The sequence below is a fragment of the Rhizobium sp. BR 315 genome, from assembly GCF_050577975.1.
In the GTDB taxonomy this organism is placed as follows: domain Bacteria; phylum Pseudomonadota; class Alphaproteobacteria; order Rhizobiales; family Rhizobiaceae; genus Rhizobium; species Rhizobium miluonense.
Genome location: NZ_JARWKZ010000041.1, coordinates 1 through 56,711, shown reverse-complemented (window position 1 = coordinate 56,711; position 56,711 = coordinate 1). Strand labels below are relative to the sequence as shown.

At 56.3% G+C, this 56,711-nt stretch carries 43 protein-coding genes, 10 pseudogenes and 1 other annotated feature; of the genes and pseudogenes, 33 read left to right on the top strand and 20 right to left on the bottom strand.

Annotation, left to right across the window (positions count from 1 at the left end; genetic code table 11):
- A pseudogene (locus tag QD409_RS27225) lies at nucleotides 1–398 on the bottom strand (hypothetical protein); the annotation flags it as partial.
- Here QD409_RS27225 and QD409_RS27220 point away from each other — a divergent pair.
- Nucleotides 285–1,094 (top strand): annotated as a pseudogene (locus QD409_RS27220) (IS66 family transposase); the annotation flags it as partial. The pseudogenes QD409_RS27225 and QD409_RS27220 overlap by 114 nt on opposite strands.
- 152 nt (nucleotides 1,095–1,246) lie before the next feature.
- Here the strand turns inward: QD409_RS27220 and QD409_RS27215 are convergent.
- A complete protein-coding gene (locus tag QD409_RS27215; protein ID WP_427142560.1) occupies nucleotides 1,247–2,149 on the bottom strand; it encodes a VOC family protein in 903 nt (300 codons plus the stop codon).
- Nucleotides 2,150–2,366: 217 nt separating this feature from the next.
- On the opposite strand from QD409_RS27215, the gene QD409_RS27210 reads away from it, so the two are divergent.
- Nucleotides 2,367–3,260, top strand: coding sequence for a LysR family transcriptional regulator (locus QD409_RS27210; protein ID WP_430764136.1), 894 nt, complete (start codon nucleotides 2,367–2,369; stop codon nucleotides 3,258–3,260).
- Nucleotides 3,261–3,328: 68 nt separating this feature from the next.
- On the opposite strand, the gene QD409_RS27205 is transcribed toward QD409_RS27210, so the two are convergent.
- The 4 genes and pseudogenes from QD409_RS27205 to QD409_RS27190 all read right to left on the bottom strand — a co-directional run bounded on the left by QD409_RS27205 (nucleotide 3,329) and on the right by QD409_RS27190 (nucleotide 7,665).
- Nucleotides 3,329–3,634 (bottom strand): helix-turn-helix transcriptional regulator, encoded by a 306-nt coding sequence (locus QD409_RS27205; protein ID WP_427142558.1) that lies wholly within the window; start codon nucleotides 3,632–3,634, stop codon nucleotides 3,329–3,331.
- A gap of 75 nt (nucleotides 3,635–3,709) precedes the next feature.
- Nucleotides 3,710–4,706: pseudogene (locus QD409_RS27200) on the bottom strand (IS630 family transposase); the annotation flags it as partial.
- 459 nt (nucleotides 4,707–5,165) lie between these two features.
- Nucleotides 5,166–6,038, bottom strand: coding sequence for an XdhC family protein (locus QD409_RS27195; protein ID WP_243016886.1), 873 nt, complete (start codon nucleotides 6,036–6,038; stop codon nucleotides 5,166–5,168).
- Between the two features lie 712 nt (nucleotides 6,039–6,750).
- Nucleotides 6,751–7,665 carry a LysR family transcriptional regulator gene (locus tag QD409_RS27190; protein WP_035209847.1) on the bottom strand — a complete coding sequence of 305 codons (915 nt, stop codon included), beginning with the start codon at nucleotides 7,663–7,665 and terminating at the stop codon, nucleotides 6,751–6,753.
- Between the two features lie 158 nt (nucleotides 7,666–7,823).
- On the opposite strand from QD409_RS27190, the pseudogene QD409_RS27185 reads away from it, so the two are divergent.
- The 4 genes and pseudogenes from QD409_RS27185 to QD409_RS27170 all read left to right on the top strand — a co-directional run bounded on the left by QD409_RS27185 (nucleotide 7,824) and on the right by QD409_RS27170 (nucleotide 10,467).
- Nucleotides 7,824–8,671, top strand: a pseudogene (locus QD409_RS27185) (DODA-type extradiol aromatic ring-opening family dioxygenase).
- A complete protein-coding gene (locus tag QD409_RS27180; RefSeq protein WP_024900007.1) occupies nucleotides 8,668–9,048 on the top strand; it encodes a glutathione S-transferase N-terminal domain-containing protein in 381 nt (126 codons plus the stop codon). The pseudogene QD409_RS27185 and the gene QD409_RS27180 overlap by 4 nt, the downstream one beginning before the upstream one ends.
- A gap of 31 nt (nucleotides 9,049–9,079) precedes the next feature.
- A complete protein-coding gene (locus QD409_RS27175; RefSeq protein ID WP_024900006.1) occupies nucleotides 9,080–9,478 on the top strand; it encodes a DoxX family protein in 399 nt (132 codons plus the stop codon).
- A gap of 86 nt (nucleotides 9,479–9,564) precedes the next feature.
- On the top strand, nucleotides 9,565–10,467 hold the full coding sequence (locus QD409_RS27170) for an NADP-dependent oxidoreductase (protein ID WP_430764135.1): 903 nt from the start codon (nucleotides 9,565–9,567) through the stop codon (nucleotides 10,465–10,467).
- Between the two features lie 162 nt (nucleotides 10,468–10,629).
- On the opposite strand, the gene QD409_RS27165 is transcribed toward QD409_RS27170, so the two are convergent.
- The gene (locus QD409_RS27165) at nucleotides 10,630–11,298 is read right to left on the bottom strand and encodes a TetR/AcrR family transcriptional regulator (protein ID WP_145926109.1); all 669 of its coding nucleotides are present in this window, start codon (nucleotides 11,296–11,298) and stop codon (nucleotides 10,630–10,632) included.
- Between the two features lie 283 nt (nucleotides 11,299–11,581).
- On the opposite strand from QD409_RS27165, the gene QD409_RS27160 reads away from it, so the two are divergent.
- From QD409_RS27160 to QD409_RS27150, 3 genes are all read left to right on the top strand, one after another.
- Nucleotides 11,582–12,049, top strand: coding sequence for a (2Fe-2S)-binding protein (locus QD409_RS27160; RefSeq protein WP_024900002.1), 468 nt, complete (start codon nucleotides 11,582–11,584; stop codon nucleotides 12,047–12,049).
- Nucleotides 12,046–14,295 (top strand): nicotine dehydrogenase subunit alpha NdhA, encoded by a 2,250-nt coding sequence (ndhA, locus tag QD409_RS27155; RefSeq protein ID WP_430764134.1) that lies wholly within the window; start codon nucleotides 12,046–12,048, stop codon nucleotides 14,293–14,295. The genes QD409_RS27160 and ndhA overlap by 4 nt, the downstream gene beginning before the upstream one ends.
- 80 nt (nucleotides 14,296–14,375) lie before the next feature.
- Entirely contained in the window at nucleotides 14,376–14,807 is a 432-nt protein-coding gene (locus QD409_RS27150) for a pseudoazurin (protein ID WP_051514968.1), read from the top strand.
- A gap of 106 nt (nucleotides 14,808–14,913) precedes the next feature.
- Here the strand turns inward: QD409_RS27150 and QD409_RS27145 are convergent, their stop codons facing one another.
- The 3 genes from QD409_RS27145 to QD409_RS27135 all read right to left on the bottom strand — a co-directional run bounded on the left by QD409_RS27145 (nucleotide 14,914) and on the right by QD409_RS27135 (nucleotide 18,345).
- A complete protein-coding gene (locus tag QD409_RS27145) occupies nucleotides 14,914–16,227 on the bottom strand; it encodes a flavin monoamine oxidase family protein (protein ID WP_064334256.1) in 1,314 nt (437 codons plus the stop codon).
- A gap of 29 nt (nucleotides 16,228–16,256) precedes the next feature.
- Entirely contained in the window at nucleotides 16,257–17,654 is a 1,398-nt protein-coding gene (locus tag QD409_RS27140) for an aldehyde dehydrogenase family protein (RefSeq protein ID WP_024899997.1), read from the bottom strand.
- Between the two features lie 283 nt (nucleotides 17,655–17,937).
- On the bottom strand, nucleotides 17,938–18,345 hold the full coding sequence (locus tag QD409_RS27135; RefSeq protein ID WP_024899996.1) for a Rid family hydrolase: 408 nt from the start codon (nucleotides 18,343–18,345) through the stop codon (nucleotides 17,938–17,940).
- A 586-nt stretch (nucleotides 18,346–18,931) separates the two neighbouring features.
- Here QD409_RS27135 and QD409_RS27130 point away from each other — a divergent pair.
- From QD409_RS27130 to QD409_RS27090, 9 genes are all read left to right on the top strand, one after another.
- Nucleotides 18,932–19,633: a maleate cis-trans isomerase family protein gene (locus QD409_RS27130; RefSeq protein ID WP_145926120.1), complete on the top strand. Its 702-nt coding sequence runs from the start codon at nucleotides 18,932–18,934 to the stop codon at nucleotides 19,631–19,633.
- 12 nt (nucleotides 19,634–19,645) lie between these two features.
- Complete coding sequence (locus QD409_RS27125; protein ID WP_430764133.1) at nucleotides 19,646–20,428, top strand: alpha/beta fold hydrolase; 783 nt, start codon at nucleotides 19,646–19,648, stop codon at nucleotides 20,426–20,428.
- 26 nt (nucleotides 20,429–20,454) lie between these two features.
- Nucleotides 20,455–21,483, top strand: a complete 1,029-nt coding sequence (locus QD409_RS27120) for a leucyl aminopeptidase (protein WP_024899993.1) — start codon at nucleotides 20,455–20,457, stop codon at nucleotides 21,481–21,483.
- A gap of 61 nt (nucleotides 21,484–21,544) precedes the next feature.
- Nucleotides 21,545–22,177, top strand: coding sequence for an isochorismatase family protein (locus QD409_RS27115; protein WP_024899992.1), 633 nt, complete (start codon nucleotides 21,545–21,547; stop codon nucleotides 22,175–22,177).
- A gap of 134 nt (nucleotides 22,178–22,311) precedes the next feature.
- Complete coding sequence (locus tag QD409_RS27110; RefSeq protein WP_243016884.1) at nucleotides 22,312–23,427, top strand: ABC transporter ATP-binding protein; 1,116 nt, start codon at nucleotides 22,312–22,314, stop codon at nucleotides 23,425–23,427.
- Nucleotides 23,428–23,429: 2 nt separating this feature from the next.
- Nucleotides 23,430–24,335, top strand: a complete 906-nt coding sequence (locus QD409_RS27105) for an ABC transporter permease (protein ID WP_024899990.1) — start codon at nucleotides 23,430–23,432, stop codon at nucleotides 24,333–24,335.
- On the top strand, nucleotides 24,328–25,128 hold the full coding sequence (locus QD409_RS27100) for an ABC transporter permease (RefSeq protein ID WP_024899989.1): 801 nt from the start codon (nucleotides 24,328–24,330) through the stop codon (nucleotides 25,126–25,128). Before QD409_RS27105 ends, QD409_RS27100 begins: the two co-directional genes overlap by 8 nt.
- Nucleotides 25,129–25,159: 31 nt before the next feature.
- The gene (locus tag QD409_RS27095; protein WP_430764132.1) at nucleotides 25,160–26,194 is read left to right on the top strand and encodes an extracellular solute-binding protein; all 1,035 of its coding nucleotides are present in this window, start codon (nucleotides 25,160–25,162) and stop codon (nucleotides 26,192–26,194) included.
- Nucleotides 26,195–26,354: 160 nt separating this feature from the next.
- Nucleotides 26,355–27,050 (top strand): TetR/AcrR family transcriptional regulator, encoded by a 696-nt coding sequence (locus tag QD409_RS27090; protein ID WP_245337525.1) that lies wholly within the window; start codon nucleotides 26,355–26,357, stop codon nucleotides 27,048–27,050.
- A gap of 393 nt (nucleotides 27,051–27,443) precedes the next feature.
- On the opposite strand, the gene QD409_RS27085 is transcribed toward QD409_RS27090, so the two are convergent.
- Nucleotides 27,444–28,520, bottom strand: coding sequence for an IS630 family transposase (locus tag QD409_RS27085; protein WP_430764131.1), 1,077 nt, complete (start codon nucleotides 28,518–28,520; stop codon nucleotides 27,444–27,446).
- A gap of 292 nt (nucleotides 28,521–28,812) precedes the next feature.
- Nucleotides 28,813–30,011, bottom strand: a pseudogene (locus QD409_RS27080) (IS3 family transposase).
- Nucleotides 29,625–29,727 (bottom strand) — a sequence feature (AL1L pseudoknot). (Overlaps the previous pseudogene by 103 nt.)
- Before the next feature lie 523 nt (nucleotides 30,012–30,534).
- Between QD409_RS27080 and QD409_RS27075 the strand changes: the two are divergent.
- Both QD409_RS27075 and QD409_RS27070 read left to right on the top strand, forming a co-directional pair.
- Nucleotides 30,535–31,569 (top strand): extracellular solute-binding protein, encoded by a 1,035-nt coding sequence (locus QD409_RS27075; protein ID WP_024899825.1) that lies wholly within the window; start codon nucleotides 30,535–30,537, stop codon nucleotides 31,567–31,569.
- Between the two features lie 894 nt (nucleotides 31,570–32,463).
- Nucleotides 32,464–34,674, top strand: a complete 2,211-nt coding sequence (locus QD409_RS27070; protein ID WP_427142550.1) for a methyl-accepting chemotaxis protein — start codon at nucleotides 32,464–32,466, stop codon at nucleotides 34,672–34,674.
- A gap of 275 nt (nucleotides 34,675–34,949) precedes the next feature.
- Here the strand turns inward: QD409_RS27070 and QD409_RS27065 are convergent, their stop codons facing one another.
- On the bottom strand, nucleotides 34,950–36,503 hold the full coding sequence (locus QD409_RS27065; RefSeq protein WP_430764130.1) for an ISL3 family transposase: 1,554 nt from the start codon (nucleotides 36,501–36,503) through the stop codon (nucleotides 34,950–34,952).
- Nucleotides 36,504–36,645: 142 nt separating this feature from the next.
- Between QD409_RS27065 and QD409_RS27060 the strand changes: the two genes are divergently transcribed.
- From QD409_RS27060 to QD409_RS27050, 3 genes and pseudogenes are all read left to right on the top strand, one after another.
- A complete protein-coding gene (locus QD409_RS27060; protein ID WP_430764129.1) occupies nucleotides 36,646–37,677 on the top strand; it encodes an IS110 family transposase in 1,032 nt (343 codons plus the stop codon).
- Between the two features lie 273 nt (nucleotides 37,678–37,950).
- Nucleotides 37,951–38,892, top strand: a pseudogene (locus QD409_RS27055) (transposase); the annotation flags it as partial.
- 311 nt (nucleotides 38,893–39,203) lie between these two features.
- Nucleotides 39,204–40,673 (top strand): purine-cytosine permease family protein, encoded by a 1,470-nt coding sequence (locus tag QD409_RS27050; RefSeq protein WP_430764128.1) that lies wholly within the window; start codon nucleotides 39,204–39,206, stop codon nucleotides 40,671–40,673.
- A gap of 175 nt (nucleotides 40,674–40,848) precedes the next feature.
- On the opposite strand, the gene QD409_RS27045 is transcribed toward QD409_RS27050, so the two are convergent.
- Nucleotides 40,849–41,472: a helix-turn-helix domain-containing protein gene (locus tag QD409_RS27045; RefSeq protein WP_430764127.1), complete on the bottom strand. Its 624-nt coding sequence runs from the start codon at nucleotides 41,470–41,472 to the stop codon at nucleotides 40,849–40,851.
- A gap of 784 nt (nucleotides 41,473–42,256) precedes the next feature.
- On the opposite strand from QD409_RS27045, the gene QD409_RS27040 reads away from it, so the two are divergent.
- Nucleotides 42,257–43,417, top strand: a complete 1,161-nt coding sequence (locus tag QD409_RS27040; RefSeq protein ID WP_430764126.1) for an alpha-hydroxy acid oxidase — start codon at nucleotides 42,257–42,259, stop codon at nucleotides 43,415–43,417.
- Between the two features lie 69 nt (nucleotides 43,418–43,486).
- Here QD409_RS27040 and QD409_RS27035 read toward each other — a convergent pair whose 3' ends face one another.
- On the bottom strand, nucleotides 43,487–43,831 hold the full coding sequence (locus QD409_RS27035; protein WP_430764125.1) for a hypothetical protein: 345 nt from the start codon (nucleotides 43,829–43,831) through the stop codon (nucleotides 43,487–43,489).
- A pseudogene (locus tag QD409_RS27030) lies at nucleotides 43,828–44,932 on the bottom strand (IS5 family transposase). Before QD409_RS27030 ends, QD409_RS27035 begins: the two are co-directional and overlap by 4 nt.
- 164 nt (nucleotides 44,933–45,096) lie before the next feature.
- On the opposite strand from QD409_RS27030, the pseudogene QD409_RS27025 reads away from it, so the two are divergent.
- Nucleotides 45,097–45,261, top strand: a pseudogene (locus QD409_RS27025) (helix-turn-helix domain-containing protein); the annotation flags it as partial.
- A 7-nt stretch (nucleotides 45,262–45,268) separates the two neighbouring features.
- A pseudogene (locus QD409_RS27020) lies at nucleotides 45,269–45,546 on the top strand (transposase); the annotation flags it as partial.
- Here the strand turns inward: QD409_RS27020 and tnpC are convergent.
- The 4 genes and pseudogenes from tnpC to QD409_RS27000 form a co-directional block, all read right to left on the bottom strand.
- Nucleotides 45,497–47,004: pseudogene (gene tnpC, locus QD409_RS27015) on the bottom strand (IS66 family transposase). The pseudogenes QD409_RS27020 and tnpC sit on opposite strands and share 50 nt — an antisense overlap.
- Nucleotides 47,005–47,075: 71 nt before the next feature.
- Nucleotides 47,076–47,432, bottom strand: a complete 357-nt coding sequence (tnpB, locus tag QD409_RS27010; protein ID WP_430764124.1) for an IS66 family insertion sequence element accessory protein TnpB — start codon at nucleotides 47,430–47,432, stop codon at nucleotides 47,076–47,078.
- On the bottom strand, nucleotides 47,429–47,878 hold the full coding sequence (tnpA, locus tag QD409_RS27005; protein WP_430764123.1) for an IS66-like element accessory protein TnpA: 450 nt from the start codon (nucleotides 47,876–47,878) through the stop codon (nucleotides 47,429–47,431). Before tnpA ends, tnpB begins: the two co-directional genes overlap by 4 nt.
- Before the next feature lie 374 nt (nucleotides 47,879–48,252).
- Nucleotides 48,253–49,770, bottom strand: a complete 1,518-nt coding sequence (locus QD409_RS27000; protein ID WP_427142540.1) for an aldehyde dehydrogenase family protein — start codon at nucleotides 49,768–49,770, stop codon at nucleotides 48,253–48,255.
- Between the two features lie 580 nt (nucleotides 49,771–50,350).
- On the opposite strand from QD409_RS27000, the gene QD409_RS26995 reads away from it, so the two are divergent.
- The 7 genes from QD409_RS26995 to QD409_RS26965 form a co-directional block, all read left to right on the top strand.
- A complete protein-coding gene (locus QD409_RS26995; RefSeq protein WP_427142539.1) occupies nucleotides 50,351–51,262 on the top strand; it encodes a dihydrodipicolinate synthase family protein in 912 nt (303 codons plus the stop codon).
- Between the two features lie 80 nt (nucleotides 51,263–51,342).
- Nucleotides 51,343–52,224, top strand: coding sequence for a transporter substrate-binding domain-containing protein (locus QD409_RS26990; RefSeq protein ID WP_430764122.1), 882 nt, complete (start codon nucleotides 51,343–51,345; stop codon nucleotides 52,222–52,224).
- 63 nt (nucleotides 52,225–52,287) lie between these two features.
- On the top strand, nucleotides 52,288–53,013 hold the full coding sequence (locus QD409_RS26985) for an amino acid ABC transporter permease (RefSeq protein ID WP_427142537.1): 726 nt from the start codon (nucleotides 52,288–52,290) through the stop codon (nucleotides 53,011–53,013).
- Nucleotides 53,010–53,768 carry an amino acid ABC transporter ATP-binding protein gene (locus tag QD409_RS26980; RefSeq protein ID WP_430764121.1) on the top strand — a complete coding sequence of 253 codons (759 nt, stop codon included), beginning with the start codon at nucleotides 53,010–53,012 and terminating at the stop codon, nucleotides 53,766–53,768. The genes QD409_RS26985 and QD409_RS26980 overlap by 4 nt, the downstream gene beginning before the upstream one ends.
- A gap of 83 nt (nucleotides 53,769–53,851) precedes the next feature.
- Entirely contained in the window at nucleotides 53,852–55,222 is a 1,371-nt protein-coding gene (locus QD409_RS26975) for an FAD-binding oxidoreductase (RefSeq protein WP_430764120.1), read from the top strand.
- A gap of 113 nt (nucleotides 55,223–55,335) precedes the next feature.
- Nucleotides 55,336–56,037, top strand: coding sequence for a GntR family transcriptional regulator (locus tag QD409_RS26970; protein WP_427142534.1), 702 nt, complete (start codon nucleotides 55,336–55,338; stop codon nucleotides 56,035–56,037).
- Nucleotides 56,038–56,402: 365 nt separating this feature from the next.
- The coding region (locus QD409_RS26965) for an electron transfer flavoprotein subunit beta/FixA family protein (protein WP_430764119.1) at nucleotides 56,403–56,711 on the top strand (309 nt) is incomplete at its 3' end.

Here is a 56,711-nt window from a genome sequence, read left to right as displayed (position 1 = left end):
TGAAGCTCCTGTTCTTCGATCGGTCCGGTTTTGTGATGGTCCTGAAGCGATTGACCGAAGATCGGTTCAGATGGCCATGCCGGGAGACGGCGGTGGTGACGCTTTCGACTGAGCAGCTTCACTGAATTCTCGACGGCATCGATATCGACGCCATGGTGCGCAACCCTGTGCGGCAATATCAGATCGCCGGCTGACGACTCTGAACTTCTGCGGTTGACGCGGTGGTGCGGTTCAGATTCAAGAATCCGATGAATCGAACCGGCGAACCAAGCGTTGCAGAACTGATGGCGCAGTTGGCGGCAAATGCTGCCGAAATCGCCGCGCTGAAAGCTGAGGAAGAAGCGCTCAGCGCCCGCGTGGTCAAGCTCGAGGAAGAGTTGGAGCTGGCGCGGCTGCATCGTTTTGCGCCGAAGAGCGAAAAGCATGTTCTTCGATGAAGCCGAGCAGGTTGCCGATGAAGACGACGCCAGCGGAGAAGATGGCGAGGTCTCGACCTGCCGGAAACCGGTTTTGCGACGATCGAGAAACCGGAGGGCAAGAAGCGTGGCCGCAAGCCCCTGCCGGAACACCTGCCGCGCGAGCGTGTCGAGTATGACCTTGCCGACGACCAGAAGGCCTGCCCTTGCTGCCGTCATCAGATGCATCGCATGGGTGAGGCCGTCACCGAGCAGCTCCATATCGAGGTGAAGGCCAAGGTCCTGCAAAATGTGCGGTTCAAGTACGCCTGCCGCCATTGCGACCGGACCGGCATCAACACGCCTGTCGTTCTCGCGCCAATGCCCGCGCAGCCCTTGCCGGGCAGCATCGCCACGGCCTCGACGCTGGCATTTGCACTGGTCCACAAATATGTCGATGGCACACCGCCCTACCGTCTGGCGCAGGCCTTCGAGCGCGCCGGCGTTCCTGTCAGCCGTGGTGCTCTGGGTCACTGGGTGATCGGCTCGAGCGAGAGGCATCTCTCTCGCATCTATGACGCGCTGAAACGGCGGCTCAGATCGCAACCGCTGATCCATGGTGACGAGACGACGGTCCAGGTGCTGAAGGAAAAGGACAGGGGGGCCACCAGCACATCCTTCATGTGTTGGGGTGGACGGCCCCGAACGGCATCGAAATGTGCCAGAGTGAGGTTGTTAAGATCTCAAACGAAGGGAGCCGCCCATGGACAAGACTAAACGCAACTATTTTAGAAGTTGTAGCGGTTCGGCTCGGCGGCCAATCCCCTCTATCCGTCGGCACCTTCGCGTTTTCAGCCTTCGACCACTTGGCATTGAGGCGCATCTGCTCCTTCCTTACTCTTCAGAACGATCGTAGTGTCCCAGGGATCGCGCAGCGAAAGAGTGCTCTCGTTCCATTCGACGTAGATTCCTGAGGCTTCTGCCCGCTCGGCGATCCGTGGGAGTTCTTGTTTGTGCCGCACAATGATCTCGAAGGTTTCCAGACCTGTCATTTTCTGACGATGCCCTGCAAAGGATTGCCCGCCCCAGTTGTTGCAGGCAACTTGATGGTGGTAGCCACCCCGCGCGAAGAAGGATGCTCCCTGGAGTTGCAATGACACTTCAAAGCCAAGAACCTTGCCGAAAAAATGCTCGGCTTTGCCTGTTTGATCCACCCGAAGATGGACATGGCCGATAACGCTGCCCGAAGGCAGCCCCTGCCAGGAAGTCAGATTGGCTGCAGCCAATAGATCATTGATGTCGAGAGGAGTACTGGTCGTCAGGATCGTGCCATCCTGCGCCTGCCAATGCGCCATCGGGCGGTCAGCATAAATTTCAATGCCATTGCCCTCCGGGTCGGCAAGATAGATCGCCTCGTGCGTGTGGTGGTCCGAGGTGCCCTGCAGCGGCACCCGCTTTTCAATCGCATGAAGAAGCCATCGTGCAAGATCCCTGCTGCTCGGCAGAGCGAAAGCGACATGGTAAAGACGGGCGTTTCGTTGATCATGGGGAGCAAGGCTAGGGTCACCGGAAAGCCTGAGGAGTGCGAAGCCGTCCACGCCTAGGAGGGCTTGGCCCGGTCCGGTCGACAACACTTCAAGCCCGAGTGCCTCCTGATAGAAGGTTGAGACGAGTGGTAGATTTCGCACTTTAAGTGTAACCAGACCTATTTGAATGGGAGCAGTGTTGTGATCGAAGTAGTCGGTGCTGGCCATAGTTGCTACTGTCTCCTTTTTCCCGGGGCCGCCTGCATGGCCCCGCGCTTACGATCGTATTGGCGAGACTTCTGGCGCGGCGCGTGCAGCTTTGGGAAACGACATATAACTGTGAATACCCTTCAAAAAAATGAGTTAAATTTCGAGCATCTAGTTCAAAAAATTGGAATGACATGCACAAAAATAGCTTCACCACTCGGCGAGAGGGATAGTCACCATGGACGCCCTGACGATCGATCAATTCACGGTCTTCGTGACAGTTGTCGAGAAAGGCAGTTTCGCCGCCGCCGCACGACAGTTGTCCCGGGCGCAATCGGCGATCACCTACGCTATACAGAAGCTTGAGGAGCAAAGCGGGCTTGCACTCTTTGACCGGTCAACATACCGCCCAACGTTGACTGAGGCCGGAATTGCTTTGCTCCCCAGAGCTAGGCGCATCCTGCACGACATTGCGGACTGGCGCCAGCATGCCCACGGTATCGCTCAGGGGTTGGAGGCAGAAATCTCGCTCGTCATGGTACCTTACGCGACGGAGGTTCCTGTCGGCCGGATCCTTGGTGCGTTCAACACGCGCTTCCCGCGCGTTTGCGTCCATCTATCGACGGTCTCCTTTTCCGTTGCCATCGAAGCTCTATGCCAAGGTAGCGCCGATATCGGACTACTGACTGAGCATGAACCACTATCGAAGGAGTTGCAGCGGCATCAATGCGGATGGGTCGACCTTATTGCGGTTGCAGCACCCGGCCATCCACTAGGCAAGATCAGAGGAAAGTTGAATGCGGCGATGTTGCTTGACTGCACACAACTGGTATTGGGCACCGCGCTTGGAACGGATAAGGGGCGCGACTACGGGGTTCACGCGGTCAATCACTGGCGCGTTAGCGATATTCAAACGAAGCACAGACTGATCTTGGAAGGGGTCGGATGGGGATCTATGCCGAAGTCTGTTGTCGTAGACGATATTGCCGCAGGTCGACTAGTGGAATTGGAACTTGACCGTTGGGAGGGATCCGCCAGAATGCCTGGCTTTCCCCTCGTCATTGCACATCAGAATGGCCGTGCACTCGGACCGGCGGGTCGGTGGCTCATTGAGCAGTTCTCCGCCCAATAGTGCAGCAAACCACTGTTGCGGCCCTGCGCGTTGCCGCGTTTGCACACTTCTCGCTAAGATGAAGCGGTTCAGTGATTCATTCCGTGAGCTCGTTTATAGGTTTCTGAGGGTAGTTCGCCATATCGGCTGCGATATTCGGCTGCCATGCGTCCCATGTGGAGGAACCCCCACCTTAAGCCAACCTCCTTCAGTTCCATGCCGGGTTGACCACCTTTGAGATCCTGATGCATGGCCTCAAGCCTCAGATATCGCAGATAGGCCATCGGCGTCGTCATTTTAAATTGCCGAAAGCCCATCTGAAGGGCCCTCTCACTCACTCCGCTTACGGCGGCAATTTTATCAAGCGTCAAAGGCTCCGCAATGTTGGCGATCATGAACTCGATCGCTCTCTTCACGTGCCGTGGCATGGCCGGTGTGATACGTCCAAGCCACGGTGAAAAGCGATGCGGCTTTCGCCAGGCATCGCAGCAATGATCGACGATGTCGTCGTATGATTTGAACACGCGGTTTGATAGCCAGTTGTCGCGCATGAAATGCCAGAGGTTTTCGACCGGGTTCAGCTCCGGCGATTTCGGCGGCAAAGGCAGAATGGTGATGTTTTCGGGCACGACGAGATTGTTGGACATGTGCCAGCCTGCCTGATCCATGATGAGGATCGCGTGCGCGTCGTCATCGACGTGACGGGCGATTTCGGCCAGATGCTGGGTCATTGCGTAGGTGTCGCACCATGGCATGACCAGCGCCGCCGCCTTGCCGAGCTTCGGGCAGATTGCGCCGAAGATGTAGGCCGACCTTGTGCGCTGATCGTGCGGTGCTGAAGGCCGTGTTCCACGCTTGGCCCAACGGCGCGTGATCTTGTTCTTCTGCCCGATACGGGCCTCATCCTCGAACCAAATCTCTATGCGTTTTCCTCGGGCCGCTCCAGCGGCAATCTCTGCCACTGCGGCAGGGAACTTTTTTAAAATCCTCAATGGCTTGAGGGTTTTGAGCGTGATGCTTGGGCCGGACAGCCAGCTTGCGATAGCCCATGGTCAGGACTTCACGGCTCAGCGTTTGCTYGCTCACCGAAACACGAAACTCTTCCCAAAGCCATTGCGCCAGATCGCACAGACGCCAGCGAACAACGCCGTCGAGATAGGGTGTTGGCCCACGCTCGATGGCCTGCGCCAAGGCCGCACGCTGCTGATCGTTCAACCGCGACTGCTGACCAGGAGCTTTGCCATTGATCAGGCCTTGGGGGCCGCGCTCGTTGAAGCGCATGACCCAGTCCCGGACAATCTGGAGCGTCACATTGCCGAGGCGGGCGGCATCGGAACGCGAGCCTCCATCGTAGATCAAGGCCAGTGCCAACAAACGTCGTGCCTGAGCTGCGTCCTTCGTCTGCCGCGCCAGTCGCTGCAGGTCGGCCCCAGCAAAATCCGCCCGTAACGAAATCCCTGATCGCATCGCAGACCTCCGGTTTGCACCAGAGATTCAGATTCACCGCGCTTTGGGAAGGCCAAAGAGTCGAGGTCAGCGAGGCGGCGTATTACTTCCTGATTGCAGGTCCTTTACTGCAACCGCCGCCGATAATGTAGGCGGTGCATACGAAGTTCCAGGGCATGAGGGCTTCGTTTTCGGATGCTGGCCAGACTTGAGCAATACAGGTCAGGGTCTGGGAGAGACGTCTACAAACCTGTTCTGCCGCCAAACCGGGCGGGGTGAGAATGGAAAGGCGAAACCGAGCGCGTATGGCACTGATCCCCCTTTGAAAACCAAAGCCACCTGAATCTTCAAAATCAACCAATTCGAGTCAGAACCAAATTTGCACGCCGGAGCACATTAAGGCAGGCGGTCCGATGCACTGACATAATCGGGCCACCTCAGAACAACGGGATATCTCGACGTCGAAACAGCGAAAGGTAGCTATTTATCCGCAATTATTTGTCTAGCCGCTATGTCTGCAAGTATGGAAAGAGCCAGTGAGTTTGCCTCTCTTGCTGGCCCAAACATTCCAATCGGTGCCCTGATGCGCTCGAGCTCGGAGTCTTCCACCCCGTCATCTCGCAGTCGTTCCAGACGTTTCTGGTGTGTACGGGCACTCCCTAGAGCACCGATATAAAATGCGCTAGATCTTAAAGCAACGCGGAGGATTGGACGTTCACGCTCGAGATCATGGTGAAGCAAGACAACGGCGGTGAAGTTGTCAAGCAAGCCTTCTAAGTCGCGGCCGGCATCAACAATGGAAACGACATCATAAGAGCATGCTGCTGCAATCCGAGAAAGTGTTTCAGCTTCGATCCCGTTTCCAGACAGGGCGATCCGGCGCGACGGGACGTACTTAACTAGAAAACTTTCTCCGTCCCACCCAGATATGGCCGGCGGATCGGCAACCGTGAGGGTCTGGGAGCCCGGAGAGTAACTGAGTGCTGTCGGAACCCTTTTTGTGAGGCGCTCCAGAGTGCATTGTATCTCGCCCATTCCTCGCAGGAGGTGAATCGCAACTTTGATGCCGCCACCGCACGGTAGTACGATGTCAAAGTAGGGCGAACCTTCGCCAAGCGTTATCATACGGTCCCGACCTTGTGATATAGCCAGCATTGCTTCAAAAGCGACCGCTGCTTCCACACAACCGCCCGATATGTAGCCGCAAAAGCGGCCGTCTGAGGCAACGGCGATCTGGGACCCTAGCGACCGGGCGGAACCACCGCGGATTTCGATAAGCGTTGCTAGAGCAACGTCTCCTTCTCGCAGCCAAGAAGCCGCCAATGAGAGGATTTCGGCTGGATCGTCGGTCATGACTGCTCTAGTCGGTGACGTTAAGGGCAATTCATTCGAAGTCGTGAGCATAACGGTCCCTTACAAAACCAAACAATTTAGGTTCGCGAATCGAGTGTGTGCGACCTGGCGCAGCGTCGAGGAAGTGGCAGCCGCTCCCCTTATCGCTACCGTCTTGCGAGCGAGCGGACGGCGTACTTCTGTTAGCGCCGCAAGTGCTTATCGTGGCAATCTACCGGCGGGAACCGAGAAGCCTGATGAATGACGGGCGCTCTTCTGCATTTATGACTGTTAGTTTCGGTAGTTGCATCCGCGTCAGGCCTGGCAATCGATTGCGCAGTCGGACATGCAGTCTACCACACGCCTATATTCTCGTTCGCTTGATGTCTCGCACGCTCAATGAGGGGACAATACACGTCCCAGCGTCCCGTTGAAACAAAATTAATCACAATAGGAATTGTTAATTCGATAGGACGCGCCGCAGCTTCGTGATGTGGAATTTTCAAGCAGAAAGGTGGGTGATCGACCAAAACGGTGATAACGAGCCACACAAATCGATCTTGACGCATCGATATTCGATGCCAGTCGTAGGTGTAGGTGCGCACTCGCGCTTGTGGCGTCGGTAGCAACCGAGGGAGAATCTAAGTGGCGATTAAGGATCGTCGGAAACTGCGTTAAGCGATTATGGGGGGCAAAATTCGGCGATTTCTGTATTTCTGTGAATTCGGATAGGCTAACTGCGTAAGGGTGTTTTTTCTAGTCCCTGCAAGTTCGCCGTCATAAAGTCGATGAAGGTGCGGACCTTTGCTGAAAGGTATTTTCGGCTTGGGTAGACGGCGTGAAGCGTGCTGCTGAAGCCAAGCGCAAATGGAAGCACCGTCTCCAGCCGGCCGGCGACAATATCCTCGTCCACCATCCATTTCGGCAGGAACACCAGACCCATTCCCCGAAGGGCCGCGAGGTACAGGACGGTCTCGTTGTCGCTCAGCATCACATTGCGGAACGTGACGTTCTGCCGGCCTTCGGGCCCTTCCAGCGACATGCTCTCGCCCAGGTTGACGCCGCTGTAGCGAAGCATCGCGTGGCCATTGAGTTCGGCGATACTTCGCGGCCGTCCCGTTCGCTTCAGGTAATCAGGCGAGGCCAGCAGGATGAACTCGACATCGGCCAGCGGGCGGGCGACGAGGCCGGGATCCAGCCGATCGCGCGTGGTTGCCCGCAAGGCTAGGTCGAAGCCTTCGTCCACCAGATTGACGATCCGGCCGCTTAGATCCACGTCCAGGCAGACGTCGGGATAACGCCGTTTATATTCTGCCAGCATATCGGCAAAGTAGGCGCTTGCCGTCCATACCGGCGCGCTCAGCTTGAGTGTGCCCCGGGGCGCCACCATGACATTGCCGATGGCCGCCTCCACCTCGTCCAACCCTTCGAGCATCTGCCTGGTCTGATTGAAGTAGAGCCGTCCAGTTTCCGTCAGGCTGACACGGCGGCTAGTTCGGTTGAGCAGGCGCGTCCCCAGCCGGCTTTCGAGCTGTATCACATGTTTGCTCGCCATAGCCGGCGAGATGCCGAGGCGAGTGGCGGAAGAAGTAAAGCTTTTCAGTTCCGCAACGGTGCAGAACACCCGCAGGCTCGTCAACGTATCCATCGATCATCAACATCCAGGAAATAGTTCTTCAATAAATGTCACATTGATCAACGACTGAGAAAAAATCAAACTCTTCCTCAACAGGCGTCGTCGGAGGCTCGCTTTTCCAACGGCGCCACGAGCCGCGGCATTCACGGTATGTTGTGAAGGATAATCCGGTGACCGATTCTCGACTCCCGACTTATTTCATCAGCCATGGCGGCGGTCCCTGGCCATACATGACAGGCGAGTTCCGCCGTATGTTCGACGTGCTGGAGAAGTCGCTAATCGACATGCGCGCCGAACTCGGCGACAAGCCGAAGGCGATCCTGGTAGTTTCGGGCCACTGGGAGGAAAAGGGCTTTGCCATTCCTCGGGCGTGGAGCCCGGCATGGTCTACGACTACCACGGCTTTCCGGAGCACCTCTATCACATCACCTACAAAGCCCCGGGCTCGCCGGACCTCGCCAATCGCGTACAGCGGTTGCTGCGCGCAAGGGCTATCGAAGCGGCGCTTGATCCGACGCGCGGCTACGATCACGGCACCTTCAGCATCATGAAGCCACTCTATCCGGACGAGGATGTTCCGGTGGTCCAGCTTTCGCTGGATGCGGGCTACGATCCGGCACTGCACATCAATGTCGGCCGGGCGCTCGCTCCCCTTCGTGATGAAGGCGTCCTGATTATCGGTAGCGGTCTCAGCTATCACAACCTGTCGGCCATGCGCGGCACCTGGGGATACGAACCGTCCCGCCGTTTCGACGCCTGGCTCCAGGAGACGCTGGTCAATTCGCCATCCGACAAGCGCACCGAGCGGCTGATCGAATGGGAGTTGGCGCCCGCTGCCCGCGCGGCTCATCCGCGCGAGGACCACCTCATCCCGCTGATGGTGGTGGTCGGCGCCGCCGAGGACGAACCGGGCGCCACCACCTATCACCAGAAAGACTTCGGAGGCGGGCTCACCGCATCGAGCTTCCGCTTCGGACACGCCCCCTCAGCCCCGCAATCAAATGGAGACGCGCAATGACCAGCGAAACCTTCAAACCGGTCATCTACCTCAAGGAAAACTGCCCCTTCTGCCTCAAGGTCCGCCTGTTCCTTCTGGAAACGGGACTGGCCTCGGAAGTCGAAAGCCGCAATTTCGTGCCCGGCACGGAGCAGGAGGAAACGATCCGGGCGGAGCTTCAATCGCATCTCGACAAGGTGAGCTTTCCCGCCGCCCAGCTTGAGCCCGGCCGCTACATCGCAGAATCCGACGACATCATTGAATTTTTTGCCGCCAAGACGGGCCGCGATCCGGCCGGCATGACGGTCTACCGGAACTACGTCGATGGCGTGTTCGCAATTTCGATGAGGCTCTGGAAGGAAAACATGGAGCTCAAGAAGGCGGCTTCCGCCGCCTAATCGCTGACAAAAACTTCTTTGGAGAACCTCAATGACCAATATCAGCAAATGGGCGCCTTACGCCCTCACGGCCCTGCGCATCATGGCGGCCCTTCTGTTCCTCGAGCACGCAACGATGAAGTTGCTTCAGTTTCCGGGTCCTGTACAGGGCGTATCCTATCCGCTTCCGACCATCATGATCATCGCCGGTGTCATCGAGGTGATCACCTCGATCCTGATGATCGTCGGCTATCAGACCCGCATCGCGGCATTCATTGCTTCGGGCACAATGGCCATCGCCTACTTCATGGTCCACACGCCCTATGGCTTCTGGCCGTCCCTGAATATGGGCGAGCCGGCGATCCTGTACTGTTTTATCTTCCTCTTCATCGCCGCGAATGGCGGTGGCGCGTGGACGCTCGACAGCGCTCGTCGTTCCGCCATGGCCTGAGACGGCCGCCATCCGGAAACGCAGGGGCTTGGCTGCCGTCKGGCGGCGGGCCCCTCGCGCACACGAAACGATAGATGGAGCCACAAATGAAAGCCGCACTTCTCAAATCCTACGGTGATGTCGATCAGTTCGAAATCGGGGATATTCCGACACCGGCCCCCGGACCCGGCGAAGTCCTGATCAAGATCGAGGCATCCGCCGTCAATCCGTTCGACCTTATTCTCCGCCAGGGCTACATGGCCCAATTCATTCCGCTTCAACTGCCGGCAGTGCTCGGCGGCGWCGCCGCCGGCACCATCGCCGAACTTGGCGAAGGCGTGACCGGCTTCGTGGTCGGAGAGCGGGTTGTCGCCGACTTCGCGGCAAACGGCAAAGGGGCGCATGCAGAATTCGGAGTGGTTCCGGCCACATCCGTGGCGAAACTGCCGGCAGGCCTGAGTTTCGAGCAGGGTGCCTCGTTGGTGAAGGCAGGCCTTACCGGCCGGCAGACCGTCGAGGCGATCGACGTTAAGGCTGGAGACCGGGTCCTCGTTTCAGGCGGCCTTGGCACGGTCGGACGTTCCGCCATCCAATATCTCCAGGAGATCGGCGCAATGCCGGTTGCCGGCGTCAGGCCAGAACGGCTGCACGAAGGTCAGGAACTGGCTGGCGAGGTGCTCGATATCACGGTTCCCACCGCACGCCCGAGCTTCGACTATGCGATCAGCACCGCTGGCCCGGTGGCCGACCACCTCATCGGCAATGTTCGCGACGGCGGCAAGGTTGCGAGCATCGTTCCAGTACCCGAAGGCGCCAATGCCGGCAACCGGGTTACGATCTTTGAAATTTACCACCGCACCGACGCGGCCATGCTCGACACAGTGCTGGTCGCCGCCGTCAGCGGATCGCTGGTGATCCCGATTTCCAAGACCCTGACCTTGGATCAGATCGGTGCGGCCCATAACGCGGTGGCGGCAGGGGCTCGCGGAAAAGTCGTTCTCAGACACTGAGAAAGACCGACGCGGCTCCGCCTTGAATGCTCCCTCGATCCGCCAATTCTGGGCGGGTCGTTGGCGGGGGTGCCAGATCAACCTCTCGAAATGGGCCAGCCAGCCTATGCGGAGTGGCTACGCACCCGCGTCAGTCCTCGATTGTAGCCTACGCCAATCAACTTAGCTGGCCGGCGCCCGTAACCCCGCAGAGAGGAAGGCGACGAGGTTCTCGAGCATAGCCTCCTTACTGAGCGATGAGACCTTTCCTTCTGTCAGGTCGCCGATACGGCCTAGGTCGTTCAGCATGAACATGTAGGTGCCTACTAGGAACGCCATGCGTACGCTCAAAAGATCACGCGGTATGCCAGGCATCGCGGTTTGGAGAGCGTCAATGTATCGTCGAACAGAGGCGTCATAAACCTCACGGCGTAGGCGGAGAGCGTGCTCCTCTTGCTCGGCATGCAGACGGGCTTGCAGGCGTACAAAAGAAGCGCCGTTCTCGTTGCTGTACTTCATGTCCCACTGGGGCTGCAGATAGGCCTTTACGATTGCCTCGACAGCTGGGCGCTCAGCCTCTTCCAGCAATTTGTCGAGCAGAACATGTCGGGTACCCGACAATATACCCCCGCGCCGCCGGAAAACTTCGTCGAAAAGCGATTCCTTGTCTCCAAAATAATAGCGGATAAGCGCTTGATTTACCCCAGCATTCGCCGCTATTTCGCGCGTCTTCGCCCCAGAGTATCCCCGCTCCGCAAAAACAATCTCGGCGTGGTCCAGGATAGTCTCTTTAAGGTCACCATCATGCGAGGGGCGGCCAGGCCGGCGGCGCTGGTGGGGTTGTTTGCGCATGCACATTCCGTGTTTTTAAAAGCCTGATTCCGTTTCATGGAAACACACATGACCACAGGCTTACGCACTTAATTTAGGCGAGTGTGGAATTATCCGGAATCGTTAATCCCGTCAATGTAGGGCCAAATGTCGAATTTTCGATGCCTATCTTCTTCACCATTCTATTCGTATCCGTCGCGCGTTTAGAGAGGAACCAAATGTATTTACTATTGTGAATAATTTTGGCAAACTGCCACAAAAGACGATCTGCGACAAACGGGACCACACTCCGGAGGTGAAAAAAATGAAAGTCGATTTTACTGTTAATGGCAGCGCGCGTTCGGTCGATGTCGATCCGGCTACGCCACTGCTTTGGGTCGTTCGCGACTACCTCAAGCTTAAGGGCACGAAGTTCGGCTGCGGCGTCGGCGAGTGCGGTGCATGCACCGTTCATCTCAACGGCGAGGCCGTAAGAAGCTGCATAACTACCGTCGAAAGTGTTGCGGGGGGATCGGTGACTTCGATCGAAGGATTGAGCGCTGATCATTCCCATCCGGTTCAACAGGCATGGATCAAGCATGCCGTGCCGCAATGCGGCTATTGCCAGTCCGGCATGATCATGGCCGTATCCGATATTTTGGCCAAGAACCCCTCGCCGACAGACGAGGACATCGATAGGGAGCTCACCAATATCTGTCGGTGTGGCACTTATCCTCGCATCCGCGCGGCCATTCATGCCGCTGCAGCTATGCTGAAAGGAGCAGCTCAATGAGCGTCTCTGTCAATCGTCGCGCATTTCTACTTGGCACGGGAGCACTTGCAGGGGCGGTGCTCTTCCCGATTACCCGCTCAGGCGCGCAGTCAAGTACCGCGCCAGCAACCGAAGGGGTGGAAATACTATCCTGGATCGTCATCAACCCGGACAACACAGTGACCTACACGGTTCCGCAAACCGAAGTAGGGCAAGGCGTAACGACGACAATTCCGCAGATGCTTGCCGAAGAGTTGGATGCAGACTGGGAAAAGATGTCTGTGGCATTTTACGATCCCGCCATTAGCRAGGCTCGCGRCACGCCCTACGTCTGGACCACGACACTTGGAAGTTTGTCCGCACATTATCTCTTTGCACCCTCGCGGCTCGCGGCAGCGCAAGTGCGGGCCATGCTCCTTGAAGCGGCCGCAGAACGCCTTTCGGTCCCGACGGAAGAGCTGACGACTGGTGGGAATCAAGTGCACCATGGCAAGAGCGGCCGCAGCGTAAATTATGCCGACGTTGCCGCAGCAGCGGTTAAGCTGACCCCTCCGTTAGCTGAGAAGGTCGTATACAAATCGGTTGCCGATCGACGCTTCATTGGCAAGCCGATATCCCCCTTAAGTACTGTGCCTGCAACACGCGGAGAGATTGTTTACGGCATTGATATTGATTTGCCAGGTATGCGCTACGCCGCCGTGCAGCAATCCCCTGTCTTTGGCGGTAAGTTGGTGCGGGTCGACGACGAGGCACTGAAGGACTTGCCTGGTAATCCTCAGATCGTCCAAATTAAAGGCGGATTTGTCGGCTACAATTCGCCTGTACCGGATGGAGAGGACCCCGATCTCTGGGCGGCGGCGGTAAATATTGATGATACGGTCGCCGTTGTCGCTGATAGCTGGTGGGAAGCCAAATCCGCGCTGGAGTCATTGGAGATTGAGTGGGATGGCGGATCCCATGCTGGTTTGACGTCAGATAAGTTGAAGACAGCGCTTTCCACGCAGGCAAGTGGTGAGTTGCCTGTCTTGGTTGAGACGGGTGACGTCGGCAAAAGGATCAAAGAAGCTAAGCTATCACTGAAAGCTGAATATGTTTTTCCTTTCATGGATCCCGCGCCCTTAGAGCCGCTTAACTGCACAGTACTAATTGAGAAATCCAAAGCGACCGTGTGGGCCGGGAGCCAATATGCCGACGATGCGCATCGAATTGCGACTGAACTGACGGGCTTGGCGCCGGAGAACGTAAAGTTCAACCTGATGCAGTGCGGCGGCGGTTTTGGCCGACGTGTCCAGAACGACTTCGTTTATCAGGCAGTTCAGATCGGCAAAGCAATGTCAGGAACGCCGGTGAAAGTGCTTTGGAGTCGAGAGGAATGCATCAAGCACAGCACTTATACACCGCTTACAGTCGTGAAATTCGCAGGTGCGCTCGACGAAGATGGAAACATCGACACCTGGTCGTGCCGGATCGCTAGCGCACAGGCGGCGTTACAGTCCTATGGTGGAACGCATTTTCCGTTCTTCTTCCCTAACATGCATATTGCCTACCAACGCGACAAGACTACACCCATTCCGTTCGGATGGATGAGGGGGGTGGGGTTGACGCAGCACTTGTGGATGAACTTCGGCTTTCTCAACGAACTGGCGGTATTGGCACATAAGGACTCCGTTGATTTGTATAGGGCGTTGCTCGACCCATCCCTCATCCCGAAGGACCTTGAGCAGTACGACATCGCAGTCGCACGCTCAAAGACTCTGCGTCGGGTCCTCGATGCGGCTGCCGAGAAAGCTGGCTGGGGTGGGCGCGCAAAGAATGGCTCGGGCCGAGGCATAGCGGTGAGCGACACCGCTTATTACCTTGGTTACGAGTCGTCGTCGAAGGCGGCGGTGGTGGACGTAACGATCAAGGACGCCTCCGTCCGTGTAGATAAGGTCGCGATTACCATCGACGCTGGCACTATCATCAATCCGGATATTGTAAGGCAGCAGCTTGAAGGATGCATCTCGTACGCCTTGACGAACGCCTTCTATAGCGAGATCACCTTGGAGAACGGCCAGGTGCAGCAGAACAATTTTTATGATTACCCGATCCTTCGCATCGCTCAGGTGCCGGAGATCGAAATAAATCTGCTGCCAAGCGAGGGCTCGCCGCAGAGCGTTGGGGAGGATGCCGTTCCAATCACGATTGCCGCCTTGGTTAACGCCATCGCTGACGCTGGCGGACCGAGGATTAGGTCCCTACCGATCAAGGAACTGTCGTTAGTATAGAAACTCGGCGCGCCGACAGTTAAGAGCCGTTGCCCAGCGGCTCTTACAATCATAAGGAAGAACTCTTGAATTTTCACACCATAGTATTTTCTGCAGCGTCTGCACTCCTGCTTCCTACTGTATTGTGGGCTGCAGATCACCAAGTGGAAATGACAAACAAAGCGGCCGACGGAACAGTCATGGCGTTTGAACCAAGGGTTCTACACGTCCAGCCCGGCGACACAGTCACATTTATCCTGAAAGATAAGGGGCACAACAGCGCCTCTATCAAGAATGCCATTCCTGATGGGGCAATGCCATGGAATGGCAAGATCAACAATCAGATTTCAGTTAAGATTGATGTCCCTGGCGTGTACGTCTACCAGTGCACCCCGCACTTTGCGATGGGCATGATCGGCGCGATCGTTGCCGGAGAGCCAGCAAATTTGGAAGAAGTTAAGTCGCTAAAGTTCAATGGTAAGGCAAAGAAAATCGTGGAGCAAATTATTGCCTCGATCGAGGCAGAGAAATAAAGTTGATTTGCAGAATGTGACACGTTAACGCAAGATGAAATAGGGACCTTCTAGAGTGGGGCCCTTATGCCTGGGCTCCGTCAAGCACGGAGCCCAGGCATAAATATTAAGCGGTCGCCTTCATAAAGTGCCGAATTTCCCGGCCGACTCGGATTCCGCTCTCTATCGCACCGTCAATATACTCATGCCATCCGTCCGCAGTGGCAGAGCCAGCAAAGAATAGACGGTTCTCCGGTTTTGCCATGTCCTTGTATCTAGAGAACCAACCTTTCCTCATGGCGGGGTAGCTCGTGCGGGCGTACTCATCCATTGCCCAATTATATGGTAGCGCTTCAAGTACCTCGACGTCGCCGTGGATTTTGCGTATTTCGGCAGCAATCGCGTCAAAATTCTCGAGGTTAATCAACGATTGCCGGCCAATCGTGATCTTGAGGATCGTCCCAAGTTCATCATCATATGCGTAAGTTTGCACAGCGTTGAATGGGTTAGGGTCATCACAGAAAGTGAATGTGTTACCAAGGTTCTGGCGTACATGGACGTAAAGCTCCGCACCGTCAGCCATCTCGGCGTGTTCGATAAATGCGCGCTTTTCGGGTGGTAGTGGTGGTTCGAAACGAACATCTGCGTAAACTTTGGTCGGTAAGGTAAGCACGCATGTGAGCGCGCGAAACACCCTCTTATCCGCAAGAGTCACCGTGACACCGTTGTCCGTCTGCGCGACAGCTTCCACAGGCACACCAAACTCAGAGTCTGCGCGGCAGTCATCGAAAATCGCTTGGCAAAGTGCATTTGTGCCGCCTTGCACGTGGTATCGCTTTTCTGAGTCAGTGAAGGTTATCGTGTCCCAAGAGGCAAGCGCGTGGAACTTAACAAAACTCGGGTAACTAAGTTCAGTGGTTGGGGCGCCGCCATAAAGCGTTAACTCCGCATTCATGGAGGCTAGCTGCAACTCGTTCAACCCAAGGGATTCGAGATGATCACGGGCAGACACGCCGTCAAGATTGGAGACCTCGTGATTGTCCAAAGGCGAATACGGCCGCGGGAACAACTCTCGTGAGCGGCTGCAGAACTTCTCGAACGCGGTGGTATACTCCTCGTCAAAAGTTGCAGGCGGCACATCGATTTTTTGGCCGTCCGCGAATACCATGTAAGCCTTATCCAGGTCCGCTAAGGGAGCTTCTTTAAATCCGAAGCCGTAGCGCTGCATCTCAGCGAAAACGTGCGGTTGGCACCAATGCACGCCGGCACCGCCTATCTCGACGGGACGACCCAGGAAATTTACGACGTGCGTTCTGCCGCCAAGTCTGTGACGGGCTTCGATAATCAGCACCGACCTGCCCTGTGCCGACAGTTCCCGTGCCGCAACTAGACCGGAAAACCCGGCACCTACGACGATTGCATCATATATCTTTTCTGTCATGTGCTTTCTCCTGCGTCGACTTTTTTGAGTTAAGCTGCGTTGAGGATTTGTACGCGTGTGAATTCGTGAAAACCCTCCGGCCCGGCTTCCAGTCCAATTCCGGACTCCTTAGCTCCGGGAAAGGGAATATCCGGAGCGAGTGCCTGGTGTTGGTTGATCCAAACATTTCCCGATTCTAATCTCATGGCGAGTGCGCGCGCGCGCGTAAGATTGCTGGTCCAAATCGACGCACCGAGACCAAATGGACTCGCGTTGGCGCGGCTGATGGCGTCGTCATCATCGGTGAAGGAAATCAGCGGCGCCACTGGTCCGAATTGCTCCTCGTCCACCAGCCGCGAGCCGTCCGTAATGTCGCGAACGACCGTCGGCTCAATGAAGTATCCTGGTCTGTTGGCTACCCGTCCGCCAGCGATGATGATGCCATCTTTTTCCGCAATGGTGAGATACTCTTTGACTTTCTCGAACTGCTCGAGGTTCTGGAGAGGGCCAAGGTTGACGTCCTCGTCCAGGCCGCAGCCAAGTTTCAGCTTTTGCACAGCGATTGCGTACTTCGCGGCAAATTCATCATAAATCGAGCCTGCAACATATATGCGCTTGGCCGCGACGCAGACTTGGCCGGCATTAAGAAATGCCGCGGAGACCAACCCGGGGATGACTTGATCAATGTCTACATCGTCCAGGACAATTGCTGCATCGTTCCCACCGAGTTCGAGTGTTACCCGTTTTAGCGTGCCGGCAGCGCTAGCCATCACCTTTTTGCCCGTTGCTGTAGAGCCTGTGAACGAGATCTTTGCAACATCCGGGTGGTCGGTGAGTCTTGCGCCGAGATCGTTTCGATCGGAGATTACGTTGAAGACGCCGGGCGGAAAAATACCTTCGGCAAGTCGCCCCAGCTCTAGCGAGGTTAGCGGCGTCGTCGGCGCAGGTTTCAAAATCACGGTGTTTCCGGTGATCAGGGCGGCACCGAACTTATTGCTGGCGAGAAGCATCGGAAAATTCCACGGCGTAACGCAAGCGATCACACCCAACGGAACGCGGTGCAGTTCATATTTGCCCCGCGTATGGCTGCGTATTTCCGGTGAGGTCTCGTACGTTGCGAAATAGCGGATGCCGCGGATCGTCGCGCCGACCTCATACGTCGCCTCCGCCAGAGGTTTACCTTGCTCACGCGTAAGAAGCCGCGCAAAGTAGTCGACCTCCTGCTCTAGCCTGTCCGCCAGTAGAAGTAAGCAGGCGCGGCGGGTCTCTAACGATGTTGCGGCCCAATCAGGAAAGGCGTTCTTTGCTGATCTCACAGCCTCTTCGAGTTGTGTGGTGCTGGCGTAGGGTGCTGTCGCAAACATTTCGGCAGTGGACGGGTCGATGACCGGCATTTCTCCGGTACCCGGCACTAGACGGCCGTTTATTAGCATGTTGAAGTTTGTCACCTTTCTTTCCTCCTATTGGACTTTTTGGCGGGCTTATAGATGGGCAGGCGTACCGATCAGCTGGAGCAAGCCCGTTTTGACGAGACTGCATCTCGAAAGACTTTGATCTATTGGCAGCCCTTTGCAGGTACGCACCAAAATGGAGCTGAATTAGTCGCCGCTAACTTGGACGACACAGGCGGCTCGTGATCTTGTTTCTAGCGGACTGCGGCCAGAGCATTGACAAAACTGATCGCTGGCGTCCGATGGGCCGGGCGCTCCTCGGGGCTAACACGCTGCTAGTTCATGGCTCGCGCGACCGTGGCAGGTATGCGACGGCTGTGGTCTCCACACGAATTGCTGGGCTTATAAAACCGACCACCTGCATGCCAACAACCGAGGGGCCTTGTTGCCCATAGAATGCTTGCCGATGGGGAAAGAGCTGTTCAGTATATTCTTTCGCGCCAACATTGTAAAATATTACTTCACTTACGATATCCTGAGGCGTCCCACCAAATTCCCGCAGCACTTCTCCGAGTATCTCATATATACGTTTCATCTGAGAACCGGCGTCCTCGGCAAATAGTTCATTCCCTGCGTTATCGGTGGCTGTCAAACCGCCGATGAATACATAGTCGCCCGCCCTTACGGCAAGGGACATGCTATAACCGTTCTCCATCTCGGGTATTCTGTGGAAAAATTGCGGCTTCATATTTCTGACCTCCTCTTGGCTCTCACGCACAACGCGCGTATTTCACGCTCTTCGCCGACATGAAAGACAGCGCCCCCTCCAAATCTCGGCTCCGAACTGTGCGCCTAACACTTCCTCCAGTGCAAAAAGGATCACCGTCCATGCAAATGGGCGTTCGGATTGGAGAATAGCCTCGCGGATGCCGCTTAAGCAGCCACTCTCGCGCCGCCACTCCCCAACAAGGTGGGTTCGAACGTAATTATTCAAGGGTATATTAAGTTGAAATGCGTGGCAAGTGTCATCAAGGCACCGCGGCTTTCGGTGGCCCGAGTGGCGACTCCATGCCGCGGCCCTATCACCCGCGGCGAAATCACATAGCCAGACAAACATGAGTTGAAAACAATACGTTACGTGAGAAGAGCGGTAAACTAGAGCTTAAGGCGCAGGCAGTGGGTTTGGTAAGCGTCGAGTCCCTCATGGGCCCAAACCACTTTTGACTTGTAATTCTTTCTTTGAATAATTAATGTGGTGAAACCTACTCGAAACAAGGGGCCTGCAAATGAAGCGCTTTCGTATTGGTCAGATCGTTCCAAGCTCCAACATTACGATGGAAACCGAGATACCCGCGTTGTTGCGAGCCAGAGAGCTCGTATCGCCTGAGCGTTTCACGTTCCACTCGTCTCGCATGCGGATGAAGCATGTAACCGCCGAGGAATTGAAGGCCATGGACAGGGACAGCGACCGGTGTGCGCTCGAACTGTCGGATGCGCGCGTCGACGTGATGGGTTACGCCTGTCTGGTAGCAATCATGGCAATGGGGCATGGCTATCATCGCCAGTCGCAGGAGCGCCTGCACAAGGCAACGGTCGACAACGGCAATCCGGCGCCGGTGGTGACGTCGGCCGGAGCGCTGGTCGAGGGCATCAAGGCGATTGGCGCGAAGAAGATCGCGCTCGTCGCGCCTTACATGAAGCCGCTCACTGAGCTCGTCGTGGACTACATCCGCAACGAAGGCATCGAGGTCAGCGTATGGCGCGCGCTCGAAATTTCCGACAACCTCGCGGTGGCCGCACACGATCCGATGAAGCTGCCCGGCATCGTCCGTTCGATGGACACGAGCGATGTCGATGCCATCGTGCTGTCCGCCTGCGTTCAGATGCCCTCGCTTGCGGCTGTTTCCGAAGCGGAAGCGGTGACTCGTAAACCGGTCTTGACGGCGGCGATCGCCACCACGTGGTCGCTGTTGAAGGCGCTCGACCTCGAGACGCGCATTCCGGGTGGCGGCACGCTGCTTTCCGGTGCCTATTAAGGGGAGGGCGCATTGGCTCGGGGATACAACGTTAACGCAAACGGCATTCGCCAGCACTTGCTCCACTATGAGGGGCCGGGACCGCAGGTGCTGCTCATTCCTGGCATCACGTCGCCGGCCATCACTTGGGGCTTTGTGGCCGAACGGCTGGCCGCAAGGTTCGACGTGCATGTGCTTGACGTGCGTGGGCGTGGCTTGTCACAAGGCGGTGCGCTCGACTTCTCGCTCGATGCCATGGCAGAGGACGCCGTTCGGGTCGCTGAAGCGGCGAGCCTCGACCGACCGATCCTGCTCGGGCATTCGATGGGCGCGCGAACCGGGATACGTGCCGCTCGCATGTGTCCGTCGGCCTTCTCGGGGCTGGTTCTGGTCGATCCACCCGTCAGTGGGCCAGGCCGACGGGGTTATCCGGCATCATGGAGCTGGTACGAGGACTCGATCCTGCTCGCCCAGCGCGGCTGCTCGCCGGAGGAGATGAAACATTTCTGTCCGAGCTGGAGCGAAGAACAGCTCGCCCTTCGTGCCGAGTGGCTGCACACCTGCCAACTGGACGCGATCCGCACCGCCTTCGACGGATTTCACTCCGATGACATCCACGCCGATCTGCCTGCGCTCCGCCTACCGATGCGCCTGGTGGTAGCAGGCGGTGCAGCGGTTATAGAGCCGGCCGATGTCGAGGAGATCAAGCGCCTCGTACCGGCAGTCGAGGTGCGAACGGTCGAGCGCGCGGGGCACATGATCCCGTGGGACGACCTGGAGGGCTTTCTCGCCGCAGTCATGGACTTTGCACCATAGTTTTCAAAAAAAAGGGATTCTGAGCAATGGACCACACGAGTTTCACCGAAATCTGCCTCCACCAGTTGAAGATGTCCGGCGTGCGCGACGGCGAGCGCCTTGTCGTGCTCACGCAGGGCAATGAACGACTGGACTATGCAAATGCGTTTCTTGCCGCTGGCCAACGTCTTGGCGCGAACATGTACCACATGCGCCTGCCGGCGCCCTTGCCGACGGGTGGCTGGAATGTTGGCGTCACCGGCCTTGCCGCGATGCCAGATGCCGTTGAGGCCCTCAAGAACTGCGACATGTTGATCGACTGCATCTTCCTGCTGTTCTCACCGGAGCAGATGGCGATCCAGGCCGCCGGTACGCGCGTGTTGACAGCGGTTGAGCCGCCTGAACTTCTGGCTCGCATGCTTCCTTACAAGGAACTGCGGGAGAAGGTGGAAATTGGTGGCGAGATCCTCTCGAGAGCCAAGGTTATGCGGATCACGTCGCAGCACGGGACCGACGTTACATACAAGCTGAACACCTATCCCACGATCACGGAGTACGCGTGCACGGACCAACCAGGCCGGTGGGACCACTGGCCGTCTGGCTTTGTCTTCACCGGCGGCGACGACGATGGCGTCGACGGCCAGATCGTAGTCGCGCCGGGCGATATCTTATTGCCGCAAAACACCTATGTGCGTGAGCCCATCATTTACACAATCGAGAAGGGCTGGATCACCGACATCCGTGGCGGCCTCGATGCCGAAATCGTCAAGTCTTACATGCAGTCTTTCGCGGATCCGAAAGGTTACGGCATGAGCCATGTCGGCTGGGGCATGAACCCCCAGGCAAAATGGCATAACTTCGTGCCGGGCGCCTTTCCAGGCGGCATGGGCATGGAGCCGCGTTCGTTCTACGGAAACGTTATGTTCTCGACCGGCCCTAATAACGAGCTTGGCGGTCCAAACGACACACACTGCCACCTCGACATCCCGATGCGCAACTGCTCGCTCTTCCTTGATGACGCACCGATCGTCATCGATGGGGATATCGTCGTGCCGGACATGAAAATGGAACGATAAAGATCAAGTCCGAGATGCACCTCAAAATGCGGTGCATCTCGGACACAGTAGGAGACGCGCGATGTCGCAGGAAGAAGTATACGAAGCGGCTGGTTTCGGCCGACCAGTGGAGCGGGGTTCGCGTCCCGCGATTGTGATTGTCGATTTCACGTACGGGTTCACCGATAAACAGTACCCAACTGCGGCTGATATGAGCACCGAGATCGCGATGACGCGCCGTATAGCGGATGTTGCGCGCGACGCTGGATATCTCGTGATTTTTACTACAATCTCATATCATCCAAGTGAGGTGGGTAACGTTGCCTGGCTCAGGAAGGCGTCGGGTATGTCGGCGTTGCTTGAGGGCAGCCGTCTGGTCGAGATCGATGAAACTACCGGGGTTCGACCGGAAGATCTGATCTTAACTAAGAAAGGTGCCTCGGCATTTCACGGCACTTCACTTGCCTCGCTACTGACGGCTGCATGTGTCGATACCGTCGTAGTAACGGGGGCAACGACGTCAGGATGCGTGCGGGCAACGGTCGTTGACGCTGTTCAATCCGGCTTCAACGTTCTGGTGCCGCGCGACTGTTGCGCCGATCGGGCGCAGTCACCGCATGATGCAAGTCTGTACGATATTCAGCAAAAATACGCCGATGTGACCGATGCTGTCGACGTCTTGAATTGGCTGGGCTCTCTACGAACGCATCGCTAGATCGCCGCACCCGCTATGCAATGAATGTGCGCCGTACAAAACACCTATTAGGGCTAAAATGATCTGAAATGGCGCGATAGGGTGTATGCTTAAACGCTAAAATGAGAGGTGTTACACGCACTGTGGACGCCTTGATGACAAAAAACGTTCCGGGAACGCAGCAAATTGGGTGGAATATGATCGAAATCAAAGATGTGAGCAAGGTCTACGGGGTGGGGGCAGGCGCCTACACAGCATTGGATAGTGTATCCCTGACGATCCGAAAAAACGAATTTTTCACACTTCTTGGACCGTCTGGCTGTGGGAAAACGACGCTACTTCGTATGATCGCCGGCTTTGACTTCGCTACGAGCGGTACATTGACGCTCGACGGGGAGAATCTGATCAACAAACCCCCGTATCTACGACCTGTAAACACTGTATTCCAATCCTATGCCCTCTTCCCGCACATGACCTGCGCGCAGAACATTGCTTTCGGACTGCGAATGCTGCGTAAGCCAAAGGATGAGATTGCTAGAACTGTCGCGGAAATGTTGGAACTTGTGCAGATGACCCGCATGGCCGACCGGTTGACTAACCAGTTATCTGGCGGGCAGCAGCAGCGCATCGCTCTGGCCCGTGCCCTGGCTCCCCACCCGAAGGTTCTGCTTTTGGACGAGCCCTTATCCGCGCTGGACTTCAAGCTACGCAAGGAAATGCAGATCGAACTCAAGCGCCTGCAAACGCAAACCGGCATTACTTTCGTTTTCGTCACCCATGACCAGGAAGAGGCGCTGACGATGTCGGACCGTATTGCGGTTATGAGTGCCGGTAAGGTCCGGCAGATCGGCCTGCCACGAGAAATATATGATCAACCGGCAGATCGCTTCGTTGCCGATTTCATAGGCGAAACCAACTTCCTTCCAGTCAATTTATCTTCTGTTGACGGTAGGGACGCCTGTATCGAATTCGAACCAGGTATACGATTGCGAGCGCGAGCACCGAAGGATGGGTCACGCGCTGGCCCGGTAACGCTGGCGGTGCGGCCAGAACATGCTGAGATCGTCCCGGCTGGGGCTGGTCATCTCGACGGCGAGTTGATGAACATTGTCTATTTTGGCACTGGTACCGCATATCACGTCCGCGTGCGCGAAGGCGGAGTTTTTGTCACGCGAACGCAAAATGCAGACTCGTCGACCGAAGCTATTTCTGTTGGCGATCGCGTCGGCATCCGCTTGCGTGACGGCGCGGCCCAGATTCTGGGAGACTAACCATGCATCCCTCCGTGAAACGACCGACCATATCAAAGGCGCAAGCGCTTCTGATTACACCTGCATTGTTGATTCTTCTCCTAGCCGCAATCATCCCCGTCGTATTGATAACTATCTATTCCTTCCTCACTCCCGGGGAATACGGAGGGATCGACTGGACGTTCTCAACCGAGAGCTGGGTGAATGTCGTCCTAAAGCGAGATTTCTTCACTAACGAAGTCAATTGGGCGACGGAACACCTGGTGGTATTTTGGCGGTCAATAAAACTTTCGATTATGACTGCGCTCCTAACTTTTCTGTTTGGTTTTCCTGCCGCCTACTTCATCGCGACTCGCCCACCGCATCGCCGCGATTTCTGGTTGACGTTGATAATGTTGCCGTTCTGGACAAACATGCTCATTCGGACCTTCGCAATGATGCAACTGATCCGGAACGAGGGCGTATTCAATAACGTGCTCGTCGGCTTGGGAATAATCAGTTCGCCAGTCCAAATACTCTATACCGAGACCGCGATCATGCTCGGTATGACATATGTTTACCTGCCGCTTATGGTGCTTCCTATCTACTCATCAATGGAGCGATTCGACTTTCGTTTAGTGGAGGCAGGATACGATTTGTATGCCCGGCCATTTCAGATTATGCGCGAAATAATCTTGCCTGTTGTTAAGCCTGGTGTCGTCGCCGGCGTGGTTCTGGTTCTCATCCCTTGTCTCGGCGACTATGTCATAACGACAGTTCTTGGCGGAGGAAAACAACTGTTGTTGGGCAACCTCATTGGGATGCAGTTCAGTGCACTCCGCAACTGGCCGCTCGGCTCGGCACTTTCGCTGACCCTCTTAATAATCGTCGGAATTGCGATGATCGTCTTCGTGCGTGCCACGGAAAAGGAGGAGGGCGTCAATGGCTAAAACGTTCAACGTTCGTCATATGCCGGGCATTAACCTAGTAGCGATGCTATGCTTCCTGATACTATATATGCCCATCGTGCTATTGATCATGTACTCTTTTAATGCGGGCGAGGCTCTTTCCATCTGGGAGGGATTCTCGTTCCGCTGGTACGCATCGGCATGGCAGAACGCGGCAGTAAAGGAGGCGGCTGCTCGTTCTCTGACACTCGCAGCTGTCGCCGCAACCGTCGCTACGGCAAGTGGGGTTCTTTTCGCCCTAGCGACTACCCGAACGCGTCCGTGGAAAGGACAAGGATTGGCACTTGCTGTGGTCAATCAGCCGCTAATGGTCCCGGAAATAGTGACCGCGGTCGGGCTGCTGAGCTTCTTTTCGGTGCTAAAAGTGACCACTGGTTACACGGGCATGCTCTATCTTGTCGTCGCACATTCAGCATTCTGCATTCCGTTCGCCTACATGCCGGTTAGAGCGCGGCTTAAGGGGATGGACTTGAGTTTGGAGCAGGCCGGTGCAGATCTCTACGCCCGGCCAGTGGAAGTCTTTCGACACATCACACTGCCACAGCTTTGGCCGGGCCTCCTTTCTGGCTGGATGCTCGCCTTCGTCATTTCGCTCGACAACGTAGTCATTACAGAGTTCGTGAAATCCGCCGGGCAAGAAACTCTACCCACATATATGCTCGGCCAGCTCCGGCGAAGAGTAACACCTGAAATCAACGCAATCTCCACGGCGCTAATACTTGTATCTATATTATTCGTCGTGGCGACTTATTTACTTGGGCGACAGCGCAAGTAATAAAATGAACATAAACAGAAAGGGAACAGACATGAATAGAATGGCAGTCTCAATCGCCGCAGGTGTGGTGCTACTCACATCAATTCCGGCTTCCGCAGAAGGTATCTTGAACATCTACAGCTGGGGAGATCTTTGGAGCCCTGAGATGATCAAGAAATTCGAGGAACAATACGACGTCAAGGTGACATTTTCGGAGTACGATAGTAGCGATACGGCGCTGGCAAAGCTGAAGGCCGGTGGAAACGACTTCGACATGATCGTCGCAGCATCCACATATATCCCAATCTTCATCCAAGAGGGCTTGTTGTTGAAGTCCGAACCTAACAAGCTCGAGAATTTCAAGAACGTTAATAAGCGCTGGATTGATGTCAGTTTCGATCGCGGCCGCGAGTATAGTATCCCTTGGGAGTGGGCAACGGTCGGCCTTAGCGTAAATACCTCAATTTATAAGGGCGACATCAACACGGCGGCGCTGCTATTTGATCCTCCCGCCGAACTACAGGGCAAGATCAACATTATTCCCGAGATGATGGACGTTATGGGCCTGGCGATCCACTACCTTGGAGGCGACAAGATTTGCACCGACGACAAAGCCCTTCTGCAAAAGGTCCGTGATAAACTGCTGGAAGCAAAAAAGCATTGGATTTCCATGGATTACAATACTATCGATCCGATGGTAAAGGGTGACTTTGCGGTGACGAGTGACTGGGGTGGGCCGGCCTTTATCAAAAGGCAGCGCAATCCCGACATTGCATATGGCTATCCCCAAACCGGCTATGGATTGGCCATGGATAACCTTGCTATTCTCGCTGATGCGAAAAATATCGACAACGCCAAGCTATTTATGAATTTCATGATGGATCCCCAAAACGCGGCGATGTTGTCAAACTATATCAAGTACCCCAATGGCATCGACGGCTCAGAGCAGTACATGGATAAGGAAATGACCACGTCACCTGAATTCGTGGTGCCGGATAATTTGGCTGGTCTTTCATACTGGAATGAGACCTGTTCTCCCGAAATTCAACAAATCTATGGCAGGATTTGGACAGAGTTGAAAATGTAGCCCGCGGAAACTTGAGTCGGCAGGCCGCTTCGTGCGGTCTGCCGATAAATCAGTTGCTCGTTGGGTAACAGCTGATCTGCCAACTACCCATTGTCTTAGGCGCGTTCCCCCGTTAATTAATTATCCGCATCCTTAATTCACTAATATTTTGGTGCATCGAATGGGCGGAGAAGTGATGCTACAACAAGCGAAAGCCTCCAAGGGAAGGCGCAAACCTGGGCGGCCGAAGCCTGGGATTGATTATAGAGATCTAATTTTAGATGCTGCCGAACTGATCTTCGCAGACGAAGGGTTCGCTGGCTCGAAAATGCGCGATATTGCCAACAGAGCTGGTGTCAACCAAGCTCTTATCCGGTACTACTTTGGCAGCAAAGAGGACCTGTTCGACGAGGTTTATCGTCGGCGCGGGGCATTGCTATCGGGGAGGCGCCATGTACTGCTTGACGAGGTGCTCGCCCGTCCGACGAGCTTGCGCGTCGAGGACATCGTGCTCGCTTATCTCGCTCCTCAATGGGAGATGAAACACAGCGGCCCTGCGGGTGCCGCGTTCGTCAGATTGCAGGCGCGTCTTCACGCTGAACCGGCTGAGCATTCCTTTCGCCTCCGCCGCGAAGTCTACGACTCATCCGTTAAGCGATTTGTCAACGAGATAGCTCTCCTCACCCCTGATATACCGAAGGACATTATCAGCCTACGCATGGCGTTCTTGGTTGGCACTTATCTGTTCATGTTGAATGATCTTGGTCGGTTGAACGATCTAACTGACGGTCAACTAGGTGTAGTCGGCAAAGACGAGATGCTTAAGCACCTAACGGCGTTCTTGACCGCCGGCCTCAGAGCGCCTGTGCCGGATTAAACTGGCGTTGGAAGTGATCTTGGCCCCAAGCTTTGTCCAGTTTTGGGTTCTCAATGCGCTCCTAAGTCCACTCTTAAGAGCGCAGACTCACGGGAGACGCGGAACCTCGCAAGGCGGTTCACGCCGGAGGGATACCATCTTGCAGAATTCTTATTATCTCCGGGCAAGGCCGAGATCACCTCGAAAGCTTAATGCCGATCATCGGTGCCGGAACATACTCGCTATGCTTTGAACAGCTTGATCAGTCAATGGGTAACCTGATCAAGCAGATAGATAAAAATTAGACGAAGCTGGCGAAGGTTGGTCGTTCAGCTCCGGTCCCAAGTCGGCTGTTCTAGGTTCCAGGTGTCGGCCCAATCACATCTTCGGTCGTCGCCGTGACTATTCCGGACGCTAGTGGATTGATTCCAACACTTGGTGCCCCCGTTTGACGGCGGCAATGATTTCCTCGGGATCTGCCTTCCATTCGAAAGGGCGCGGTTCTTGGTTGTGCTCTTTGATGAACCGGTTGATGGCCGCCTGCAGGTCGACGACGGAGTGGAAGACGCCGTGCGTCAACCGTCGGCGTGTCAGTTTTGCGAAGAAGCCCTCGACGGCGTTCAGCCATGAACATGATGTTGGAACGAAGTGGAAGGTCCATCGCGGATGCCTTGCCAGCCAGGCGCGGACCTTCGGCTGTTTGTGGGTCGCGTAGTTGTCGAGAATGACGTGGACGGCCTTATCCTTCGGCAGTTCCGCCTCAATCGCGTTGAGGAAACGGATGAACTCCTGATGCCGGTGACGCTGCATGTTGCGGCCGATCACCGAGCCGTCGAGAACATTGAGGGCAGCAAACAAGGTGGTGGTGCCATGGCGCTTGTAATCATGGGTCATCGTGCCGCCCCGACCCTTCTTCAATGGAAGGCCCGGCTGCGTCCGGTCGAGCGCCTGGATCTGACTTTTTTCATCAACGGAAAGGACAATGGCATGGGCCGGCGGCGAGACGTAGAGCCCGACGACATCGTGCAGTTTCTCGGCAAAAGCCTTGTCATTTGACAGTTTGAAGCGGCGCCAGCGGTGCGGCGCAAGACCATGCTCGTGCCAGATCTTGACGACGGAAGAGGCCGCGATCCCAACGGCCTTTGCCATCGCGCGATTCCAGTGCGTGGCCTCCTGCCTGGGCGGTTCCAACGTCAGCGCGACCACCTGCTCGACCAGTGCCGGATCGAGTGGAGCGATGCCGGGCGGGCGGCTCTTGTCGCGCAAAAGGCCATCCACACCGTCGGCCATGAACCGCTCCTGCCATCGCCAGACGCAGGTCTTCGATTTGCCGGTCGCCGCCATAATGGCCACCGTTCCCAAGCCGTCGTCGCTCGTCAGGATGATCTTCGCTCGCCACGCATGCTTCTGCGGCGAACCGCGGTTGGCAACGATGGCTTCGAGCCGGGCCCTGTCGGCGGCGGTGACGTCAAATGCAATACCGGAGCGCATGCTGGACCGTCGCACATTCGACAACCGATGGGAATCCAAAATCGGACTCTTTTGTCGCGATCAATCCACTAGGATGTTTCGCTCGGACCCAGAATTCGCTGCATGACCTAGCCTGACCCCGCGTTAAAACTCCAGCGGTGGTACCACTCGATTGAGAGGGATTAAGAGACAGGGAGACGCAAAGCGGGTGGACACCTAGGGGCGGGCAGTTCGATGAGAGTGCGATTGTAGACGATGCCTTCTCTCTGGCCTTTGAACCGCGCCGGCTTTGCCGGAGACCGTTTGGTTTAAGTTATGCGGCCATAGCCGGTGCGTCCAGCATGGCATAGTATCGTTCTTCCGCCTCGGCCGGCGGAATGTTTCCGATTGGCTCGAGAAGGCGGCGGTTATTGAATCAATCGACCCATTCGAGCGTGGCGAACTCCACGGCTTCGAAGTTGCGCCACGGTCCCCGTCAATGGATGACCTCGGCCTTGTAAAGGCCGTTGATCGTTTCGGCGAGAGCGTTGTCATAACTGTCGCCAACACTTCCGACGGAAGGCTCGATGCCCGCTAACCGCTCGGAATAGCGAATGGACACGTATTGCGAGCCGCGATCGGAATGGTGAACCAGTCCGCCGCGATGGACGGGCCGCCGATCATGAAGTGCCTGGTCGAGGGCATCGAGGACAAAGGCCGCATGGACCGTTCGGCTTGCCCGCCACCCGACGATGCGGCGGGCGAAGGCATCAATGACGAAGGCCACGTAAACGAAGCCCTGCCAGGTCGCGACATAAGTGAAATCGGATAACCACAGCATGTTCGGCGCTGGAGCGAAGAACTGTCGGTTCACCCGGTCGAGTGGGCATGGAGCGGACTTGTCCGACACGGTGGTTTTGACTGGCTTGCCGCGAATGATGCCTTGAAGTCCCATCATTCWCATGAGCCGTGCGACGGTGCAGCGAGCGACATCGAAGCCTTCTCGCTGCAACTGTCGCCAGACTTTCCGCACGCCATAGACCTGGAAGACCTCGTTGAACACCCGGCGTATCTCGATCTTCATGGCCATGTCGCTCCGGGCGCCCCGGAAGACCGGCGGCAACGCTAAACTGGGGAAGATTCAAACGGCACTTCTGGGGAGTATTGATCCGGTATCGACACGGTGTTCGTCGATGAAGGAAATCATCGCTTCAGTGGGCGGTCGAGCTCCGCCTGGGCAAAATACGCCGAGGCTTTGCGTAAAATCTCATTCGCCTGACGAAGCTCGCGGTTCTCCCGCTCCAGAGCCTTCATCTTCTCGGCAACGTCACTCGGCAAACCTGCACGCTTGCCGCTGTCTACCTCGGCCTTCTTCACCCATTCATTGAGCGTATGTGCCGAGCAGCCGATCTTGGCGGCAATGGAAGACACAGTCGCCCATCGCGAAGGATGCTCCGCTTCATGCTCGACCACCATTCGAACAGCGCGGGCGCGGACTTCAGGAGAAAATTTGTTCGTCGTCTTGCTTGTCATAGACCCTACTTCTCACGAGTTGGGGTCTCCAGCAAAGCCGGGGCGCTTCACTTCGCCGATAGCGGCGTCTTCATCCGGTCGGAAAGCACTTCCACCAACGGCCTCTCTAAAGCCGCGATGTGGCAGTGCAACACAGTCGAAAGGCTCTTTTGCAAGACGAAGCACCCACCTTATCATCCACCTTGAGGAATGACGTGGCAGTAGATCGTTAAACTGAGGTTCGGCGCAAACACGGCTCTGGTTGCGGGCCATCCGGCCGAGGTCTGCGCTTCGGTCTACCAAGTGCGTCATCCCACTGCGGGTAGCAGGCATCGGCTTCCGCGCAAGAGGCTCGTTATCCTCCGACGCGAGTTCAAACTGCTTGATCTTCAGATTAAGATGCCGCGCCGGCTGGCATCAGACTTTCGGCAGACGCGTCCAATGCGAGACCCGGGCCGACCAAAAAATTCCTATTTGGATTAATTAATTTTTCTTAGCCCTGTGATCGGTGTAAGGTGACATCCGCCAATAGGGAGGAAATATCATGATAACCAAAACCGCCTTGATCGCTGCCTTGACGACAGTCCTCGCAAGTGAAGTTGCCTACGCGGATGGAGAACTCAACATTTATACGTATGGTGGCTACACAAGCGCAGAAATGATCAAAAAATTCGAGAGTGAATACAACGTAAAGGTTACAATCTCGGAGTACGATACAAACGATACCGCCTTGGCAAAATTAAAGGCTGGTGGACATGGGTTCGATCTTTTTGTTGGAGCATCTACATACACCCCGATTTTCATTAGGGAGGGGTTACTTTTTAGGTCAAATCCAAATGAAATGGCAAACTTTCGAAACGTGAATAAGCAATGGGTGGATGTGCCTTTTGATCCGGGTCGGGCATATACAGCACCATGGCTCATAAATGTCGTCGGAGTCAGTGTGAACACGTCAGTATATCAAGGCGATATAAATACAGCGGCGATTATATTTGATCCGCCAAACGAACTTAAGGGGAAAATCAACGTACAGCCCGAAATGCTGGATATAATGGGGCTCGCGATCCATTATCTGGGCGGGAAAGAGCTTTGCACCGATGACAAAGTCCTTCTGATGAAGGTGAGGGATAAGCTTCTCGAGGCGAAGAAGCATTGGATCTCTATGGACTATATGACACGTGAACCCATGATCAAAGGCGATTACGCTGCATCGGCTGATTGGAATGGAGTTGCTCTACAGGAGCGCTTGCAGAACAAAGATATCGCGTTTGGTTACCCGCAAACAGGCTTCCCGTATTGGATGGATAACATTGGCGTTGTAGCCGGCGCCCCAAACTTGGAAAACGCGAAGCTTTTCATCAATTTCATTATGGATCCGCAGAACATCGCTCTTGAGTCGGATTTCACCAACTTTGCAAATGGAATTGACGGCTCGGATCAATTCATGAAGAGCGGAATTGCTTCAGCGCCGGAGTTTCTAATTCCGGACAATTTGAAAGGCGCGGGATACTGGGCTACGACCTGCCCACCCGCGATCCAAAAGCTGTATGGCGCGATTTGGTCAGAGGTTAGAATGTAGACATCGAGTCTTCGCAGCACGCCGGTACAGCAACCCGGCGTGCAATTTGCTCGCCAAATGCATACAATCAACAGCGCCCGGTTTCTCTCTTCCTCTCTTCCTGCGGGTTCGACTATATTTCAATGTATCGCTTGGCTAATTGATTAGGTCTCTTAGACCTTAGGGTGGCCGTCACTGCTCAATGAATCTTAACTGAACTTTATCCCGGAGTCATTCGCTGGGGTTTGTCTTTGTCAGAGAGCGTATTTCGGCTCGTAATCTTCATTTCTTCCGAAGCGGAGCGGACAAGTCCTGCGTTGTTCGCCAATACATCATCTGGAAGTAGGGATGTCATCAACGATGCGGTTTCCTGCCATTAGCAGCCGCCCCGCTGGGCGCTAGGCGCTCGTTGCGCATGATTTGAAACGCGGTCGTCAAAAGCCTGTGCGCAATAACGCCACGCGCATTAATCGTCCTTCGAAGACCGGCGGACGGCCATCAGTCGCTATCCACAGCGTCGGACCGGTTTTGCGTCTGTTAATCTCGGAACAGGTTCACCCGGTACCTTCATAAATACGTCGGGGCGCTGCGGCTTTTGCCAGGATTGAGCGAACTAATGAGTCTCGTCTTAACTCGACGATAATTATTCCATGTTATAAAAAGAGCGTGGACGCCGGAAGCGAATACGACAGGTCGTGCACCTGGAAACGGACGCGCCTTGTTCCATGCAACGGCCTTGTATTGATCCGTGACTATCGATGTCACAAGTAGATGCGCAATTTTATTCCTTCGGTGCACGCAACGGCTGTCCTCCGCACGATTGGCAAACAAGACGTGCTGGTCGACCGGTGTGCGGAGAATGCTAGACTTGGTTTGACTGAAACTCTCGCTCATTAGATTGGGGTGGTTACAAAAATGCGCACGAAACGGTCTCTTGCTTTGAAGCTAATCGCTGTTACTGCTGCCGCGATAGCCCTAGTCTTAGTATTATCAAATGCTATCCTTGTTTTGGTTACGAAGAGCCGGATAGAGCATCTGACCGTCCAGCAGGCTAAACTCGAAGCTGCAAAATTGGCAAATGACATTTCAGCGGAAATGACAGCGTTATCGGCTCCGACATCCACGATGGCAGCTTTGATCGGCCAAGGCAGAGAAAAAGACTATCTTGATCGTGCTGCGGTGATCGACATGCTACGTGCTACAGCGCAAGCCACTATCGTTTTCAGCAGCTGGTTCATGGAAGAGCCCAACGCTTTTGACGGAAAGGCGGCAGAGTTCAAGGGAAACACGACGCTTGGATCAGCAAGTAATGGCGCGTTTTCGCCTACGTGGACAAAGCCCGGCGGGACTCTATCGATGGCACCAGTCGCCCTCGATTATAGCGCTGAATACTACCACGTAGCTTCCAAGTCCCGGCAGGGCCACCTAACGGAGCCCTACGTTTGGGTCGACGCGCAAGGATCTTTCCTCTTATCCACGATCTCGTATCCAGTCGTCAGTGCAGATCGCCTTATTGGTGTGACTGGTATGGACGTAGACCTAACGGCGCTATCCGCCAAGCTTGGCGCACAAAGGCCATTCGGGTCAGGGCGAGTATATGTTATTTCCCAGGCAAAACGGTGGATCGTAGCGCCCAGTGCGGACCAAACAACAAAGAATTATGATGGACTAGGCCAAAAGGAACTGTCCGAGGCGATCACCGAGCAGAAAACTGGAATTGTAGAAGACGTTGAGGTCGATGGGGTCAATTACACCCGCGTCCTACTTCCTTTCGAAGTGCCGCATTTGAATGTCCGGTGGGTTGTCTGCGTCGACGTTCCGACTTCGGTAATTGCCTCTGCGGTGAACGAACAAATTACCTTAATGGTCTCGGCAGGCTTTTTTGTAGTATTTATAATAGCGCTCGTCTTATTTGTTACGACAAGAATAATGCTTGCCCGTCCAATTGGGCGTTTGGTCAAAGTTGTGGAAGCGTTGGCCGTTGGGAACTATAGTGAATCAACCAAAGATACACGTCGATCGGATGAGATGGGAGCGGTCGCAACCGCGTTGGAAAAGCTACGCCATGCCCTCATCCAAGGAGAGCGTGCGGAAACAGAGGCGACTAATGTGAGAGAGGCAAACGCGCGTGAGCGCGCTACCGCCGAGGCCGCTCGCGCGGACGCGCTTGAAGAACAGCGCCTCGTAGTGCGTGTGGTCGGGGAAGCGTTGAAGGACCTTGCGCAGGGTAACCTTACCTGCCGAATTCGGGAAGAGTTCCGAGGTGAATATGCCGAGCTCAGGGTCAACTTCAACTCGGCTTTGTCCAGCTTAGAAGAGACAATCCGCGTGGTTGGCAGGGGCGTAAGTCATATCAACGCAGGGATAGAGGAGATTAGCTCAAGTGCGACCGACTTGGCGCGACGGACTGAAATGCAAGCGGCAGGCTTAGAAGAATCCGCCGCCGCGATGGCAGAACTTACGGAACAGGTCCAAGCAAGCGCGACGAGAGCTTCCGCTGCTGCGTCAAGCGTCAGCGCTGCCACCAAGGATGCAGTTACGACTGGCGATATTGTCGAGTGCGCGGTCCAGTCGATGGAGAGCATTAGCCAATCGTCGCTGGAGATTACCCGTATCACAGGCGTCATTGATGAGATCGCATTCCAAACAAATCTCCTTGCCCTGAATGCTGGCGTAGAGGCGGCACGTGCGGGTGAGGCTGGGAAAGGCTTTGCCGTCGTCGCTCAGGAAGTACGTGAACTAGCCCAACGGTCAGCTGCAGCAGCGAAGGACATCAAAGTGCTGATTAATTCGTCTGCGATGCAGGTACAAGAGGGGGTCGGACTTGTCGGAGAAGCCGGCCGCGCTTTGAGCAGGATCACAGCGCAGATCACAGCAATAAATGAGAATGTAAGGCAAATCTCTGTGGTAGCGGACGAGCAATCCGTTGGCCTGAAAAGTATCAGTAGCTCGATAAACCAGATGGATCAGGTTACACAGCAAAATGCAGCCATGGTTGAGGAAACGACTGCGGCAAGTGTATCGCTTCGAGATGAAGCGCGCCTCTTGAGTGAAGCGGTAAATCGTTTCAATTTCTCTGAAAATCGCGGCAAGGAAGAACAAATCCCGCAGCGTCGTGTGGCTTGAGTTCTCGCCGGTTCGCATGGTTTCAGATACAAGTCCGGTCGCGCTCCGGTGCAAGTTTTTCACGGGGCGAGGGTCACCAGCTTGACATCTGGAATTGCCCCTTGAAACTGAAGTGCCTCAATTAGACCGGACAGTCGGCATAAGCAGTAAGCACAGGCTTGAGGACAAGCTTATGTCTACCGACTGTCGACGCATGGAGTGATCACTGTCAATCGGCGCGGAATGTTGACCCCTTATCGGCGTCCAATCTTGGGTCTGACGCAATCTCGATGACATCAGGGCGCTCCGACGATCCGTGCCTCAAGCAGATCGAGTTTCCCGCGCCCGTACATTTGCCGTTTGATGAGCTTGAGCTTTGTGATCTGGCCTTCTGTCTGACCGTTCGACCACTGGGAGGTTATGGCATTCTGGATTGCCGCTCGGTCTCGGATAACGCCATTCGCGAATGATGCGACCAGGCTTTTCGCCGCGCGTTCGATCCAGGCCTCCAGATCACCGGAGGACTTGCGGCGCAACATGCCGTGGAAGCTCTCGACGACGTCCCTGGCCTCTACAAGGTCTGGCAGCCTCTCTTCGATGGCGGCAACCGTCATCGTTTGAGCCTTGGTCAGGTTGTTGCGGTCGATGGTCATCAGGCGAACGACGGTGCGCGCGGCGGGAGCATAGCCGAGTCCGCTTTCAGCCTTTTCTGCTCGCCTTCGTCTCGCTGCCCATTCGGTGACAACACGCAGGCCTCCGCCAAAACCGGCCAGTCGAAGCTGCCGCCACAGTTCGGCGCCATTACGCAATCCAGCATCCCATTGCGCTTCAAGCCAAGGCAGGTGCGGTTCGAGAGAGGTTTGCCGGACCCGGAAGATGTCGGTCCGCCGACCACGAACGACACTGCGGACCAGCTTTCGGCTATGCCCAGTTCGGCGCACGATTTCCTTGATGGAGACACCATCGGCGACGAACCCGCGGATTACGGCATTTGCCTCTTCACGCCGCAGATATCCCTCGTATTGCAGCCGCTCAGCGGCAGTCAGCAGTTTCGGATTTACGGTTGCAGTGCCGATCGCCATCCGGACCTGCCGCATCGATTTACGAACAGCGTCGAGAAAAGCGTGGCTGGCGTTTTCCATCAGATGCCAACGGTCGGCGACCTGATCTGCGTGTGGGAGAGCTCGTGCGACGGCCTTCGCATATCCACCGCCACGGTCTCTTGCGACGATCTCGATCTGGGGCTGCTGGATCAGCCAGGCCTCGGCGGTCGCCTGTTCCCTGTCGGGCAACAATGCGATTGCCCTTCGGCGTTCAAGATCGCAAATGATGGTGCCGTATCGATGATTGCGTCGCCAGGCCCAGTCATCAATGCCGATGACGCTCGGTGGTATCGGCGCAGGACGGTCGTATCGGCGAACGGTTCGCAGCAGCGTGTCATTGCTCACCGGGAATCCGAGACGATCTGCAAATCGGGCCGCCGGGCGACCACCCAATCCGAGAGCAAGATGGCGAACCAGACAGTCCAGGCGTGCTGTACGGCGAGCCATGGGGCGAATTACGTCGTCACCAAAGCGCTCGGCGAAAATCTTTCGGCGGCAATTGCCGGCACTACAGACGAAGCGTCTGACAGTCAGGTGCAGCTCGATCCGCCGACCCGCACACGGCAGGTCGACAAGCCTCCGAGGATAGCGACTATGAATGCGCCGGGAGACGGTTCCACAGTGGGGGCATCTACATTGTTCTGACCGGCCAGATGCTACGACAACAATCGCGCCGGCCGCATCGTGCACTGCTTCAACGTTGAATTCGGCCGGGATCAGATCGGAAAGTCGAAATCGGGTCCGCATGGCGGTGATTCTCCAGAGAAAACCACGCCAATTGAAGCCTAAACATCATCGAGATTGATGGTGTGGAACGGCCCTTCGCACCGGCATCGAGGATGCCTACTGTGGTGACGCCAATCGCCACAAGACAAGAAGGAACCGTTCCATGGAGAAGATTACCACAATCGGACTGGATTTGGCCAAGTCGGTCTTTCAAGTACATGCTATCACTGAAGACGGACATGTCGCTCTCCGACGTGCCTTGCGGCGGTCGCAGGTGTTGGAATTCTTTCGTCGGATTGAGCCGTGCCTCGTCKGCCTCGAAGCTTGCGGGAGCGCCCACTACTGGGCCAATGCGATCAGTAAATTCGGCCATACCGTTCGGCTAATGCCGCCCGCGTATGTGAAGCCCTACGTCAAACGCAACAAGACCGATGCAGCCGATGCTGAGGCGATCTGCGAAGCCGTAATGCGTCCAACGATGCGCTTCGTGCCGGTCAAATCACCTGAAGAGCAAGCTGCTGGAATGGTCTTGAAGACCCGGGAGTTGTTCGTGCGTCAACGAAGCCAGACCGCAAACGCCATGCGCGCCCACATGGCTGAGTTCGGCATCATCGCAGCGACAGGCATGACCAGCATAGCCAAGCTTGTTGCTGTCGTGCGCGACCACGAAGATGGCCGTCTACCGAACTCAGCTCGCGCAGCACTTCTGGAGATGGCCGAGCAGATCGAAAGACTTACGGAAAAGGTCAAGATGCTCGACACTCAGATCGTCGCGGCGGTAAAAGCCGATGAGGCGGCCCGTCGCTTGACGACCATTCCCGGCGTAGGCCCAATCATCGCTGCCACGGTCCGCGCCGCCGTCCAGGATCCTGCGGCCTTCCGAACGGGGCGGGACTTGGCCGCTTGGATCGGCATTACGCCAAGTGCGAATTCCAGCGGAGGAAAGGAGCGGCTTGGAAGAATCTCGAAGCGGGGCAACAAACAGCTTCGAACTCTGCTAATTGTCGGTGCGACGTCTGTAATAAAACAAGCCAGCAGAGGCGTGAAGCTACCCGCCTGGATCGAATGCCTGATCGCGCGTCGTCCCTACAAGGTCGCCGCCGTCGCGCTGGCCAACAAGATAGCGCGGACCATATGGGCCCTTCTCGTCAAGGGTGGCACATACCAAGCGCCGGCGAACATGGCTAAGGCGTAGAACACAACTCCCGCCGCTTCCGCGTCGGGATAACGCGGCAAGGTACGAAAGCGTGATGAACCCGAGGGGCAACACCTCGATGCCGATCAGACCGTCTGACTCAGTGCGCCTTTGAGCGCGCAAAATTGATTAGGCGATCGGCATTGCGGATCTCATCGTGGCCAGCGGTCGAAGACCGCGCTGATAGGCCGGACATATGACTGCACCGTCCGACGGCGATTTACGCTAAGAGCCTTGCTAACCGGGCCGTTCCACATATGAGTCAGAGCCAATATTCCACGCCGAAACACAGTGATCACTGGCGACGTCCTGGTACGGGGGTGGACAACCGAGCAGAAGCTGCAGATTATCATGGGGAGTTTGGAGTTGAGCGATACGGTTTCGTCGGCCGCCCGGCGTCATGGAGTTGCGCCACGCCTTCTGTATCGATGGGGCAGACTTCTCAGTGAGTGAGGAACGGCTGTCTTAGATTACGATGAGCCGGTCGTCGGCAATTCTGCGGTCAGGAAGTTCGAGGAGCGCGTTCCCGAGTTGGAGCACATGCTGGGCCGCAAGGATGGAGGTCGAGGTTCTCCGCGACGCTTTTTCACAGGTTCAAAAAATAGCGGCAGCTCTCGTTGCCGAAGCATGGTGCCGATGAAGACCGTCGCGGACGTTCTCAAGGTATCCCGCTCCAATGTTACTGAGCTTCTGAAGGCAGATCAAAGCCGCGCCGGCCGTATAAGGCTGAGGATGTCGAGCTTCTGTCAGCCCTCCGCAGGCTCGTCGACGCCAGGCCCACCTATCGCTAACGGCGGAGAGCCGCGCTGCTCAATCGCGAAAGGCGAGTCGCCGATCAGCCGGTCGTCAACCCCAAGCGAGTCCACCGGATCAGGAGCAATAACGCCATGCTGCTGGAGAAGCACACCACCGTTCGCAATGGCCGCGTCCACGATGGCTTTGCCATGGTGATACGCTCGAACTTTCGCTGGTGCTCGGACTCGCTAAGCTCACCTGCTGGAACGGCGACGTCATCAGCTTGGCGTTCATTATCGACGCCCTCGGCCGCGAGATCATAGCCTGGACGACTGTCGTCAATGCCCGGATATCCGTCTCCGATGCGCGGGACATGATGCTGGAGACCGTCGAGAAGCGCTTCGGCGCAACGCGACACCACAAGCCATCGGACATCTGCCCGACAACGACAGAGCGTACACTGCAAAGGAGACAAGCTTACTGCTCAAGCTGTGAACCCGATGCCAACGAAATCCATCCTCATTCCGCGCTCAAAATATCATCCCTCGGCAGTTATCAGGGCAGCTGACTATCCGGGGAGACGAGGCGTACTCCAGCAGTGTAAAAAAAAACGCATTGAATGTTTAAAAAATTGGACATAGATTGCGTCCATTGCCCTTTGAGCAAGATTCAATAGAGGGTACAGGGCAGCCTAGTGTCTAATCGTCAGGAACGTCTGTCGACGGAAAAGCCGTGGCTTTTCCCAACGCGGAGTTGTGCGCTGCTTAGCGCGGGAAATGGGAGCAACTCAATTGGAAACACAAGCAGGAATCGCTTCGGGGCCGGCGATCGCGCGAAATGCGCTCGCGATCGAGCATAGGTCAATCGACTATGTTCCCCTGTCGGAAAGACATGGGCGGCTTTCGGACCAAGCAACGATTTGGTTTGCCGGGAGTGCACAACTTTTGAGCCTCGCGACAGGTGCGATCGGCATCACTTTGGGCCTCAATCTTACCTGGACGTTGATCGGCTTAYTCCTTGGCACCATCCTTGGGACGATCCCGGTTGCAGCACATGCAAGCCAAGGCCCACATCTCGGGCTCCCGCAAATGGTGCAGACGCGTCCCCAGTTTGGCCGTTACGGAGCCATCTTCATCTGGCTGGTAGCCGTCATGGTCTACTGGGGCTACGTTGTGCTAAACGTTAATCTCATGGGGGCTACATCGGAACAACTCGGTCTCGGTTCCGCGAGCACTTCGGGAATCTTGCTTGGGATTATATCTGTCGTCTTCGCTATATTCGGTTACCATTGGCTTCATGTCGGTCAGCGCTACACGACAGTCGTGCTCTTGGTTGCTCTGGCGACCTTCACATTCGGCATCGTGTTTGGAGTCGGTTTCCCCCCAGAGCAAACGAGACTTTCCGGTACGTTCCAGTTCACGCCATTCTTGATGGTGGTTTCGGCATCGCTCGCATACCAGCTTTCATGGGCCTTCTTCGTCTCCGACTACTCTCGGTACATGCCGCCCACCACAAGCCATCGGTCCATCATATTCTACACAGCGTTCGGTGCGGGTGCTGGTGTCTTCGCAATGGAGGCGGTTGGGGCCGTTGGGGCGGCTCTCTACCCGAATGACAGCTTAACTCTTGCCCTTCAGGAATCCGGCAACCAGATCATGCCTGGTTTTGGCGCAGTGCTTCTCGTCGTGGGTGGAACAGCTCTTTTGATATTTAACGGAATGTGCGTCTACGGCGGGGCGCTCACCTTAATCACCGCGATGGACAGCGTCGTTGAGACATCACCGACGCGTAGCCTGCGAATTAAAACCATTGCCGTGATCGGCGTGACGGCAACCATCGTCGGCGTTCTGCTCCCGACGGATTTCATCAATACGACCTTCTATACAATTCTTGCGGTGTTGGCATACCTGATGGCACCATGGACCGCAGTAAATCTTGTCGACTATTTTATCGTGCGGAAGGGACGCTACTCGATCACTGAAATCTTCAATCCGAACGGAATTTACGGCAACTGGAACTGGCGTGGAATTGCTGCGTATACGCTTGCGTTTATCTCAATGATTCCGTTCATGTACCTGTCGTTCTACCAGGGACCAGTCGCGACATATCTCGGTGGCGTCGATTTCGCCTTCTTCGTCGGTATCCCGGTGGGTGGGGTGCTTTACTGGCTCTTCTGCTTGAATCTCGACTTGAAGCAGGAACTTGCTACTGTTGCAGTTGCCGACAAGCATCTCGATGCCTATGCGAAACCGATAGTTTGATGGCAACCCCTTGACTACCGAAAAGAACCGCGAGGATGGCAGGCGGGGCCTGTTCTCGCGGTTCAATCTTTAGCCCGGCGCGTAAAAATACGCATACGGTTACTGCTACTTTCTCGGCTTGCTAGTTTCAACAATCATTTATGCCACACGCATTTGATGGTTCAAAGCGGGTTTGTTAGATCATTGGTGGGGTGACAGCGCATGCGACGACGGCGACAGTCTTGCCTACGTTCTTTAGTCTGTACGGTTGGGCCCCAAAAATATGAAAGCCGCCGCCAGCTTCAATGCGTCGAGTGCCTACCTCGGTCTCCAGCTCGACCGTTCCCTTCAAGATGCAGGCCGCGGTCTCACCGTCGTGTTTGATTGCTACTTTTCCCGTGTCCGTACCCGGCGAGTAATGTTCGACGAACATTTGCAGCTTCTTGTCACGCCGTTCGCCTCCCAGCACCCGCATATCGACCTTACCTCGCGATACCACCGCAAGGTCCTGCGCATCGTAAACCAATACATTCTGTTTTGAGATTGGGAGCGCAAAGAAGTCCGCCATCGATATCGGAATCGCGTTCAATATTCGGTGCAGGGAAGCCAGCGAAGGGGCGTGAGAGTCAGCTTCGATCAGCGACACCGTGGAATTAGTCACACCCGCACGCTTCGCCAGTTCCCGCTGAGAAAGGCCGGCCTCTTCACGAATGGCCTTAAGGCGTGCCCCCACAGCAAGCTCCGCTGCGTCATTTTTCGGTCGTTGTTTTCCGACGATGGACTCCTCCTCGTCCGGGCCCGAAGCTTCTTTTAATCTCACAACTATCTCCATCACATCATGTCATGGCATCTATATAAGGTGATGCCAAACATTGAAAGTTGAGCGTTCAAAAAATTAAACGCGTGACGAGATGCTCAGTCGGCTCAACTTGCCGTTTGCGAACATCAGTGGCTCCATCAGCCTCCCGAGGTCGGTGTGAAAAATGTTGAGGTGTTAAAAAAATCATATTGCTTGTGCAAAAAAATTCAACTACGCATTCGTATCAAGTCATAAAATAGGAACTCCATGTGAACCCTCTCAATCAGGGACGGCTTTCTGGTGGATCGGCAGTCGTTTTGGACGTTTACCACCGTGCAGCGATCAGCAAACCAGCGCCGTTCTGAGCGCTCCTGCGATCCGATAGCGTACTCTCAACCTGCAGTTTCTCTACCTTTAGGAGGTGAGTTAGGTCGTTTCACCAAGTTCCTGGAAGGAGCCGTCCTGATGAGAATGACGAGAAGCCAATTCCTGAAGCTGATTGCGGCGGCAACAATCGCCGCGGCCGTCCCTACATTAGGGTTCGCACGAGACGCGAAAAGGCAAATCTTCGTGACCTGGGGTGATTTGGCGCCCTTTGGAATGACGAAGCCGGACGGACGTTCTACGGGGTCGAGAGCGATCTTATCCAGGAGTTGGCTAAGCGGAAAGTTCGACTACGAAATCCGCCATATGGCTTGGGATGGTATGATGCAGCGGCGCGTTGATAGTCTTCCAGCTTACACTGAGCTGGCGGGAGGGGTGACTGGGGCGAACACTCTTCAATTTACACAATAGGACTTCGAGTTTGGCTCATTCATTGGATTTTCAGAACTTCTCTGAGGCGCGCGCGATAGCTAAGCGCCAGCTTCCGAAAGGGATATTCGAATACATCGACAGGGGCGCGGAAGACGAGACGGCGTTGGCCTCGAACCGTACCGCTTTCGATGAGGTCAAAATCCGACCGCATGTGCTGAAGGGGAACGCAACACCGCGCTCTACCAATATCACGCTTTTCGGCACCGAATACGCGTCACCACTCGTCGTCACTCCGACCGCCTTTGCGGGCTTGGTACGATACCAGGGCGAATTGGAACTCGCCAAAGCGGCTGCGAGATTTGGCATTCCCTATTGTGCTGCAACGGAGGCGATCTCATCCGTGGAGGAGATCGCAGACGCTACTCCCGCGCCCGTTTGGTTTCAGCTCTACTTATGGAATAAAGCACAGGCGTCGTACGACCTTATGGACAGAGCTTGGGCTAAGGGAGCGCGCACCCTCGTCCTRACTGCTGACACAGCAGTGATGCCCAAGCGTGAATTTAACCGCCGAAACGGATTTGATATCCCGTTCCGGTTCTCGTCTAGGAATGTATGGGATGTGGCAAACCATCCAGGTTGGGCCGTTCGCGTATTGATTCGATATCTGTTGACTAGTGGGATGCCCAACTTCGCGAATTATCCTGTTGAATACCGAAAAAGTCTTCTTAAGCGAGGGGGAGGGCCGTCTCTCGATTTGATGCCAGACATGAGCTGGGAGCACGTACGAGAGGTGCGGGCTCGTTGGAAGGGCAACTTGGTCGTGAAGGGCGTCCTTCGCACCGAAGATGCGCTGCAGGCAAAGGACGCTGGCGCGGACGGCATCGTTGTCTCCAACCACGGTGGTCGTATGTTCGACAGCGCAGTGTCACCAATTGCCGTGCTCCGCGAAATTGCCGACGAGGTGGGTCACGAAGTTACGGTACTCGCAGACAGCTCGGTTCGACGAGGAAGTGATGTTTTCAAGCTCATCGCCTCTGGCGCGAAGGCGGTCCTTGTTGGTCGAAGCATGCTCTACGGCACCGCCGCCGCGGGAGAGGAGGGCGCCGTGCAGATGATGAAAATTCTATCAGACGAACTTGCCATGACGATGGACCTCAGTGGCTGCCGATCGCTGGCTGAGATAGGCGAGCACCTGTTGCATCGTTCCTGATTGAGCATGCCCAAACCCATCCGCGTTGTTACGGAGAAAAATTTTAACAGCAATAGCCGTGCGATCGCCCTAGCAGGCTATTGAAGAAGTCTCCCGTTTGGTCTTTAGGATAGCCTCGTCGCCATTGTGATAGGCTAAAGTGATCTCGATCGTACTCTCGTCGAGCAATTCGGCAGGTMCGTCACCCGAGACTTCGTCCATTTCGTCGCATCCTGCCCATGTGAAGGAGACCATGGACGTGCTGTAGCCGAGTTCGAGGCCCGCTTGCATCGCACCGAAGGCGATTTCGCCATGACCGTTGGCCCTGATGGTGATTGTGGCGGGCGCGACCAGGTCGAGATAATCCCGACCCCACAGATCGGCCTCGACGATCCGCCAGCGGCCGATCAGGCGGCAGTTTCTGGCCGCGCTCATGACAGCATCGCTATCAGCTTCGGTAGCCGTACCAGATTGTAAGCGGCGGCCGCGAAGGTGAAGGCCCATCCGACGCGGTCGCGGCCACGGAACTTCGTCTTGTCCTGCCCCGCGACGGTCTCGATCCAGCCGAACGCCTCCTCGATGCGCTTACGGATGCGCAAGCTGACCCCATAGCCGGAATGGCGCGTCGTGCGACCGTCGATGGCCGAGCGGCGACCATTAATATTCTGCGCCACATGGGGCGTCACCTTCATCGACCGCAAATCTTGGACGAAGTCCTTTGTGTCATAGGCCTTGTCGGCACCCAGCGTGATCGCTTGTGTCCGATCAGCGAAAGGTTCGATGATGTGCAGCGCCGCTGCCCGTTCAGCATATCCGCTGGCCTCAGTCAGATAGGCATCGACCAGCAGCCCTTGGCGATTTTCCATCAGCCCATGCCCCATGAAGCACAGCTTGGCCTCCTTGCCTTTGCCCTTCTTATAAAGTCTTGCGTCTGGGTCGGTCGTTGAAGCATGCATCTCGTTGGAACGCTTTTCGCCATGAAAGTCTGCTTCGACATTCCGACCACCTGCATTCGAAGGTGGTTCGCCATGATCGCCCCTTTGGGCCGTCCTTCGGCTTGAAGCTCTTGATCGACGCCCAGGCTTCGATCAGCGTGCCATCGACAGAGAAGTGGTCTGTAGACAGCAACCGCTTTACCTTGGGCTGCGAAAGGATCGCACTGAGGAACTTCGCGGCGATGTCGCCTTCCAGCAACCGGTCGCGGTTCTTCGAAAACACCGAATGGTCCCAAGCTGGATCGTCAATGCCAATGCCGACGAACCAGCGGAACAGAAGGTCGTATTCCAGCCGCTCCATCAAAAGCCGCTCCGAGCGGATCGAATAGAAGGCTTGCAAAAGCATGGCGCGCAGAAGCTTCTCAGGCGCAATCGATGGCCGCCCGATCGGCGAATAGAGCGCTGCAAACTCCCGTTCCAAGAAAACCAGAGCGTCGTTCACGATCTGCCGGATTGCCCGCAGCGGATGATCACGACGAACTCGATCCTCCAGATCGACATAGCTGAAGAGTTCACCCGTCCTCACATCGCCGCCGCGCATGCATCACTCCAAAACTCGACGAAGCGAGTGAATCACGGCGAAAGCCTCCAGGCCAGCTTCTTTTTCAACAGCCTGCTAGAGCGCGTCCGGGTATCGATGAATCGATTGTGATGTGACGTGCCGGCTGGTTTCTGATTCAACATCCGCTTTGACGGATGTTGGTGATGGCCAGAGCGCTGAGCAGGGGTGTACGGTTACGTGTCTTGAAACCTGCGGATGACGGGGCATCGGCCCGGCAGGCGGCGGCCCGTTTCGGCGTCGGGGTATCGAGCGCGATCCGCTGGATCGCACGGGCGAAGATCAGCGAACTGACACCGCGGCCCCAAGGGTGACGGCGCGGCTAAGGCCGCCGGTGTGCGCGACGCCACGGAAGCGACAGGCGCAGGCTGCTCTACCTGCCGCCTTACAGTCCCAACTTTAACCCCATCGAAAACGCATGCGCAAAGCTCAAGGCATTGATGCGGTCAAGGGCCGAACAAACCATCCCCGCTCTCTGGAAAGCCGCCAGTTCCATCATCGAACTCTTTACGCCGGCCGAATGCGTAAACTGCGTAAGCGGTGTTCTTAGGCCACGGCCTTTGCGATGGGCTTCTCGGCATAGGCCCAGGGCATAAGGTCATCGATCCGGCTATTTGGATGGCCGTTGACGACCCTCGTGATGACGTCCGTCAGGTAGGCCATCGGCTCGATGCCGTTTAGCTTGGCCGTTTCAATGAGCGAAGCGATGGTCGCCCAATGTTCGGCTCCGGCGTCAGAGCCGGCGAACAACGCGTTCTTCCTATTGAGGGCGATCGGCCTGATGGACCGCTCAACAGTATTGGAGTCGATCTCGATGCGGCCGTCATCGATGAAGCGGGTGAGCCCGTCCCAGCGTGAGAGCGTGTAGCGGATGGCTTCGGCGAGCTTGGTCTTCTGGCTGATAAGGGCGAGCTGCTCGGTCAGCCAGGGCGCGAGGTCGTCAACGATCGGGCGGCTCTTGTCCTGACGGACGGCACGGCGTTCCTTGTGTGTCCTGCCACGGATATCGTCCTCGATCTTGTAGAGCTCGGCGATACGCCTGAGCGCTTCGCTGGCGATGGGCGCAGGACCGGCGGCCGACAACTCATAAAATCGCCGTCGCACGTGGCTCCAGCAGAATGCCAGAGACACGCTGTTGCCGGCGGCAAGCGCTCGATAGCCCACGTATCCGTCCACCTGCAGGAGGCCGACGAAGCCATTGAGATGCGCCATCGGCCGTTCGCTCTTGCGATCAGGCGCATAGACATAGACAACGCCGGGCGGATCGGCCCCCTGCCATGGTCGGTCATCGCGAGCGTATGCCCATAGCTGCCCGGTCTTCGTCCTTCCCCGACCCGGATCGAGCACCGGGGCGGTCGTCTCGTCGGCGAAGAGCTTGGACGAGGTCTTGAGTTGTTCGAGCAACCTTTGATGAACCGGGCGTAGATGCCACGCGGCGCGGCCGACCCAGTCGGCAAGTGTCGAGCGGTCGAGGTCTATACCCTGGCGCTTGTAGATTTGCGCCTGTCTGTAGAGCGGCAGGTGATCGGCGTATTTGGAGACCAGCACCTGGGCGACGGTCGCTTCAGTCGGAATGCCACCTTCGATCAACCGCGCGGGAGCAAGGCCCGGCATGCATATTTGGGACGACGCGTTACCAGAACGCGGAACTGGGCTGGCACGATGTCGAGCTTCTCGCTGACGTCTTCGCCGATCCGATGCAGGCCTTTGCCACAGCAGGGGCAGTCATGGCTTTCGATGTCGATGACGACATCGATGCGCGGCAGATGGGCAGGAAGGGCACCACGGTTTGTCCGCCGCTTGGCAACCCGTTCCCGGCGCAGATCGCTCGATGCCTGCTCCTTATCTTCCAGACCGTCCGCCTCGACCTGTTCGGCCTCTTCGAGCCCAAGGAGAAGCTGATCTTCTGGAAGCGTCTCAGCGCGACGGCCGAAGCGGTGGCGCTGCAATTCCTTGATGATCTGTCGCAGTCGGGCGTTCTCGAGCTCGCGCGAAAGCACCATGGCCTTGAGCGCGTTCAGGTCGTCGGGAAGCTCGTCGGCCGTCATCGTCATGGCAGGACAACAGCATACTTCGACGCCGAGGACGAGGGTGTTGACGCGGCTGATTCAATAGGTCGCGGCGGCTATCCGGCCGTCTGCGGGACACGCGCCTCGATCGGCGCATGAACGCGCTTCCAGTCCAGCCCCTCGAACAAGGCCGAGAACTGGGCGGCGGTCAGGCGCATTGCGCCGTCCTGCATTTTGGGCCAATGGAACTCACCATCCTCAAGCCTCTTGGACACCAGGCATACGCCGCTGCCATCCCAGAAGACCAGCTTGATCCGGTCCGCGCGCTTGGCCCGGAATACGTAGATCGTGCCGGAGAACGGGTCGGCACCCATCTCGGCCTTGACCAGCGCCGCCAAGCCCTCCGCGCCTTTGCGGAAGTCGACAGGCCGGGTGGCGACCATGACMTTTACCGCTCCCGAAGGCCCGATCACGACTGTGCTTTCACGGCCTGAATGACGGCGGCAATCGTAGCAGCGTCCGCGCCGGATGCGATCCTCACGATCGCTCCGCCGATCTCCAATTCGATTGCGCCGCTGCTCGACTTCTTTCTCGGGGCACGCGCCGGTTCCGGCTCTTTCGCTTCAGGCTTCGTAGGTACGTCAAGAACCGCTGGCGCAAACATCGGAACGGCCTCGACGACCGGCACAGCTTCGAGCGGCTTGCGGGCGAGACGACGCCAGGTGAACAATTGCTGCGGGGTCAATCCATGACGCCGAGCCACGGCGCAGACCGTCACGCCCGGCTCATAACTCTCGGCGACGATCTCAGCCTTGCGCTCGTCGCTCCACTCGCGCCGACGGCCGCTGCCCGTGAAAACCTCGAACCGCCGAACCGGCTCTTCATCGCTCGATGTAAGCGTAAGCTGTGAAACTGACATATGTCCAAGCCCTCGTTCGGGGCCAACATCGTCAATCATGCTCTAATCCGGAAGGTGGGTCCAAGACACCGCTTACTAAACTGCTTCAGGACAGCCGGATATGAACCGGATTAAACCCGACGTGCTCCAGTCATATGCTCGACGACGCTGCATACGAACGGGCCGTCATGCTTCATGCAAGCTTAGTCGAAGTTGGCAAGCCGCTCTCGTTTATCAAAAGCGCACATACTGTGACAAACGTCGCCCGGACCTCGTCGCGTCTGGCTTCGCGACAATCGTGATTTGACCCTATCAGTGGGGCCTTCTCCGCGAGTTTTGAAGGCGTTTCGGGCATTCCTGTGGTCGGCCGCAGTGATGCGGCCKACCTTTCGATTTCACTCGGATTTCGCCCGTTCGAAACTCTCCGCATCTGGGTAGGGGAACCACCAGAAGTCCTGCGGGGCGGCCTCTGGATCCATCACCACGTACTTCGAGGACTGGAACTGCGCTAGGCCTTCTGGGCCGAGCTGCCGGCCGATACCTGACAGCTTACGTCCGCCAAAGGGGAGCGCGTCGTTGTCAAGGATCGGCGCATTGATCCAGACCATACCTGCTTCAATCTCGTTGACCGCTCGCATCATCTCGCCCATATCGCGGGAGTAGAGGTTAGACCCAAGACCGAAYTCGGAACGGTTCGCGAGTTCAAGTGCTTCATCGAAATCTTTCACGCGACAGATGGGCGCGACGGGACCGAAAGATTCTCCGTTGAGGATTTCTGACTTTGGATCCACATTCGTCAGGACTGCAGGCTCGATGAACCAGCCGTGATTGAGTCCATTGGGGCGTCCGCCACCGGTGGCGAAAATTGCGCCTTCATGACGCGCGCGCGCGAGAAGCGACTCGAAGCGGTCTCGCTGGCGGTGCGTCGCCATTGGGCCGATGTCAACATTTTCGAGGCCGTTGCCAATGCGAAGCTTTTTCGTTTCAGCGACCAGTCGTTCGACGAACTCGTCGTGAATGCTGTCATGAACGTAGAATCGTTCTGCCGATGTACAAACTTGGCCGCAGTTGAGGTAAGCAGCGAAGGCAGCCGCCCGCACAGCGATATCTAAAGGAGCGGAAGGCATGACGATGAAGGGGTCGTTGCCGGATGCCTCAATCAGAGCKGGTTTGAAGGTTTCGGCGCAAACCCTCAGAATTTCCTGCGCGATCGGCACAGAGCCAGTGTACGCGATGCAATGGGTCTTTTTGCTTCGGACGAGGTGTTGAGCGACACGCGGGCCGCCGGTAACGACTTGCACCAGACCCTTGGGCAGTTCGCTGAACACTTCCATGAATTTTAGAGTAGTAATGCTTGTCTGCTCATGCGGCTTGATGATGACGGAATTGCCTGCAGCGAGTGCGGCCGCCAGTTCCCAGCAAAGGAGGACAAGCGGGAAGTTGAAGGGAAGAATGATAACGACAGTTCCCAACGGTTCCTTGATCGAGAAGTGGAACTGGCCCGGAACAGTCGATCCAGCGATTCTGCCGCTCTCGTTGCGCCCAAGTTCGGCATAGTAGTCGATCGCGGTAGCGCACCACGATGTTTCGTCGACGGCTTCCTTGAACGGCTTACCTTCCTCACGGGTCATGAAATAGCCATATACAGCCTTATCGCGACGGATCTTTGCCGCGACTTCGTGAAGGGCCGTAGAGCGAGTGCGTGAATCTATGGCCAACCACGCCTTCCTCGCGGAGTTTGCGATGTCGATCACATTCTCGAGTTCGTCGTCCGTGGCATCCGCGATTTCAGCAATGCGATCTTCAGTGGCCGGGTCGATGACCGAGATTCTATTGGTTGCGGCGCTCTTCAAATAGCGTCCGTCGACAAACAACGTGCCTGAAAGGCGGTCGAACTCTTGGTGGATTGGCATGTCTTCTCCTTGTCGGCGCACACCCGGTACTCGGGCAGCTAGAAAGTCTGGTTGCTGGTTCCAAATCTTGTGGTCGGATCCAGAGATCGGGGCGATGCTGGAGCGCTCGAGGTGTGTAGGCCGGTGGCTCGTGGTGATAGGATCTTTCAGCCGGAGAGCAAGGCATCGCGAAATGCTTTCGATCCCATTTGCCGCGCGCCTTTTCGCAACCGGGGAAAGGGCACGACTTAGCCCTCCGACGCTCATCCTTCGAAGTACGTCGATCCCACCGTCCTCAATGAAATTGTTCGCTGCCGCGTCCCCGATTGTTGTGTGAAGCGGCCACCCAACGAACGCAACGCTATGTCAAAAATATTCAACATTCAATACGTTTTTTCAAACGGTGCGCGTGGACGGTTTTTTTCGCGAAATCAAAGAGCTCGCTCCATAAACTATGTGACCAAACTAAAAAGCGCGATCGCAGATCGTAGATCGCACGATTGACATTCTCTGAAAATTGCCGTCACAAATCACCCCATCGCGACGGAACGCCCGATTGCGAGGAGGAGAAATCAGATCTTTTAGGATGGAGACGAGTCACATGGCGCTGACCAAGCTCACGACGTACGGCCTATACACGGCCACCACAACGCCCCTGACCCCCGACGGAAGATTGAACACACGCGCCATTTCGGAGCAGATCGAAACTCAGTTGCAAGCCGGTATCGCTGGGATCGTTGCAATTGGCGGGACAGGCGAAGGAGCTGCCTTGTCCTTTGCTGAACGTGTTGAAGTTGTTGGAGTGACAGTTGAGGCTGTCGGCGGAAGGGTGCCGGTGCTTGCGGGCGTTATCACTCCTGGATTGCCCGACACTCTGGCACTCGGTCGCGCTTGCTTGGAGGCGGGGGCAAACGGACTGATGGTCATCACCCCCTTCGGTACGGCCCCCAGCCAAGCTGGCATTCGGGACTACTACAAGGCAGTTGCCGACGGCGTTGGCCAAGCCGTGATGCTTTACGAGATCCCTTATCTTACTCTCGTTTCACTCGAACCGGAGACCGTATGCGACATCGTGGCGGACGGTTCTGTCTTCGCAATGAAGGCATCGAACCCAGACCAGACCACCTTCACCAGGGTCGTCGAGTTGGTCGGGGAGCACATCGCGGTAATGTCCGGGGATGAGCACTTATTCGCAGCCCAGATCGCGCTTGGTGCCGTTGGAGGCGTGCTGGCCTCTACGAACGTTCTACCGCGTACGTGGGTTCAGATCTTCGACACCGCACGGGCAGGCGATCTTAAGACTGCGCAGGGGCAGATCGGACGTATCCGGAACTTCCTTCTCAGCGTTTACGCGGAGCCCAATCCGGGCCCGATGAAGGCTGCTCAGACCCTTGCGGGCTTTGAGGCTGGCCCCGTCCGCCTGCCAAATAGGGCGCCTAGCACGGCGCTCGTTGAAGAGATGCGCACGCAGTTGGCAGATCTGCTCGCATACGAACGGGGACTGACTGCTTAGTCCGGCAGATCCTCGCAATAAAGCGTTCGCCACCGGTGAAGGAGGCGCACGGGGAACCGAAACCAACTGGAGAGAATGAAATGAACCGAACTGCAAGTTATTTGAGTGCGACCTGCGCCGCAATCATCATGAGTGTCGGCATAGGATTTCACGCTGTGGCAGCGGAACCGTACTATGAAGTACCAGCAGACTACCCAGCTTGTACTGACGAGTCTTATGAAAACGCGATCGAGAACGGTGTGAAGCTTGGCGTGGCTGCGGCTATGCCCTGGTCCGGTATCGACCCGGCGTCGGGCAAGGCCGTAGGAATCGACGTGGAGCTACACGCAGAAGTCCTCAAGCACATGGGTATCACAAAGATCACCTATGARGCGGGCGCGTTCAACTCGCTCATTCCGTCGATGCTTTCTAACCGTATCGATATGGTCGTAACCGACCTACACGTAACCCCCGAACGTTCGAAGACTATCGCTTTCAGTGGTCCGGTTTGGTGGTATGGCCCCGCTGTCGTTGTCCAAGCGGGGAACCCAAAGAACGTGAAGAGCTTCGAAGATCTTGCGACCGTTCGCGTCGGGGTTCTTCTTGGTACCGGTACTGACGAATACCTGAAAAAGGTCGGTATCGAAGCCACGCGCTTCCAAAGCTATGCGGAAGAGTTCGCTGCYATCCAGCAGGACAAGGTCGACGTAGTCGTTGAGTACGATCTCCTGGCCGCCGAGTTTAAGAAGGCCAATCCCGACGCGAACGTCGAATCCCTCGCGAGCTTCCCGATCCCGGACGATCTTTTGAAGAACGGCTACGGTTATGCCCGCTTTGGTTTCCGCAAGGAGGATTGCAGCTTCCGTGCCGCCTTCAATCAGGCTTTGGCGGAAGCCAGAGCTTCGGGCGCCATGTCAGAGGTCCTTCGCAGGAATGGGCTTTCGGATCGCAATCTCTTCTACTTCCCGCTGCAAGTGAACTGATTAAGGAGCGACTGCGTCACTGGTCGATCCTAAATCGGCCGGTGACCATCGGCGAAGAACACGATGGAACTCTTGAACTTAGACGTGATCCGGTCATACGGATATGTACTGTTGCAAGGGCTAGGAAATACGATTTTGCTCACGCTGATCGTTATAGTCCTGGCCGGCGTTCTGGCCATTCCGCTGGCGCTCGTTCGGACCTCGCGCCTCTGGCTCGTCCGCCTGCCCTTCGAAGCGTTGGTGGAGATTATTCGCGGCACACCTCTGATTTTGCAGTTGTTCTACGTGTACTACGTTCTTCCGGCTGCCGGCGTTCAGCTTGATCCGTTCGCCGCAGCGGTTGTGGCATTGACGGTGAACTACACGGCATATCTCAGCGAGGTCTACCGCGGTGGCATAAAATCCATTCCTGACGGACAGCGTAATGCGGCGGCCGCCCTGGGCATGACCCCGGCCAAGGCGTTCATCAGAATTATTCTGCCTCAAGCTTTCAAGGTTGTGACTCCCACGCTAGGCAATTACTTCATCGCGCTCTTCAAGGACACGGCCCTTGCGTCCGTCGTGACCGTCAATGAGTTGCTCTATACCGGCAACCTCGTGTCGTCCTCCACGTATCAATATTTCACGGTCTATACGGTAACCGGGATCCTCTATTTCGTGGCTGGTTTCCCTGCTGCCTTGTTCGTCCGATATCTGGAGCGACGCATGCATACAAAGCGCCGTGTGAGATCGGCCCCGTCGAAGCCAAATCTGGTCGATTCAATAGAAGCTAGGGGTTCCAGCCGATGATCCTGTTAAACAATATCCACAAATCCTATGGATCCTTGGCCGTCGTCAACGGAGTGTCGCTTGCGATACGCAAGGGGGAAGTCGTCTGCCTGGTCGGCCCCTCCGGTAGCGGCAAGTCGACCTTGCTTCGCTGTGTCAACAATCTCGAAGCACTGACTGCCGGTGAGATCCGTCTCGACGGCGAGAGGGTTTATTACGATGAGATTCCCGAAGGGSTGAAGCCTCACAGCCAGACCCGCATCGCCAGGGTCCGCGCCCGTCTGGGAATGGTGTTCCAAGACTTCAATCTGTTTCCTCACATGACGGCGTTGCAAAACGTCATGGAGGGACCCGTCCAAGTGCTCGGGATCTCGAAGGCTGACGCCCGACAGCGGGCGATGGATCTTCTCACGCGGGTGGGGCTGGCCGAGAGGCATGACTATTACCCGGACGAACTTTCGGGTGGTCAGAAACAGCGGGTCGCAATCGCGCGGTCGCTCGCCATGAAACCTGAAGCCATGCTTTTCGACGAGCCGACCTCGGCGCTCGACCCCGAGCTCGTACACGAAGTTCTCTCGGTAATGCGCGAACTCCGCAACGAGGGAATGACGATGATCATCGCGACACACGAGATGAACTTCGCGCGCGAAGTGGCTGACCGCATTGTGTTTCTGGAAGGCGGCGTCATCATCGAGGATTCTCCTCCCGAGAAATTCTTCGACGTGTCCACTAGTGCCCGCAAGGAAAGCTTCCTGCGCAGCCTTACCCGCAGGTAGGGCGCGCTACCCTTGAACAAGTGGCCGTCGCTTTTGCCCATATCGCAGCGTTGGATGCCATCACTCCCTTGAAAGCCAATGACATGAAACTCGCCGAAAACATCAAAGAGAGGCTTGCCGCGATTCTTGGCGACCGGATCAGTGTTAATCCTTCCATAATCGAGCAGCACTCCCGCGGGGAGGGCCACTTGCCGTCGGCTCCTCCGGAAGCGGTGTGCTTCCCGGTTTCGACGAAGGAGGTGAGCGCAGTCCTGAAGATCTGCAACGAAGCCGGCGTTCCCGTTGTGCCCTGGGGAGCGGGCACATCCCTGGAGGGCAACGTCAATGCGCTGCGGGGCGGGGTATGCATCGACCTCAGCCGAATGAATGCTGTGCTTGCTGTCAACGCCGAGGATCTCGACGCGACGGTCGAACCCGGCGTGACACGTAAACAATTGAATTCCTATCTCCGGGATACGGGCCTTTTTTTCCCGGTCGATCCCGGCGCGGATGCGACGATCGGTGGGATGGCGGCTACGCGGGCATCCGGCACCAATGCCGTCAGATACGGCAACATGAAGGCGAATGTGCTGGCCCTAGAGGTGGTGCTTCCGAGTGGGGAGATCATTCGAACCGGCTCTCGTGCGCGGAAATCCGCCGCAGGCTACGACCTTACGAGCCTCTTCGTTGGCAGCGAAGGCACGCTCGGATTGATCACGGAAGTCACCATCAAGCTATATGGCCTTCCCGAAGTTATTGCATCTGGTGTGTCGAGCTTCCCAACCGTCGAAGACGCGGTCACCTTGGTCACGGAAGCAGTACAGCTCGGCATTCCGCTTGCCCGAGTGGAGTTCCTTGATGAGCAGACCATTGTCGCGGTCAATCGCTTTTCCAAGCTCGAGCTCAATGTCGCGCCAACGCTGTTCTTCGAATTTCACGGCTCAACCGCGTCGGTCGATGATCAGATTGCTCAGATCTCCGAACTGGTCGCGTCACACGGTGGATCAAAATTGGAGTCCTCGACCGACATCGAGGAGCGCAATAAGCTATGGCACGCAAGGCACGAGGCGCATTATGCTCTCCTCGCGATGCGCCCCAACGCACGCGTGTACGGTACCGATTCCTGCGTTCCGATCTCTAAACTCTCTGAAATCATTCGGCTGACACGCGAAGACCTGGAACGCGTGCCGTTCTTTGTGAGCGTTATCGGCCACGTCGGTGATGGAAACTTCCACCTTGGCATGGTCATCGACCCGGAGGTTCACTCTGAATTTGAATTAGCCGAGGAGATTCATGATCGGCTTATCGAACGAACGCTCGCTCTCGGTGGCACATGCAGCGGCGAGCATGGGATCGGATATGGCAAGACCAGGTATATGGAATGGGAGCACAAAAATGCTATCGGAACCATGTGGACCTTGAAGAGGGCACTCGACCCAAACAACATTATGAATCCGGGGAAAGTACTTCCTTAGGCACGGCCGCGATCACCGAGTCGGCCGGGCGGGTAGTTTCACCCGGCTTGACCTACCCAGCATTCAGTGTTGGTGCTTTTATACGAATATGGATGCCTGAATTGAGAACCACTATGAAGTCAGGACTTGCACTAGAACCGATCGATTTTCAGTCGATGCAAGACCAAGTGTACGAGCAACTCCGAACCGTGCTGATGCGGGGCGGGTTCGAGCCTGGTCAGAAGCTCAGCGGAAGAATGGTCGGTAAAGCACTCGGAACCAGCGAGATGCCTGCGCGTGCTGCCTTGGGTCGGTTACTAGCCGAGCGAGCATTGGTTCAGAAGTCTAACGGCACGTATGCTATTCCGATAGCCACCAGGACGCGGTTTAAGGAAGTCATGGAGCTACGGGCTCTTCTTGAGAGTCACGCGACGCTCCAAGCCTGCGAGCGTATCGATAGTGATGGTCTTCGGGAGCTTCGCCGTTCAAGCGACGGTCTTATTAAGGCGCTGAATGACAACAATCTCGAGCAATACTTGGATTTCAATCAGAAGCTAAAATTCGGAATTTACAAATACTGCAGCTCGGAGACTTTGAGATCACATATCGAACTCCTTTGGCTCCAGTGCGGTCCATTCCTCAGACATCTTAGCGTCGCACCCGGCGACGCTCGGGCGACTTCCTATTGCGAGGAAGCGGTCGACGCGCTCGTGGCACGCGACGCGGCCAAGGCAGGTGCGGCCATATCGAAAGACATCCGGTCCGGCCTCGATTTTCTGCTTGTGCATGGTCAGTTTGCAGACGACGACGGGAATGACGGAGCCAGCATGCTTTAAACAAGGAAGCCTCATTTCACGGAGCCTTGCGAGCGTTTGCGCTGACATTACTTGAGGTGGCCCCCTTGCCAAGGAGGCGTAGCGCGGGCCGAAAGGTCCTTTCGATTTTCCCCTCAACGTGTTCTCATGAACCATCACACCTCGACTAGCCGGCTGCGATAGCGAGAGTGACAATATCAAGCTGCGCTCGATAGAGACTCTTTCGCGCGGTTTTCCAGCGGGCGAGTGCGGCGGGCTCTCCGCGTTATGCAGAGCATCATCCCAGATTCTTCGTATCTTTAAAACGAATTCGCGAGAAAACGCTTGACGCCAACTTTGCAGAATATATTGAAGGTTCATCAAAAATTGCGCCGGAAAGTCCAGCCATGAAAATTCTTGTTTCAGTGAAACGCGTCATCGATGCGAACGTGAAAGTCCGAGTTATGCCGGATGGTTCGGGCGTCGACCTGAACGGCGTGAAGATGTCGATGAACCCGTTTGACGAGATATCCGTTGAAGAGGCTCTGCGGCTCAGGGAGGCCGGCAAGGCCTCGGAAGTTGTGGTCGTCTCCGTCGGTCCGGCCAAGGCGGAAGAAACCTTGCGCACGGCGCTCGCCATGGGCGCGGATCGCGCCGTCCTGGTCGAGACTGATGATGCCGTCGAGCCGCTCGCCGTCGCCAAGATCCTCAAGGGG

Excerpts from the sequence above, each read along its gene's own strand:
- QD409_RS27215 (WP_427142560.1), bottom strand. The coding sequence starts at position 2,149 with ATGGCCAGCACCGACTACTTCGATCACAACACTGCTCCCATTCAAATA.
- QD409_RS27210 (WP_430764136.1), top strand. The coding sequence starts at position 2,367 with ATGGACGCCCTGACGATCGATCAATTCACGGTCTTCGTGACAGTTGTC.
- QD409_RS27205 (WP_427142558.1), bottom strand. The coding sequence starts at position 3,634 with ATGATCGCCAACATTGCGGAGCCTTTGACGCTTGATAAAATTGCCGCC.
- QD409_RS27195 (WP_243016886.1), bottom strand. The coding sequence starts at position 6,038 with ATGACCGACGATCCAGCCGAAATCCTCTCATTGGCGGCTTCTTGGCTG.
- QD409_RS27190 (WP_035209847.1), bottom strand. The coding sequence starts at position 7,665 with ATGGATACGTTGACGAGCCTGCGGGTGTTCTGCACCGTTGCGGAACTG.
- QD409_RS27180 (WP_024900007.1), top strand. The coding sequence starts at position 8,668 with ATGACCAGCGAAACCTTCAAACCGGTCATCTACCTCAAGGAAAACTGC.
- QD409_RS27175 (WP_024900006.1), top strand. The coding sequence starts at position 9,080 with ATGACCAATATCAGCAAATGGGCGCCTTACGCCCTCACGGCCCTGCGC.
- QD409_RS27165 (WP_145926109.1), bottom strand. The coding sequence starts at position 11,298 with ATGCGCAAACAACCCCACCAGCGCCGCCGGCCTGGCCGCCCCTCGCAT.
- QD409_RS27160 (WP_024900002.1), top strand. The coding sequence starts at position 11,582 with ATGAAAGTCGATTTTACTGTTAATGGCAGCGCGCGTTCGGTCGATGTC.
- QD409_RS27145 (WP_064334256.1), bottom strand. The coding sequence starts at position 16,227 with ATGACAGAAAAGATATATGATGCAATCGTCGTAGGTGCCGGGTTTTCC.
- QD409_RS27135 (WP_024899996.1), bottom strand. The coding sequence starts at position 18,345 with ATGAAGCCGCAATTTTTCCACAGAATACCCGAGATGGAGAACGGTTAT.
- QD409_RS27130 (WP_145926120.1), top strand. The coding sequence starts at position 18,932 with ATGGAAACCGAGATACCCGCGTTGTTGCGAGCCAGAGAGCTCGTATCG.
- QD409_RS27120 (WP_024899993.1), top strand. The coding sequence starts at position 20,455 with ATGGACCACACGAGTTTCACCGAAATCTGCCTCCACCAGTTGAAGATG.
- QD409_RS27115 (WP_024899992.1), top strand. The coding sequence starts at position 21,545 with ATGTCGCAGGAAGAAGTATACGAAGCGGCTGGTTTCGGCCGACCAGTG.
- QD409_RS27110 (WP_243016884.1), top strand. The coding sequence starts at position 22,312 with ATGACAAAAAACGTTCCGGGAACGCAGCAAATTGGGTGGAATATGATC.
- QD409_RS27105 (WP_024899990.1), top strand. The coding sequence starts at position 23,430 with ATGCATCCCTCCGTGAAACGACCGACCATATCAAAGGCGCAAGCGCTT.
- QD409_RS27100 (WP_024899989.1), top strand. The coding sequence starts at position 24,328 with ATGGCTAAAACGTTCAACGTTCGTCATATGCCGGGCATTAACCTAGTA.
- QD409_RS27095 (WP_430764132.1), top strand. The coding sequence starts at position 25,160 with ATGAATAGAATGGCAGTCTCAATCGCCGCAGGTGTGGTGCTACTCACA.
- QD409_RS27090 (WP_245337525.1), top strand. The coding sequence starts at position 26,355 with ATGGGCGGAGAAGTGATGCTACAACAAGCGAAAGCCTCCAAGGGAAGG.
- QD409_RS27085 (WP_430764131.1), bottom strand. The coding sequence starts at position 28,520 with ATGCGCTCCGGTATTGCATTTGACGTCACCGCCGCCGACAGGGCCCGG.
- QD409_RS27075 (WP_024899825.1), top strand. The coding sequence starts at position 30,535 with ATGATAACCAAAACCGCCTTGATCGCTGCCTTGACGACAGTCCTCGCA.
- QD409_RS27070 (WP_427142550.1), top strand. The coding sequence starts at position 32,464 with ATGCGCACGAAACGGTCTCTTGCTTTGAAGCTAATCGCTGTTACTGCT.
- QD409_RS27065 (WP_430764130.1), bottom strand. The coding sequence starts at position 36,503 with ATGCGGACCCGATTTCGACTTTCCGATCTGATCCCGGCCGAATTCAAC.
- tnpA (WP_430764123.1), bottom strand. The coding sequence starts at position 47,878 with ATGTCAGTTTCACAGCTTACGCTTACATCGAGCGATGAAGAGCCGGTT.
- QD409_RS26995 (WP_427142539.1), top strand. The coding sequence starts at position 50,351 with ATGGCGCTGACCAAGCTCACGACGTACGGCCTATACACGGCCACCACA.
- QD409_RS26985 (WP_427142537.1), top strand. The coding sequence starts at position 52,288 with ATGGAACTCTTGAACTTAGACGTGATCCGGTCATACGGATATGTACTG.
- QD409_RS26975 (WP_430764120.1), top strand. The coding sequence starts at position 53,852 with ATGAAACTCGCCGAAAACATCAAAGAGAGGCTTGCCGCGATTCTTGGC.
- QD409_RS26970 (WP_427142534.1), top strand. The coding sequence starts at position 55,336 with ATGAAGTCAGGACTTGCACTAGAACCGATCGATTTTCAGTCGATGCAA.